General features: G+C 51.5%; 52 protein-coding genes, 1 pseudogene and 1 riboswitch (1 of these 54 cut by a window edge). Of the genes and pseudogenes, 25 read left to right on the top strand and 28 right to left on the bottom strand.

Features of this window, described 5'->3' with window-relative positions:
- The first annotated feature begins 163 nt into the window (after window positions 1-163).
- The 3 genes and pseudogenes from AC4GL5_RS00785 to AC4GL5_RS00775 all read left to right on the top strand — a co-directional run bounded on the left by AC4GL5_RS00785 (window position 164) and on the right by AC4GL5_RS00775 (window position 2,523).
- Window positions 164-1,048, top strand: a complete 885-nt coding sequence (locus tag AC4GL5_RS00785; protein WP_490380878.1) for an SDR family oxidoreductase — start codon at window positions 164-166, stop codon at window positions 1,046-1,048.
- 158 nt (window positions 1,049-1,206) lie between these two features.
- Window positions 1,207-1,989, top strand: a pseudogene (locus tag AC4GL5_RS00780) (PAS domain-containing protein); the annotation flags it as partial.
- A complete protein-coding gene (locus AC4GL5_RS00775; protein ID WP_490380986.1) occupies window positions 1,984-2,523 on the top strand; it encodes a methyl-accepting chemotaxis protein in 540 nt (179 codons plus the stop codon). The pseudogene AC4GL5_RS00780 and the gene AC4GL5_RS00775, both read left to right, overlap by 6 nt.
- A 108-nt stretch (window positions 2,524-2,631) precedes the next feature.
- Here the strand turns inward: AC4GL5_RS00775 and AC4GL5_RS00770 are convergent, their stop codons facing one another.
- The 4 genes from AC4GL5_RS00770 to gmk form a co-directional block, all read right to left on the bottom strand.
- On the bottom strand, window positions 2,632-3,018 hold the full coding sequence (locus AC4GL5_RS00770; protein WP_490380877.1) for a RidA family protein: 387 nt from the start codon (window positions 3,016-3,018) through the stop codon (window positions 2,632-2,634).
- 132 nt (window positions 3,019-3,150) lie between these two features.
- Window positions 3,151-5,289, bottom strand: coding sequence for a bifunctional GTP diphosphokinase/guanosine-3',5'-bis pyrophosphate 3'-pyrophosphohydrolase (gene spoT, locus AC4GL5_RS00765; RefSeq protein WP_490380876.1), 2,139 nt, complete (start codon window positions 5,287-5,289; stop codon window positions 3,151-3,153).
- Window positions 5,290-5,364: 75 nt separating this feature from the next.
- The gene (gene rpoZ, locus AC4GL5_RS00760) at window positions 5,365-5,607 is read right to left on the bottom strand and encodes a DNA-directed RNA polymerase subunit omega (RefSeq protein WP_490380875.1); all 243 of its coding nucleotides are present in this window, start codon (window positions 5,605-5,607) and stop codon (window positions 5,365-5,367) included.
- 126 nt (window positions 5,608-5,733) lie between these two features.
- Window positions 5,734-6,387, bottom strand: coding sequence for a guanylate kinase (gene gmk, locus AC4GL5_RS00755; RefSeq protein WP_490380874.1), 654 nt, complete (start codon window positions 6,385-6,387; stop codon window positions 5,734-5,736).
- 369 nt (window positions 6,388-6,756) lie between these two features.
- On the opposite strand from gmk, the gene AC4GL5_RS00750 reads away from it, so the two are divergent.
- From AC4GL5_RS00750 to AC4GL5_RS00730, 5 genes are all read left to right on the top strand, one after another.
- Window positions 6,757-10,473 carry an ATP-binding protein gene (locus AC4GL5_RS00750; RefSeq protein ID WP_490380873.1) on the top strand — a complete coding sequence of 1,239 codons (3,717 nt, stop codon included), beginning with the start codon at window positions 6,757-6,759 and terminating at the stop codon, window positions 10,471-10,473.
- Window positions 10,470-11,090: a condensin complex protein MksE gene (locus tag AC4GL5_RS00745; protein ID WP_490380872.1), complete on the top strand. Its 621-nt coding sequence runs from the start codon at window positions 10,470-10,472 to the stop codon at window positions 11,088-11,090. The genes AC4GL5_RS00750 and AC4GL5_RS00745 overlap by 4 nt, the downstream gene beginning before the upstream one ends.
- Window positions 11,090-12,361: a hypothetical protein gene (locus AC4GL5_RS00740; RefSeq protein ID WP_490380871.1), complete on the top strand. Its 1,272-nt coding sequence runs from the start codon at window positions 11,090-11,092 to the stop codon at window positions 12,359-12,361. Before AC4GL5_RS00745 ends, AC4GL5_RS00740 begins: the two co-directional genes overlap by 1 nt.
- A 27-nt stretch (window positions 12,362-12,388) precedes the next feature.
- Window positions 12,389-13,306 (top strand): DUF7281 domain-containing protein, encoded by a 918-nt coding sequence (locus AC4GL5_RS00735; protein WP_490380870.1) that lies wholly within the window; start codon window positions 12,389-12,391, stop codon window positions 13,304-13,306.
- 102 nt (window positions 13,307-13,408) lie between these two features.
- Window positions 13,409-14,278, top strand: a complete 870-nt coding sequence (locus AC4GL5_RS00730) for an AraC family transcriptional regulator (protein ID WP_490380869.1) — start codon at window positions 13,409-13,411, stop codon at window positions 14,276-14,278.
- Window positions 14,279-14,294: 16 nt separating this feature from the next.
- On the opposite strand, the gene AC4GL5_RS00725 is transcribed toward AC4GL5_RS00730, so the two are convergent.
- Window positions 14,295-15,047 (bottom strand): HNH endonuclease, encoded by a 753-nt coding sequence (locus AC4GL5_RS00725; RefSeq protein WP_490380868.1) that lies wholly within the window; start codon window positions 15,045-15,047, stop codon window positions 14,295-14,297.
- Window positions 15,048-15,183: 136 nt separating this feature from the next.
- Here AC4GL5_RS00725 and AC4GL5_RS00720 point away from each other — a divergent pair, with 136 nt between their 5' ends.
- Genes AC4GL5_RS00720 through AC4GL5_RS00710 form a run of 3 tightly spaced genes read left to right on the top strand, consistent with a single transcriptional unit; the run spans window position 15,184 to window position 17,416 of the window.
- A complete protein-coding gene (locus tag AC4GL5_RS00720) occupies window positions 15,184-15,801 on the top strand; it encodes a hypothetical protein (protein ID WP_490380867.1) in 618 nt (205 codons plus the stop codon).
- Window positions 15,798-16,286 carry an ImmA/IrrE family metallo-endopeptidase gene (locus tag AC4GL5_RS00715; RefSeq protein WP_490380866.1) on the top strand — a complete coding sequence of 163 codons (489 nt, stop codon included), beginning with the start codon at window positions 15,798-15,800 and terminating at the stop codon, window positions 16,284-16,286. The genes AC4GL5_RS00720 and AC4GL5_RS00715 overlap by 4 nt, the downstream gene beginning before the upstream one ends.
- Before the next feature lie 8 nt (window positions 16,287-16,294).
- On the top strand, window positions 16,295-17,416 hold the full coding sequence (locus AC4GL5_RS00710) for a beta family protein (protein ID WP_490380865.1): 1,122 nt from the start codon (window positions 16,295-16,297) through the stop codon (window positions 17,414-17,416).
- Window positions 17,417-17,420: 4 nt separating this feature from the next.
- On the opposite strand, the gene AC4GL5_RS00705 is transcribed toward AC4GL5_RS00710, so the two are convergent.
- On the bottom strand, window positions 17,421-18,134 hold the full coding sequence (locus AC4GL5_RS00705) for a sce7726 family protein (protein ID WP_490380864.1): 714 nt from the start codon (window positions 18,132-18,134) through the stop codon (window positions 17,421-17,423).
- A gap of 18 nt (window positions 18,135-18,152) precedes the next feature.
- Window positions 18,153-19,016, bottom strand: coding sequence for a YicC/YloC family endoribonuclease (locus tag AC4GL5_RS00700; RefSeq protein WP_490380863.1), 864 nt, complete (start codon window positions 19,014-19,016; stop codon window positions 18,153-18,155).
- Window positions 19,017-19,405: 389 nt separating this feature from the next.
- On the opposite strand from AC4GL5_RS00700, the gene rph reads away from it, so the two are divergent.
- Complete coding sequence (gene rph, locus AC4GL5_RS00695; protein ID WP_490380862.1) at window positions 19,406-20,128, top strand: ribonuclease PH; 723 nt, start codon at window positions 19,406-19,408, stop codon at window positions 20,126-20,128.
- A 331-nt stretch (window positions 20,129-20,459) separates the two neighbouring features.
- On the opposite strand, the gene AC4GL5_RS00690 is transcribed toward rph, so the two are convergent.
- A complete protein-coding gene (locus AC4GL5_RS00690) occupies window positions 20,460-21,221 on the bottom strand; it encodes an exodeoxyribonuclease III (protein ID WP_490380861.1) in 762 nt (253 codons plus the stop codon).
- 90 nt (window positions 21,222-21,311) lie between these two features.
- On the opposite strand from AC4GL5_RS00690, the gene pyrE reads away from it, so the two are divergent.
- The 4 genes from pyrE (at window position 21,312) to AC4GL5_RS00670 (ending at window position 24,668) form a co-directional block, all read left to right on the top strand.
- Window positions 21,312-21,959: an orotate phosphoribosyltransferase gene (pyrE, locus tag AC4GL5_RS00685; protein ID WP_490380860.1), complete on the top strand. Its 648-nt coding sequence runs from the start codon at window positions 21,312-21,314 to the stop codon at window positions 21,957-21,959.
- Window positions 21,960-22,094: 135 nt separating this feature from the next.
- A complete protein-coding gene (locus AC4GL5_RS00680; RefSeq protein WP_490380859.1) occupies window positions 22,095-22,643 on the top strand; it encodes a YfaZ family outer membrane protein in 549 nt (182 codons plus the stop codon).
- A 75-nt stretch (window positions 22,644-22,718) separates the two neighbouring features.
- Window positions 22,719-24,083 carry a deoxyguanosinetriphosphate triphosphohydrolase gene (locus AC4GL5_RS00675; RefSeq protein ID WP_490380858.1) on the top strand — a complete coding sequence of 455 codons (1,365 nt, stop codon included), beginning with the start codon at window positions 22,719-22,721 and terminating at the stop codon, window positions 24,081-24,083.
- 108 nt (window positions 24,084-24,191) lie between these two features.
- Window positions 24,192-24,668, top strand: a complete 477-nt coding sequence (locus AC4GL5_RS00670; protein WP_490380857.1) for a PaaI family thioesterase — start codon at window positions 24,192-24,194, stop codon at window positions 24,666-24,668.
- 86 nt (window positions 24,669-24,754) lie between these two features.
- Here the strand turns inward: AC4GL5_RS00670 and AC4GL5_RS00665 are convergent, their stop codons facing one another.
- Window positions 24,755-25,186 carry a DUF423 domain-containing protein gene (locus AC4GL5_RS00665; RefSeq protein WP_490380856.1) on the bottom strand — a complete coding sequence of 144 codons (432 nt, stop codon included), beginning with the start codon at window positions 25,184-25,186 and terminating at the stop codon, window positions 24,755-24,757.
- A gap of 179 nt (window positions 25,187-25,365) precedes the next feature.
- Here AC4GL5_RS00665 and thiS point away from each other — a divergent pair, with 179 nt between their 5' ends.
- From thiS to trmB, 3 genes are all read left to right on the top strand, one after another.
- The gene (gene thiS, locus AC4GL5_RS00660) at window positions 25,366-25,566 is read left to right on the top strand and encodes a sulfur carrier protein ThiS (RefSeq protein ID WP_490380855.1); all 201 of its coding nucleotides are present in this window, start codon (window positions 25,366-25,368) and stop codon (window positions 25,564-25,566) included.
- Between the two features lie 105 nt (window positions 25,567-25,671).
- Window positions 25,672-26,469 carry a thiazole synthase gene (locus tag AC4GL5_RS00655; RefSeq protein WP_490380854.1) on the top strand — a complete coding sequence of 266 codons (798 nt, stop codon included), beginning with the start codon at window positions 25,672-25,674 and terminating at the stop codon, window positions 26,467-26,469.
- Window positions 26,470-26,559: 90 nt separating this feature from the next.
- A complete protein-coding gene (gene trmB / locus AC4GL5_RS00650) occupies window positions 26,560-27,345 on the top strand; it encodes a tRNA (guanosine(46)-N7)-methyltransferase TrmB (RefSeq protein ID WP_490380853.1) in 786 nt (261 codons plus the stop codon).
- Window positions 27,346-27,420: 75 nt separating this feature from the next.
- On the opposite strand, the gene AC4GL5_RS00645 is transcribed toward trmB, so the two are convergent.
- From AC4GL5_RS00645 to thiC, 7 genes are all read right to left on the bottom strand, one after another.
- Window positions 27,421-28,635 (bottom strand): polyhydroxyalkanoate depolymerase, encoded by a 1,215-nt coding sequence (locus AC4GL5_RS00645; RefSeq protein WP_490380852.1) that lies wholly within the window; start codon window positions 28,633-28,635, stop codon window positions 27,421-27,423.
- 168 nt (window positions 28,636-28,803) lie between these two features.
- Window positions 28,804-30,195 (bottom strand): DASH family cryptochrome, encoded by a 1,392-nt coding sequence (locus tag AC4GL5_RS00640; RefSeq protein ID WP_490380851.1) that lies wholly within the window; start codon window positions 30,193-30,195, stop codon window positions 28,804-28,806.
- A complete protein-coding gene (locus tag AC4GL5_RS00635; RefSeq protein ID WP_490380850.1) occupies window positions 30,189-30,908 on the bottom strand; it encodes an SDR family oxidoreductase in 720 nt (239 codons plus the stop codon). Before AC4GL5_RS00635 ends, AC4GL5_RS00640 begins: the two co-directional genes overlap by 7 nt.
- 120 nt (window positions 30,909-31,028) lie before the next feature.
- Window positions 31,029-31,841, bottom strand: a complete 813-nt coding sequence (locus AC4GL5_RS00630) for an EAL domain-containing protein (protein WP_490380849.1) — start codon at window positions 31,839-31,841, stop codon at window positions 31,029-31,031.
- Window positions 31,842-32,030: 189 nt separating this feature from the next.
- A complete protein-coding gene (locus AC4GL5_RS00625) occupies window positions 32,031-33,155 on the bottom strand; it encodes a GGDEF domain-containing protein (RefSeq protein WP_490380848.1) in 1,125 nt (374 codons plus the stop codon).
- A complete protein-coding gene (locus tag AC4GL5_RS00620) occupies window positions 33,152-33,646 on the bottom strand; it encodes a hypothetical protein (RefSeq protein ID WP_490380847.1) in 495 nt (164 codons plus the stop codon). The genes AC4GL5_RS00625 and AC4GL5_RS00620 overlap by 4 nt, the downstream gene beginning before the upstream one ends.
- Window positions 33,647-33,916: 270 nt before the next feature.
- Entirely contained in the window at window positions 33,917-35,818 is a 1,902-nt protein-coding gene (gene thiC, locus AC4GL5_RS00615; RefSeq protein ID WP_490380846.1) for a phosphomethylpyrimidine synthase ThiC, read from the bottom strand.
- A gap of 204 nt (window positions 35,819-36,022) precedes the next feature.
- A riboswitch (TPP riboswitch) is annotated at window positions 36,023-36,127 on the bottom strand.
- Window positions 36,128-36,283: 156 nt separating this feature from the next.
- Between thiC and AC4GL5_RS00610 the strand changes: the two genes are divergently transcribed.
- The 3 genes from AC4GL5_RS00610 to AC4GL5_RS00600 all read left to right on the top strand — a co-directional run bounded on the left by AC4GL5_RS00610 (window position 36,284) and on the right by AC4GL5_RS00600 (window position 41,000).
- Window positions 36,284-36,700, top strand: coding sequence for a hypothetical protein (locus tag AC4GL5_RS00610; RefSeq protein WP_490380845.1), 417 nt, complete (start codon window positions 36,284-36,286; stop codon window positions 36,698-36,700).
- 312 nt (window positions 36,701-37,012) lie between these two features.
- Window positions 37,013-38,329 carry a TolC family outer membrane protein gene (locus AC4GL5_RS00605; RefSeq protein ID WP_490380844.1) on the top strand — a complete coding sequence of 439 codons (1,317 nt, stop codon included), beginning with the start codon at window positions 37,013-37,015 and terminating at the stop codon, window positions 38,327-38,329.
- Between the two features lie 193 nt (window positions 38,330-38,522).
- Window positions 38,523-41,000, top strand: a complete 2,478-nt coding sequence (locus AC4GL5_RS00600) for a putative bifunctional diguanylate cyclase/phosphodiesterase (RefSeq protein ID WP_490380843.1) — start codon at window positions 38,523-38,525, stop codon at window positions 40,998-41,000.
- A 16-nt stretch (window positions 41,001-41,016) separates the two neighbouring features.
- On the opposite strand, the gene hemW is transcribed toward AC4GL5_RS00600, so the two are convergent.
- From hemW to AC4GL5_RS00560, 8 genes are all read right to left on the bottom strand, one after another.
- A complete protein-coding gene (gene hemW, locus AC4GL5_RS00595) occupies window positions 41,017-42,219 on the bottom strand; it encodes a radical SAM family heme chaperone HemW (protein WP_490380842.1) in 1,203 nt (400 codons plus the stop codon).
- Between the two features lie 45 nt (window positions 42,220-42,264).
- A complete protein-coding gene (gene rdgB, locus AC4GL5_RS00590; protein WP_490380841.1) occupies window positions 42,265-42,864 on the bottom strand; it encodes an RdgB/HAM1 family non-canonical purine NTP pyrophosphatase in 600 nt (199 codons plus the stop codon).
- 72 nt (window positions 42,865-42,936) lie between these two features.
- A complete protein-coding gene (locus tag AC4GL5_RS00585) occupies window positions 42,937-43,401 on the bottom strand; it encodes a DUF4426 domain-containing protein (RefSeq protein WP_490380840.1) in 465 nt (154 codons plus the stop codon).
- A gap of 156 nt (window positions 43,402-43,557) precedes the next feature.
- A complete protein-coding gene (gene metW / locus AC4GL5_RS00580) occupies window positions 43,558-44,157 on the bottom strand; it encodes a methionine biosynthesis protein MetW (RefSeq protein WP_490380839.1) in 600 nt (199 codons plus the stop codon).
- Window positions 44,148-45,332, bottom strand: a complete 1,185-nt coding sequence (metX, locus tag AC4GL5_RS00575) for a homoserine O-succinyltransferase MetX (RefSeq protein ID WP_490380838.1) — start codon at window positions 45,330-45,332, stop codon at window positions 44,148-44,150. Before metX ends, metW begins: the two co-directional genes overlap by 10 nt.
- A 312-nt stretch (window positions 45,333-45,644) precedes the next feature.
- Window positions 45,645-46,238 carry a YggT family protein gene (locus tag AC4GL5_RS00570; RefSeq protein WP_490380837.1) on the bottom strand — a complete coding sequence of 198 codons (594 nt, stop codon included), beginning with the start codon at window positions 46,236-46,238 and terminating at the stop codon, window positions 45,645-45,647.
- Window positions 46,239-46,403: 165 nt separating this feature from the next.
- Window positions 46,404-47,228: a pyrroline-5-carboxylate reductase gene (gene proC / locus AC4GL5_RS00565; RefSeq protein ID WP_490380836.1), complete on the bottom strand. Its 825-nt coding sequence runs from the start codon at window positions 47,226-47,228 to the stop codon at window positions 46,404-46,406.
- Between the two features lie 90 nt (window positions 47,229-47,318).
- Window positions 47,319-48,023 carry a YggS family pyridoxal phosphate-dependent enzyme gene (locus AC4GL5_RS00560; protein WP_490380835.1) on the bottom strand — a complete coding sequence of 235 codons (705 nt, stop codon included), beginning with the start codon at window positions 48,021-48,023 and terminating at the stop codon, window positions 47,319-47,321.
- A 77-nt stretch (window positions 48,024-48,100) separates the two neighbouring features.
- Between AC4GL5_RS00560 and AC4GL5_RS00555 the strand changes: the two genes are divergently transcribed.
- The 3 genes from AC4GL5_RS00555 (at window position 48,101) to AC4GL5_RS00545 (ending at window position 52,109) form a co-directional block, all read left to right on the top strand.
- The gene (locus tag AC4GL5_RS00555) at window positions 48,101-49,138 is read left to right on the top strand and encodes a type IV pilus twitching motility protein PilT (RefSeq protein WP_490380834.1); all 1,038 of its coding nucleotides are present in this window, start codon (window positions 48,101-48,103) and stop codon (window positions 49,136-49,138) included.
- A gap of 218 nt (window positions 49,139-49,356) precedes the next feature.
- A complete protein-coding gene (locus AC4GL5_RS00550) occupies window positions 49,357-50,463 on the top strand; it encodes a PilT/PilU family type 4a pilus ATPase (RefSeq protein WP_490380985.1) in 1,107 nt (368 codons plus the stop codon).
- A 266-nt stretch (window positions 50,464-50,729) separates the two neighbouring features.
- Entirely contained in the window at window positions 50,730-52,109 is a 1,380-nt protein-coding gene (locus AC4GL5_RS00545; RefSeq protein ID WP_490380833.1) for a DEAD/DEAH box helicase, read from the top strand.
- Between the two features lie 786 nt (window positions 52,110-52,895).
- Here AC4GL5_RS00545 and AC4GL5_RS00540 read toward each other — a convergent pair.
- The 4 genes from AC4GL5_RS00540 to hemC all read right to left on the bottom strand — a co-directional run.
- Window positions 52,896-54,128 carry a heme biosynthesis HemY N-terminal domain-containing protein gene (locus tag AC4GL5_RS00540; RefSeq protein WP_490380832.1) on the bottom strand — a complete coding sequence of 411 codons (1,233 nt, stop codon included), beginning with the start codon at window positions 54,126-54,128 and terminating at the stop codon, window positions 52,896-52,898.
- Entirely contained in the window at window positions 54,125-55,582 is a 1,458-nt protein-coding gene (locus AC4GL5_RS00535; RefSeq protein ID WP_490380831.1) for a uroporphyrinogen-III C-methyltransferase, read from the bottom strand. The genes AC4GL5_RS00540 and AC4GL5_RS00535 overlap by 4 nt, the downstream gene beginning before the upstream one ends.
- A gap of 15 nt (window positions 55,583-55,597) precedes the next feature.
- Window positions 55,598-56,383 (bottom strand): uroporphyrinogen-III synthase, encoded by a 786-nt coding sequence (locus tag AC4GL5_RS00530; RefSeq protein ID WP_490380830.1) that lies wholly within the window; start codon window positions 56,381-56,383, stop codon window positions 55,598-55,600.
- Window positions 56,384-56,492: 109 nt separating this feature from the next.
- Window positions 56,493-56,600, bottom strand: partial view of a hydroxymethylbilane synthase gene (gene hemC / locus AC4GL5_RS00525; protein ID WP_490380829.1) — the final stretch only. It continues 831 nt past the right edge of the window; only the last 108 of its 939 coding nucleotides appear in the window; the start codon falls outside the window, past its right edge; its stop codon occupies window positions 56,493-56,495.

The following is a 56,600-nucleotide window of genomic DNA, read 5'->3' as shown; positions in this document are numbered from 1 at the left end:
AGTTACCTGGCACGCTTTGCTTGTATTATGGTCAGACCTATCAGGGAGACAGGTTAACGTTGGTTGCTATAACCTCAGAAAAAGATGGCAAAGGATGCGTGCTGGCCTATCTGTCAGACGCCGGTTTAATCAGATAATAGAGATTCCCGGGGAGAGAAGAAAGATGAGTGCTCAGGAGATTTTGATCGTAGGATGCGGTGATATTGGCAGTCGTACTGCCCGTCGACTGCTTACACAGAACCATCAGGTACACGGTGCCCGCCGAAATCCCGATAATCTGCCCGATGGTGTTCAACCCGTTAGATTGGATGTTGCCGAGCCTGAATCCTGGCAGGAATTGACGCTTAAACCTGACTACATTATCTATTCGGTAGCTGCCGGAGGCTTTTCTGAAGCGTTTTATCAAAGTGCTTACGAGGCAGGCGTTAAGCAGATGCTGCGCTGGCTTAAAAAAATCAAACACACGCCTAAGCATATTCTCTTTGTTTCCAGCACCAGTGTTTATGGCCAGACTGAAGGCGAAACGGTTGATGAGACGACCGTGCCGCAACCTTCCGGGTTTGCCGGCAGTATCATGTTGAAAGCGGAAGACGCCCTGCGTAAAAGCGGACTGAACCACAGCTGTGTGCGTTTCTCAGGAATTTATGGTCCGGGCCGGGATATGTTGATTCGCCAGGTACGTCAGGGCCGCATTGCGCCTGAAGTACCGGTGAAATACACCAACCGTATTCACAGTGAAGATTGTGCCGGTGTGCTGGCGCATCTGATTGCTATGACTGAATCCGGCAAAACTCCTGAGACGGTTTACCTGGCCACTGACAAAGGCTCTGTTCCTCTGTTTGATGTGATGAACTGGATGGCTGATGTTCTTCAGGTAACCCCTACTGAGGTCGTTGAATCGCCCACCCGTCGCCGCACCAGTAAAATCTGTGACAACCGCTTACTGCTGAGTACCGGCTATGAATTCACCTACCCGACCTATCGGGAAGGCTATCTTGAAGCGCTGAAGAAGGTTAAGCAGGAGATTGCTGAAGAAAAAGTGCAATAAAAACTCGGATGAACGGCTGTGGGCCGTTCAGGTGCTTCATTACCAAGAAATATTTTTTTATATCACAGTGTAAATTGTGACCCGCTGGTCGCCAATAAACGTATAAACTAGTCAATACCCTGCCATTGAATCCCCTGTCAATCTATAGGATGCGATAAATGCTGTTTCATAACCGGAAACTACAGTCCCGAATAGAAGTGCTTGAAGAGGAGCTGGAAGCTTTTCACGATATGAAACGTGACCTTCAGTCAGAAATGCTGAACTTTTCGCTGGATAAGCGCGGTACGTTTCTGAATGCCAATACCCTTTTTCTTGAGTCTTCAGGTTACCTGCTTAGCGAGCTGACAAGTAAGAGACTGATGGATATTGTGTCCGAAAAGTCTGCAAAAAAAGATTACTGCCAACTGATGATTGACGCTATTCATTCCGGTAAACACTGGCATGGTGCACTTCAGCTGATAACCAAAGACGGCACAGAAGCCTGGTACCGTGCGATTATTCAGCCTGTAAAAGACGTCAAAAAGCAGGTGATCGAGCATACGGTTTATGCGGTAGAGCTGACGCGAACCATCTCTCACTCCCGAGAGCAGGAGGATATGATAACTGCCCTTAATCGGTCCTCCGCGGTTATCGAGTTTAGTCTCGATGGTATTATCCTTGACGCTAACGATAATTTCCTCAAGGCGATGGATTACAGAAAAAGTCAGATTGTTGGCCAGCACCATAGAATATTCTGCAGCTCCGAAGAGAGCGGATCAGAAGAATATCAGGCTTTCTGGCGCAGGCTGGCATCCGGCACCTATGTTTCAGGCCGTTTTAAACGCTTTGATAGTCATGGCAATATCGTCTGGCTTGAGGCCAGTTACAATCCGATTCATGATGCAAGCGGTGAGCTTTACAAGGTGGCTAAATTCGCCACTGTCATCACCGAACAAATGAACCGCGAGCAGGCAATCTCTGAAACTTCTGAGATTGCTTATGAGATATCCAGGAAGACTGACGCAGATACCTCTGAGGGTATTCGGGTTTTGGAATCGACCATTGCAACGATGAATGAGTTGTATGCCCAGATGCAGGAGGCCAGTAAAGGTGTTTTTGAACTGGATGCCCAGTCGATTAAGGTATCGGATCTGGTTGAAAGCATTCGCGGCATCGCTGAACAGACTAATTTGTTAGCTCTTAATGCGGCGATTGAGGCTGCGCGGGCCGGAGAACAAGGCCGAGGCTTTGCTGTCGTGGCTGATGAAGTGCGTCAACTGGCATCGCGAACCAGCTCAACAACAGAGCAGATTATTACTGTTGTTTCAGAAAATAAGCAGCTGACCCAGGATGCGGTGAGCCTGATTGAGGAAAGTTTGAAGAAAATCAGCGAGGCGATGGAGCTTTCCAACCAGTCCGGCCGGGTGATGGGCGATATACAGTCAGGGGCGCGTCAGGTTGTCGAGGCTGTTGGCGAGTTTAAAAAGAATCTCTGACTCCGGACACCTGAAGGTAGCCATAACGGAAAGATCATCGTGGCGGCGACCCGCATCAAAGAGATTCCCCATCGATCGATGAGGATCTCTTTGGCTGTGCCGTGATGATTAAGAAAGAACAACAACACCTTCGATCTCAACCAGAGAGCCTTTAGGCAGTTCTTTGATACCCACTGCTGCGCGTGCCGGATAAGGCTGTTTGAAGAAACGACCCATGACTTCATTCACGGTCGCGAAATTAGACAGGTCGGTCAGATAGATATTCAGTTTCACCACGTCAGACAGCTGACCACCAGCGGCTTCAACCACCGCAGAGATATTTTTGAATACCTGCTCAGTCTGTTCAGCAAAATCATCTGAGATGATCTCCATGGTTTCCGGTACCAAAGGAATCTGGCCGGACAGATAAACGGTATCGCCTGCTTTTACCGCCTGTGAATAAGTTCCGATCGCTGCCGGGGCTTTATCTGTGTGGATAACACCTTTATTACTCATTGCATCTTCTCCGTTTTCTTATTGCTATTGGGCTTATTGTTTAGAGGATTTCTGCAGAATGGTACGGGGCAGAAACCGAAACAGCAGACCACAAGGGTCTGCTGTTATAGAGATGTAGGGAATCAGATAGGTCTAACGTCGCGCTCGGGTAATACGGCTGACGTTGCTCAGGGTGCGGATGCGGCGCATCACTTTAGCCAGGTGTACGCGATTCGCGATACTCATTTCGATATTCACCATGGTCAGGCGGGCATCCCGCTCTTCGGTGGTGATCTTCTCTATGTTCCCGTCAGCCTCGGTGATCAGAGCCGCTAGCGACGCGATAAACCCTTTCTGGTGCTCTGCTTCAACTCTGAGTACCACGGTAAAATCACCCGTCACACCCTCAGACCAGTCCATTGGCACACAGCGATTACTGTCATCACGGATATCAGCAATATTGCGGCAGGTATCCACATGAATCACGATACCTCGACCACTACTGATATGGCCAACCACAGGATCACCGGGTATTGGGTGGCAACAACGTGCGTAAGAGGTGACCATTCCCTCGGTACCACTGATCGCCAGCTTGTTGTTCGTGGAAACCGGAGTCTGCTCCTGCTCGGCAGAGTTACCTTCCTGACCGATAAGAGCCCGCGCGACACCAAAGGCCATGCGGTTACCCAGACCGATCGCATCCAGCAGATCCTGTTCGGTTTCGTACTGGAACTCTTTCAGCAGTGCCTCGATCTGAGATTTCGGAATTTCATCATACTGTTTGTCGAAGGCATCCAGTGCCTTGTTCAGCAGGCGTTTGCCCAGCGAAACTGATTCTGCACGTTGCTGATTCTTCAGGTAATGGCGAATCGCGCTTCGCGCTTTAGCGGTCGCGACAAAGCTTAGCCAGGCCAGATTTGGCCGGGCACTTGGTGCGGTAATAATCTCCACCGACTGACCGCTTTCCAGATGAGCACTTAACGGTGACAGGCGGCGGTTGATACGGGCTGCAACACAGGAGTTACCCACATCGGTATGTACCGCGTAGGCAAAGTCCACAGCGGTGGCACCGGATGGCAGCTCCATAATGTCGCCTTTCGGCGTAAAGACATAAACCTCATCCGGGAAGAGATCCATCTTCACATGCTCGATAAACTCCAGTGAGTTACCGGCACGTTGCTGCATCTCCAGCAGACCTTTCACCCATTGGCGGGCACGGGCATGACTGGCTCCTGTCATGCCTTTGGCGTTATCTTCCTGTTCTGATTTGTACAGCCAATGAGCAGCGATACCGTTATTGGCCATCGACTCCATCTCACGGGTACGGATCTGAACTTCAATCGGAATACCGTTCATACCGATCAGAGAGGTATGCAGCGACTGGTAGCCGTTCGCTTTGGGAATAGCGATATAATCTTTGAAACGGCCGGGAACCGGCTTATAAAGGTTGTGAATAGCACCTAAGATGCGGTAACAGGTATCCACTTTGTCGGTCACGATACGAAAGCCGTAGACATCCATCACTTCCGAGAAAGACTTACGGCGGGCGCGCATCTTACGATACAGACTGAGCAGGTGTTTTTCGCGGCCAAAAACCTTGCCGCTTAACTCCTCTTCGTCGATACAGGCCTGCAGGGCGTTCTGAATCTCGCGGATCACCTGTTTACGGTTACCACGAACACTCTGTACGGCGCGCTTCAGGCGCTCATAGCGCATCGGGTGCATACCCTCGAAACCCAGCTCTTCCAGCTCGGTTCGAATGGTATTGATACCCAGACGGGCAGCAATCGGGGAATAAATATCGAGGGTTTCACGGGCAATACGACGTTTTTTATCCGGCCGCAGAGCGCGCAGTGTTCGCATGTTATGCAGACGATCCGCCAGTTTCACCAGAATCACACGGATATCCTTCGCCATGGCCAGCGCCATTTTCTGAAAGTTTTCCGCCTGCGCGAGGGCTTTGTCCTCGAAGTGAATCTGGGTCAGCTTGGAAACCCCATCCACCAGATCGGCAACGGTTTCACCGAACTGCTTGGCGAGCGCTTCCTTGGTAACCGGGGTATCTTCAATCACATCGTGCAGCATGGCGGCCATCAGGCTCTGATGGTCCATGTGCATGTTGGCAAGAATGGTGGCCACCGCTAACGGGTGAGTCACATAGTGCTCACCGCTGCGGCGGCGCTGGCCATCGTGGGCCTGCTCGGCGAAATAATACGCACGACGTACCTGCTGAATTTCTTCAGGCTTCAGGTAACCACGCAGGCGATCCACTAAGTCTTCAATGGTTGACACAGTGCAGCTCCTTAAACTGATTTGCTTGAACAGCTGCCGGAAAAAACGGGTTTAATCTGTGCCAACATAGGCGACTTACTCCTCGTCGTCACCCTGGAATTCACGACCGATCGCTTCCGCATCACGCAGCAGTTTGCTGGTTACGTGACCTTCTGCAATTTCACGCAGCGCCATAACCGTTGGCTTGTCGTTTTCCCATGCCAGCATAGGATCTTTACCGCCGGTGCTCAGCTGATGAGCACGTTTGCTGGCAACCATGACCAGTTCAAAGCGGTTTTCTACGTTTTCTAAACAATCTTCAACAGTGACGCGAGCCATTTGGTATCCCCAAATTAAAAAATTACAACCAGCAGAGAATCGCCCAGTTTACTGAATTACGGCTTTCTCTGACAAGAGATCAACGACAACTTAATCCCGCAAGTGGCGGGCTTTATAGGTCAAAAGTTAAGCCAAAAGATCGTTGATCAGCAGACCCTGGCGCTGTTGCTGGTTTTTCAGCAACTGGCGTTGGGCAATAATAACAGATCGCAGCTCATTCAGAGCGACTTCAAAGCGATCATTGATGATGACATAGTCATATTCATCGTAATGCGACATCTCACTCACCGCCTGAGCCATTCGGCCAGCGATAATTTCGGCTGAATCCTGCCCGCGATTGTCCAATCGTTCCTGTAAGGCTGCTTTTGATGGTGGCAGAATAAAGATTCCCACAGCCTCCGGCATCAGCTGGCGAACCTGCTGCGCGCCCTGCCAGTCGATCTCCAGAATGATGTCGGTTCCGGCATTCAGCTGCTCTTCCAGCCAGATGCGGGAGGTGCCGTAAAAGTTACCGAAAACTTCGGCATGCTCCAGAAACGCCTCTTCCGCCAGTAGCGCTTTGAACTGCTCAACGGAAACGAAGTTGTAGTTCACGCCATCTTCTTCACCAGGGCGGGGAGCCCGGGTGGTGTGTGACACGGACACTTTAATGTGGCGGGTCTGTTCCAGCAGCGCAGTGACCAAACTAGACTTACCGGCACCGGAGGGTGCTGAAACAATATAAAGCGTGCCCTTAGAGCGGTTTTCCTCTGGGTGTTGAAGCGCAGAGTTCTGAGACATGTCGGATTCCTAAAGCCTGTATTCTTAGCGTGGATTTTATCGGTATTACAACGCAGATGCGACTTTTACCAAGGAAGCGATTCTTGAAAAAGGTCTTTCCCTACTTTTCATAAAAACAAGTGCAGTGTCGCCTTAACTATCTTGATGTATTTAAGAGCGATATCCGCCTAATTATGTCCTTTAGCTTGGCATTTCAGACATAGAATTGCCTGCTGTCAGAAGATTTTACGGTGATCCGGGCCGCAGGTTCCGGATCGGTGGCCTGCCTTCCAGACCGGTAAACAACTTGAGAAACCCGCGCCAGTTTTTGTCTGAGCAGGTAGAATAGAGGTCTTTTTTTACAGACCGGCCCAACCTGAAGGACGTGATATGTCGCAACTACTTCGTATCGTACTGATCAACACCCACCTTGATGGCGTGGTGGAACTGCAGCTGGATGAACACGCCAACATCTGCGGTACGAACGCCTCAGGTAAAACCACCCTGCAACGTCTGGTACCGGTATTCTACGGTGAGCTGCCCAACCGCGTCGTACCGAAGACACGTAAAAAGTTCGATGAGTTCTATCTGCCCCTCAGCAAGAGCTACATCATTTACGAATACCGACGCGACAACGGCGATATCTGCCAGACGGTACTCACCAAAAAGAGCGATGGTGGTCTGGAATACCGCTTAGTCGGCATTCCCTACAACAGCGAACATTACCTGAAGGCAGATGGTAAGGGGCGCTACACCACCTTCAGCTACAGCGAGTGGGCCAGTCTGGTCCGACATCAGGCCGCAGGTCTGGTCTCGCCTAAGATCAGTGCCACCAGCGAATATCGCAGCATCATTCAGAATGACACCAGTGCTCTGCGGGGTAATAACGCAGAAAGCATCCGCCTGAGACGTCTGGCCGCTAATTTCAGTCTGGTCAGTGGCGCGCACAAACTGCGGCATATTGAAAAGCTGGTCAGTGCCGTACACGCCAAAGAAGGCAAGATGGATACCCTGAAGGCGATGCTGGCCGCGATTTTTGAAGAAGATGGCGTTGTTTTACCGGCTACCCGGGTGAAAAACACCAAGGCCCGTGAATGGATTCAACAGATGCGTCAGTCCAAGGGGCTGAAGGATCTGCAGCAGAAACTGGATGACCTGAAACAGCTGGCGCGACAGCTGGAAGGCCTGGAATCTCAGCTGGTTGGTCTGCAGCCTCTGTTGCAAAAAGATCAGCAGCAACAGCTGCAGCAAAAAGCAGATAGCGAAGAGATTCTGCATGGCCTGCGTAAACAGATCAGCCACCTGAAAGAAACCTTTCAGGAGCAGGAAAGCGACATCAACAGCCGTCTGAGTAAGGCCGGACATGATCTTAAAGAGACTCAGGCTCGTCTGGATCGCATGCAGCAACGTTTCGACGACTACGAAGCGCAGGATATGGCGCAGTTGCAGCGGGATACCGATTCCCTGCCCCTTTGGCGGGAAACACTCCAGGACCTGCAGGAACAGTATCAGTTGATGGCCGAGCAACAGGGCGATCTGGAGCGTCAGCTGGATCTGCGCAAAATTAAATTGTCTGAAGCCCTGGACCGTCATAGCGAGCAGCATGGCCGTAAGGTCAAGGCACTGCAGCTGGAGATCCGTGAGAAGCAGGAAGCGCAGGAGAATCAGCTGGCGGAACTGGATCAGGCATTCCAGAGCCGTTTTCAGCAGCAACAGGAGTTGTTCGCCGAGCAGAAATCCGAATGTCAGAGTGCTATCGCCGTACTGGAAAGCCAGCTGAATGCCCCGCTGGAAACCGAAGAGGAACGGGAAGCGTTAGCAGAGGCGGATGCCCGGTTGGAAGACGCGCAGCAGGTTGCCCGTCAGCACCAGCAGCAGGTACAGCGTAGCCGACAAGCTTTGGACGAAGCACGAACGGCTCAGCAGCAGGCAGATGATCAGTTAGGCCGTCAGCGTCAGCTGGTACAGCAGGCGGATGCAGAGCGGCAGAAATTGCAGCGTCAGCTGACCCCGGAACAGGGCAGCTTGCGCCATTTCCTCCGTGGGAACTATCAGGACTGGGAGCAAACACTGGGCAAGGTGATCGCCCCTGAGCTTCTGGAGCGCAGTGATCTGCAGCCCCGCCTTAGCGAAGCACTGTCTCAGGAAGCAGGTTCAGAGACCGAACACAGCCTGTACGGTTTATTGCTGGAACTGAATCAGCTGGATCTGCCGGATTACGCTCAGGATGAAGCCGCGATCCAACACCGCATCCAGCAGGCCGAACAGCAGCTGGGCACCGCGAAAGCCGGGCAGGCGGATGCGGAAAAAATGCTCAAAACCTGTCACGAAAACTTTGAGACAGCTAAAGCCGCACTGGAACAGGTGCAGTGGCAGCAGCAGGAACACGAACAGAATATCGACTACGTACGTGATGCCCGTGATCGCTTAAGAGAGCAACAGAAAGCTGCTCTTAATGCCCGCAAGCAGCAATTGTCTGATCAGTGGAATGAGAAAAAACAGCAGCTGGAACAGATCTCCTCCCGTCAGCAGTTGGATCTGCAGGCGATGAAGGATGATCACCAGAATCAGCGCCTGGAGCTGAAAGCTGACTGGCAAGGTGCCTTGCAGCAGCTGGATGATCAGATCGAACAGCTGGATCAGCAACTGGCAGAGCGCCGGGAAGAAAACCGCAAGCAGCTTAAAGAGCTGCAGAAAGCCTTTGAAGAAGAGCTGTCTGCCAAAGGGATTGACCCGAAACGCCTTAGCGAGCTGAAACAACGCCAGGAGCAGCTGAAACAGCAGATCCGTCAGGTGGAAGAGCGTCAGGACAGCCTGCGCCAGTGGCAGGACTTTATGCAGGTCGACTGGCAGCAGCGTCGCCCACAGCTGTTGTCGGAAGAAACCGAACTCAAGCAGCAGCAGCGTAATCTGCAGCAGGCTCTGAGTGAGCTGAAAAGTGATTTCAGCCGTCAGAGCAAACAGCTGGAAGGTGATAAAGAAACTCATCAGAATCGCATCCGTCAGGCGGAAGAAACGCTGGGCCTGCTGCGTAATGTTCTGCTTCGTTTGGATGAGTTGGATCTGTTGGGCAGTATCCTTGCCGAACAGTCTGATGGCAGTGATCTGACGGAGCGTCTGGCGCGGGTCAATGAAGCGCTGGAGCAACGCGGTAAGCAACTTGCGTTGCTGGATAAGAATGTCAGTCAGTTTGAGAGCGAACTGAATAAAAACGCCAGCCGCGAATTTATTGATCGCCTTGAGCATGAGAAAAGTAAGCTGCCGGACTTTGCCGGAACCCGCGAACAACTGCCGATTCTCACCGACCTGCTGCATATCCTGAAAGATCAGCAACAGCAGCTGCTGGAGATGGGTGAAAACATTGGCGGTGATCTGAAAAAATTCTTCGATGTGTTCAGCGATATCAACCGCCGTATTAACCGTCAGAGCCGCCGCCTGAGCGAGGCGGTTTCTGATGATCTTGTGCTGGAAGGTATCAGCCGTTCCGAGGTGCGAATTCTTTCCACCATCGATGAGCTGGGTTTCTGGCAGCCGCTGAAAAAGTTCGCCAAGCTCTACGATCAGTGGCGTGACAGCGGTCACGACGAACCGACTGACGAATATCTGAATGCGTTGTCCGATGTGGCCGAGCTGCTGCGTTCCGATGAACAGTACAGCTTTGAATCTCTGTTGCGACTGGAACTGCACCTGAGTGAAGGCGGGTCGGATTTGGTGATCAAAAATGATCGTCAGCTGCTGGAATCCTCCAGCCACGGTATGGCGTACCTGATCCTGTGTAAGTACTTGCTGGCGTTTACCCGCCTGTTAAAAGGCGATGCGGACGTTACCCTGCATTGGCCGATTGATGAGATCGGCACCCTGGCCTACCACAACGTCGAACGTCTGTTCCAGGCCTGCAGCAGCAACCGGATTGTGGTGGTGGGAGCCTTCCCGAATCCGGAATCTGATGTGCTTATGTTGTTCCGGCACCGCTACCTGATTGAAGCGGATCAGCAGCGTCCGGACCTGCGTCGACTCAAACGTATTCAACCTAAAGTCAGCAAACTGGCGGAGCGTCTGGCTGAGAAACAAGCCAGCTCTGCAATCCATCAGGAGACCTCAGCATGATTCAACACGGCCCCCTGTTAGAGCGCCTGCTTGCGGGTGATTTCGTCTGCGCCATCAGTGATCCTGACGGTTATCGTCACCTGAGTGATGGCGAAACCCGTGATGCCATTAATGATTACCTGCGCCCCCTGAACCGACGTCTGGCCGCCAATGATGATAAGAGTGTCTACTTTCTTGCCTATCAGGAATTAACGCCGGAAGCACGGGAGCAGATCAGTCATCAGTTTGCCCTGACCGTGCAATCCCTGTTGCCGGTGCTGGAGTGGTTACAGCTGGTGCAGGAAACCCTGGGCCATGACAGCGCCCTCAGCGCGGGTGATACTCTGAAAATGCAGGAGTTTGTGCTGCGTGCTGAAGATAACCAGAGTCTGCGTCAGCGCCTGCAAACACTGGCTAATGATCGTTTCTTTAACAGCCAGAGTGAGGCGCTGGATCAGCAAGTAAAACTGATTTTCCGCCGCCTGAAAGACCACGGCTATCTGCAGCAACCTCACGGTGACCGTCACTATTATGTGGTGACCGGCAAAATCGATTATCTGCTGGATATGATTCGCTTTATCCGTGACGAAGAGCACCTGCCGGTGGAGGATGATCCGACCCAGGAGGTACTGCTCTGATGGCGGATGCAGCAGACCGCAATCTCACCTCCAGCTTGTTCACCATCGGGGCCGAGCGGCTGGCGCTGTTGGGTAAATACCATAAGGTGCTGATGCAGGGGTATCTGCAGGGTTTTGTTGATGAAGCAGAACTCAGTGACAGCGCCCTGAAAAAACTGATCGCTGCCCGTATTCTCTGGCGACCGGATGAGACGCAGTCCCTCACCTTGCGACCTCAGTTGAGTGAGCTGATCGCCAGCATGGTATCGGATGAAAACCGCCGACAGGTGAATGCCGATGTTGCCCAAAAGCTGGAGCAGATTCACAACCGGGTTCAGGCCTACAAAGAAGCGCAATTTAAAGGCGATTACACCGTTGCAGAGATGCAGCTGCAGCGTCTTACCGAGCTGGTGCATGACCTTTCCGGCCAGTTTGAAGAGGCGATTGACAGTCTCTGGAACCGACTGAACACCGACTTCGGCTTTGTCGGCAGCCTGAACGAAAAAATTCGTGAGAATGAACGCGCCCAGCAACAGCTACGCCGCCTGCTCGATGGCCTGCAACTGATCGACTTTAACCAGATGATTGAGCTGGCAGAAGGTAACAGCCATCTGCGTAAACTGCTGGTCAGCCGTTTGCAGTATCAGTTGAGCGGCCATCACGGTAGCTTGCTGGAAGTGCAGAAACGACTGGTCGCTCTGTTGGCAAAATTCCGTCAGCAGCAGTCCCGGTCACTGTTGATCAACAATATGGTCAGCTTTCTCAAGCAGCACCCCGCTTATAGCCCGGCAGATTATCCCCATCGCAGTAGCGTGCCGGACCTGTTTAATCAGGCTGCACCGATTCAGCTGAAAGGTGCCGCGGCCTTTGACCGCGCCGGAGAGCGTCAGCGTCTGGCCGAGTTGGTGCATGACCTGCCGAAAAGCGATCACACCCCGACACCGGATGCTAAGAGCGCCACCTTCACCGCGCCATTTGTCGATGAAGAGGTCGCAGCCCGACAGAAAGCCCTGAAACAGGATGTGGAAAACTTTTATCTGCATATCATCGACCGCGCCACTGAAACCCCGGATCTGGCCGAGCACCAACCAACGGTCAGTGCCCTTGCTTATCGGGATGAGCAGCAGCTGGAATGGGACCCTGAGATCTGGCTTTACCAGATTATCTCCGATTATCAGGCCCTGCCCCGACAGGATCAGCGCCTGTTCCGCCTGACCAATCAGGAAGCCAAGGCATCCGCCACCAATGGTCTTATGCTGATTCAGGATATTCAGCTGCAGTTGCGGGTGTAGGCATTCAGACGTTACAGGAGGCACCAATTGGACGTTTTGCCAGGCAATGTAAATCGCTGGCTGCGGGATAAAGAAGCCCGGGTTCGCCGTGAACATCGGGTGAAAGTAAAGCGCGGTAAACTCCTAACCCGGCTGATCCAATGGTGTCTCGATCAGGATCTGCCCTCAGATCTTTGTCCCGCTAATAGCCTGCAACTGAATGAGTTTTATCTCACGCCTGAACTGCTGGATGCCATTGATCAGCGCCAACGGCTTTTGGGGCACCACAGCTTTCGGGATGATCTGAGCGACAAAACCCGAATGGAACAAGCGCAACAAAGCGATCAGGAAGATAAACAGCAAGGCCTTAAACCCCGGGAAAACCGCGTGCTGGTTTATCTGCCGAAACCTCTGCCCTGTGAACTGACAGGACAGATTCAGGTTGTGGATCTTGACGTAACCACTCTGGATCTCAGCCGCTTTAGCCGCCTGATCGCCGTCGAAAACCTCGATTGTTTTTACGAGCTGGCGGATTTTTGCCTCAGCCTGCAGGCAGATGACCTGATCGTGTATCGGGGCGACACGCTCTACGCCCGAGGCGTAAAAAAGCTTCGGCAGGCATGGCGGGCCCTGCACCCCGATGATCAGACGCATCTTATGGTGTACTTTGGTGATTTTGATCCCGCCGGCGTCAAAATTGCCATCAGCGAAGGTTATCAGCAGCTGCTGTTACCGCCTGACGATCAGCTGAAAGAATACGCCCGCCCCCTGATGAACCCGGAGAAGCAGGATGCCTTTAATCACACCCTGCAAACCTACCAGCCCCAACTTAATCCTGTACTACAAAAACTTCTGCCCATTCTGAAACAACGAGGGCTGCGTCAGCAAAAGGTGCAGGATTTAGGTTTAGCGCTGCGCATTCTGAATATCTATTCTGATAAAGCGCAAGATGGGTCAGGTTGTTAGTGCGGTGTCATCGCATACTGGCGTCAGAAGGTGGTTCCTTCCGCAGAACACAGGCTTTTAGCCGACAGTAAACATCATCAGACAAGATAATCAGGGGCCGGAGTGAATCAGGCAAAGCAGCGCTATCAGCAACGTATGTTGGCGGTATGTGACTACATCTACCAGCATCTGGATCGTGATCTGACTCTGGACGAGCTGAGTCAGGTAGCGCACTTTTCCCGCTATCACTTTCACCGCCAGTTCAGCCAGTTTATGGGCATGAGCGTCACCCGCTTTGTGCAGCAACTGCGACTGAAACGGGCCGCCTACCAGCTGGCCTTTCAGCCGGATCGCCCCATAACCGATATCGCCTTTGATGCCCGCTTTGAACGCCCGGAATCCTTTACCCGCGCCTTCAGACGGGGTTTTGCTCAGTCCCCCAGCGAATTTCGCCATCAGGCCGACTGGATGCTCTGGAACCGCCACTACCAAAATCCGACACCAGATCATCAACAGGAGACACCTGTGAACGTCAATATCGTAACCCAACCCGAGATGCAGATCGCCGTACTGGAACACAAAGGCCCCATGGAAACTGTCATGGCCTCCGCCGGACAGTTTCGCCAATGGCGCATCGAAACCGGCTACTCCCCCATCGCCAGCTGCAAAACCTTCGGTATTATTCTGTGCGACCCGAAAAATACCGCACCGGAGGATTTTCGCTTTGATATCGCCGGCGAAGTCCCGCAATCGGTTCCGGAAAATGCCTTTGGCATCATCAACAAAACCATGGCCGCAGGCCGCTGTGCGGTAGTGCGCCATCAAGGCCCCCACGAAGGACTGGATGCCAAGGTCTATTACCTGTACGGGCAATGGCTACCGGAAAGCGGCGAAGAACTCCGCGACAGCCCTTGCTATTTCCACTATCACAACTTCTTCCCGGAAGTGGATGAACACGAGCTGATAACGGATATTTATCTGCCGATTGTGTGAGGGCGTTGAAGCAGGATCAGGGCTGAAAGATTTCAGCCCTGTGAAATGCCAGTGCCTCAGCGCATGGAGCTAGCTTATTTGGCATCAGAATTTGCTGACCTGCAAAAGCATCGAAGCTAACACGGGCAAATTGAGTATCAAGTTTGAGTAGCTTCGGTGACAGAACGACTTCAAGGTGCTCGTTTAGCGTCAAAAGCCCCTGATCAAAGGCGCGGTCGTGAAGGCTTGATAAAGAAAGTCCGTTTTTGGGATCGAGCCTTCGATTCTGGTGGTCTTTATTCCGCCAAGGAATGATATGGCTAGCGACCAAGAAGGTGGGGTTATCAATGCCGGTGATGCAGCATTTGTGATCGTACGCACTCAGCACAGACTTCCTAAAGAAACTTTGGTTTCTTCTTCCCTTCGTGGTAATCGTATATTCGCCGGTGTCTTTTTCGTCCAGATCAGGTTCTGGCGGTGCTATCTGCTGCTGTTCTAAAAGTTGCTCGCTCTGATCCAGAAAAGCCTCCCAGTCACTGCTAACCTCCCGCCAGACTTCACGATCTAGCGCAGATGCGCTTTTCAAACCGCTACGCCCAGATTCTCTAATATCGGGGTCGAGACTGGCGATATTGCATAGCTTCATCGCTAATGCGGAAGGCGTACGCTCAAGCTTTTGAGCGACTTCGATAATACGAGGTTGATGCTGATGGAACTGCCCAAAGGGCAGTTCACAGTAGATGCGAAGGGCTATATAGAGCTCTTCTTTAGTCCAGTTGCGGCGGGCCATGGTTCATCCTTGAATAAAGAATATTTTCAGCTGCAGTGTTAAATATTATCTAATTTATGATATTAATAATAAAGAAAATGATGCTGGACTTATGTTATAACTTTACCTAGTGGCAATTATTCGTAATGGTATCAATATGCTGATTCGTATTTTCTTTTTATTTCTTGTCTCGTTATCGCCATTTACACTTGCCTCACCCATACAGCAGGATGTGGCACCGTCCACATTAGAAAAAATCAAGCAGCATGATGAAGTGTTAGAAATTATTACTAGGGATTTGAAGCTGATAGTTCAGAATATTCACAATTTAGATAGCTCAATTAATGATGCAAATGGAAAAGCAGAAATTCAGAGCCAAGCGTTAAAGACAGAGATCAATAGACTAGAAGAAAAATTATCCGAATATGAGAATGAGATTGAACTTTTGAAGGCCAGAAGAGTTAATGACTCTTTAGGTATGAATTTTTCGGTTTGGACTGGAATTTTGCTAGCTAGTGTGGCCGTAATCGTTACAACTTTAGGTGTTGTAATTGCTATAGGATCAGTATTTGGCTACAAGAAAATTATGACAAGCTCTCGAGAAGAAGCTGAGCGTGTAGCTAGAGATGAAGCAAATTTAGTCGCCAAAACAGAGGTTGCGGAACGAATTGATAGAGGGGAGTTCAATGATCTGGTTGTTGAAGCTGTAGATCGAGTAGCTTTTGGTAACATTAACTCAAACAACGAGTTGGATGAAGAGATAGAAAGATCATGACATCTAGGGAGTGGTCGCTTTTAAGCGAAGAACAGCAGAAACTAATTACTAGTTTCCATGATAGTTTCCCAGTTCAAGTTGGGGTGCTGGCTAAATCGTTGGGGGTTTCTGTTAAAAGTTCTACCTTAGCCGCTGGTATTTCAGGTGAAATAAGAAGAGAAAATGAGCTTTATATTATTAGAGTAAATAGACATGATGTTAAGGCAAGGCAGAGGTTTACTTTAGCTCATGAGGTAGCTCATTTCCTATTACACAAAGAATATATTGGTGATGGTATTGTTGATGATATTTTATACCGCTCAACTTTATCCGATGCGATGGAGGCTGAAGCAAATAGGCTTGCAGCTGACATATTGATGCCAATGAACTATGTAGATAAAGAAATGAAAGCACTTGCTAAGTACAGGGAAGAAGAACGTATCGAGAAAGTTGCTTCCCTTTTAGGTGTTTCTATTACTGCATTGAAATATCGCATAGGTAAATAGGTAATAATATGTTTGGAGAAAGCTTTTCTTATAAGTATACCCCTATTCTTTCTCTTAGCCCTTCGGAAATGAATGCAATAGAAGAGTTGCCTGAAAAAGATAAGGATCTTATCTTGCCCTTAATTCCCCTTAAAGGTTGGGTTGGCTCTCAATCATTAAATAATTCAGTTCCTCGTATAGAAAAAGCTATAGGAAAAAAACGTAAGTGGATAGCTGATATTGATGGAGAATTTCTCACTGATAAGCTAGATAGTAGTGGTGGATATCCTAGAGAGGTATTCTATCAAATAGAGGAATTGATGGACTCTAAAGGTGGGTATAGAAACTGGTTTAACTTTTTAAAAGAAATTGATAATGCTATTCCAGTAGTCCAAGTTGATGATCTATCAAATATGACAGCTCAGTTAGAGAATCTATATTCTCTTGGTCGAGGAATTGTTCTTAGGTTTAATATAATTCATATTCAGAATGGCACACATGCTGATGTGGCGTATAGTCTTTCTTGTTTAGGCTATGAAGATGTATTTGTTATCTTTGACTATGAGCAAATAGATTCCCGTGATTTTAGGTTTTGGCCTAAAATGGCGGAAGAAATATCCAAATTGAATAGTATTTTGCCTTCAGCAAAGTTCGCTATTTCTTGTACTAGCTTTCCAATGAGCTTTGCGGGGTATGACCAAGGTGAAAACCCTATCACTGAGCGGCTCATATTCAACAAAATTAGAACAAATAACCCAGGGTTCAATTTAGTTTACTCAGATAGAGGTGGAGCTAGGGCAGAGAAACTTTCAGGTGGTAGTGGGGCTCCTGCCCCAAGAATTGACTACCCTCTACCAAACGACTGGAGATTTATTCGGCTAAATACCGATAAAGAAGACCTTTCAACCAGAAAAGACCGAGAAAGAGCTTATTCAGAACTGGCCAAAAGAGTAATAGCTTCAGATTATTGGGAGCCTGAACTTCGATTATGGGGTACACAGGTTATAGAGCTAACCGCTAGGGGAGAGCTCCTTGGAATTAATAATCCGGCGAGGTCAACGGCTGTTCGAATCAATATTCATTTATATAAACAACTTCACTATGATACCCCTGTTTCGGAATTTGATACAGATGAAGAGTGGTTTGACTAATATGTCAGAACTTTGAGCTGATATCTGCTTCCCAGCTTTTCCAAAGTTTTGATTTGAGGGCTTTTTTTTCTTTAATAGCTCGCCTCTCCTTTATATAATTGCTTAGTTTCTCAATGTCAGACGAGTTGATTTTGTTTTCTAAAGAAAGCTTTTTCATTATTTCCTTAGAGTTGTTGTAAAATTTTTCACTCAGGAAATTGTATACCTCTTCTCTTATCGATTTCATTGAGTTGCTTTTTATCATTGACTCTAATCTTGTATTTTTGTCTGATAACCTATGCTCAGGACGAGTTTTTTTCCTGATTTGTGCATCAGTTAAAAAAGAAGATATACTTGACTTGTCTTTTATCTTTTCTTTGACGCCTCTTCTTCTTATGATTATTTTGTTTTGATTTACTTCCCAAACACCTACTTTATTTGGTGTTTGTTTTAGTATGTAGTCAATATGTTTTGAATCGGCAATAACAATTACCTTGTCAAAATACTTTAAGTAATCATTAACTTGCCCGGTGAGTCGGGTTAGGTTATCCGACTCGCTTTTTATTTCATATGCTATTAGTTCACTAGGTGTGACTGTTGCAAAGTCTACTCGGCGTAAAAAGTTACCAATAGTTAGTTCGCTAATAAGTATTGATTTTTCTTTTATATGGTTTTTTTTGTATAAATAATTTACCAATAAAGCTTTTATGTCTTGCTCTAGTAGCTTTGTTTTTTTCATATGTTTATATCTGAAATATCACTCAATATTCTGAATCTGCTCGCGCATCTGTTCAATAAGAACCTTGAGTTCAACGGCACACTGGGTTGTCTCGGTGACGATGGACTTTGAGGCCAGTGTGTTGGCTTCGCGATTCAGTTCCTGCATCAGGAAGTCGAGGCGGCGGCCTACGGGGTCTTTCTTCTTCAGGGTGCGGCGTACTTCGTTAACGTGGGTTTCCAATCGGTCGAGTTCTTCGGCGACGTCGGTTTTGTTGGCGACGAGTACCATCTCCTGCTCAAGGCGGGCGGGGTCGAGGTCGTCTTTGATGCTGTCCAGTTTATCCAGAATCAGCTGGCGCTGACGCTCCAGAATCCCCGGTAGTGCGGCGCGTACCTGTACGACGATGGCGTCGATGCCGTCCAGTCGCTGGTTGATCAGGTTGGCCAGTTCTTCCCCTTCCCGCGCACGCATGGCGATCAGGTCTTTCAGGCCTTTTTTGTACAGCTCAAGGGCGGCTTTTTTCAGCTGATCGGCATCCACTTCTTCATTCTGCAGAACCCCCGGCCACTGCATAATCTGCAGCGGGTTGATGGAACCCGGTTTGTTCAGGTGGCTGCTGATGGTTTCAGCGGCGCTGGCCAGTTGCTTAACCAGCTGCTCGTCGATATTGAGCGTTTCGCTGACCTGAGCGGGGTGGAAGCGCAGTACGGATTCCACTTTGCCCCGGTTCAGGCTTTTACGCTGCAGATCACGGATGGCTGGTTCCAGCTCGCGCAGGGTGTCCGGCAGGCGGAAGTGAGGTTCCAGAAAGCGTTGGTTGACCGAGCGGATCTCCCAGCTGAGGGTGCCCCAGGGATGTTGTTCTTCCTGACGGGTAAAGGCGGTCATGCTGTGAGTCATTGCTGTGCTCCGGTCGGATGTTGAGGCGGTGGGCTGGTGTGTCGGTACCAGCGCCATCTTCAGTCTTTTTATGTTGCCGCTAGTTTAGCGAAAGCGCGGACTAATGTTTAGCATGCTCAGACAATGATGCGGGTAATAGACTGAGGGAAAGTCTCTGCGGGTGATGGCTTAACGTGTATAATTAGCGCATCTGATCTTAGCGTTGATGCTGTTTGGAGAATGATCATGTTTCGGTCTGATCATAGCTCAGGCATCCGCGTCATCAATTTAAGGCTTCTGGCCTGCTACGGTTTGCTTGGCTTTTTAAATACTGAAACTCGCCAAGCGACAAAACAATTCTTCGGTTTTAACCCATTTGATTTCCGATTAAACAAACGAAAAGGTGTTCTATGGTTTCTCGTCCGAGCGGACGTGCATCTGATGCGATGCGCGAGGTGAAAATCACCCGCAATTATACCTGTCATGCAGAAGGTTCTGTGCTGGTTGAGTTTGGTAATACTAAGGTGATCTGCACGGCATCGGTTGATGCGTCTGTACCGCGTTTTCTGCGCGGTAAAAATCAGGGTTGGGTAACGGCGGAATACGGCATGCTGCCGCGTTCTACCGGTAGCCGTATGGGTCGTGAAGCGGCTCGTGGTAAGCAGTCCGGTCGTACTCAGGAGATTCAGCGTCTGATCGGTCGCTCTCTGCGTGCAGCGGTGGATATGAATGCACTGGGCGAGCATACCATCCAGATCGATTGTGATGTGATTCAGGCTGATGGCGGCACCCGTACCGCATCGATCACAGGTGCTTGTGTGGCACTGGTGGATGCGATCCGTTGGATGCAGCGCGAGAAGATGATTAAGGGTGATCCGCTGAAGCAGATGATCGCTTCGATCTCGGTGGGTGTTTACAAAGGCGAGCCGGTACTGGATCTGGATTATCCAGAAGATTCCTCCGCTGAAACCGATATGAATGTTGTCATGACGGATCAGGGGGGCTTTATTGAGGTTCAGGGCACGGCAGAAGGCGCGCCTTATACTCAGGAAGAGCTGCTGGCGATGCTGGAACTGGCGAAGAAAGGCTGTAACGAGCTGTTTGGGATTCAGCAGCAGGTGCTGGCAGAGTAATCTGCCACTTGTGATGCTGCTTGCCTGAGTCAGCTGTTAACCAGGTAGAGAGCAAGCTGAATCGTCAGGCATGAAAAAGCCCGTGTCGTTATCGCATTGCGAAATCGGCACGGGCTTTTCTGTCTCTCTACTACTGCACTCTCTACAACTACACTCTCTACCACTGCACCTTCTGGGCGGCGATTCATTGTGATTTTAGTCACGCCGCGTTCATCGTAAGCCAGAACCCTGCTTTTTATGTTCAGTTTGATCATCGTCCGGGTCGGAGATCTGAAACACAAAAAGTCCGGCAGGTGCAGTTTTCTGTCTGCTTTATCCGCGAAGACAGAAATTACAGGTCGATATCGTATTCCACTACCAGAGGTGCAAACTCTGAGAAGTTGGCCTGAGTATCAAACCAGGCATTTACGATATTGCGGCGCATGTTCGGGCCGGTAACCTGATAGTCGATACGCCAGCCATCCTGACGGTTGCGGGGCTTATCCAGCTCCGGATACCAGGAATACTGGCCTTCATCGCGGTTAACCTCGCGGAAAGCATCCAGAAAGCCCATAGGTCCGAAGACCTGATCCAGCCAGGCGCGCTCAACAGGACGGAATCCCGGTGTGTCCTGGTTGTTGGCCCAGTCTGCCAGATCGATGGTTTTGTGGGCGATATACCAGCTGCCGCAAATGATATGCTCGCGGCGCTTGCGGCGCAGTTTTTTCAGATACTCGTTGAACTGCTCCATAAAGGCATATTTTGCCTGTGGGTCGCTGTTGTCCGGCATCAGAAAAGACGCGATGCTGACTTTATCGAAGTCTGCCTGAATAAAGCGGCCTTCAAAATCCGCCTGCTCAAAACCAAGACCTGTCATGATCGCTTTTGGCAGTTTGCGGCAATAAACGCCTACGCCACCAAAGTTGTCCTGATCGGCATCGAAAAAGTAGCCTTCATAGCCTTGTGGGAAAAGAACTGAATCGTCCAGTTCATAGGACTTGGCCTGCAGATTCTGAACACAGATAACGTCTGCATCCTGCTGTTGAAGCCAGTCCAGAAAGCCTCTGTCTACGGCCCGGCGAATGCCGTTTAAGTTAATGTTGATGATCTTCATACGTGGTTCCTGCTACGACGAGCGTGTATGATACCCGAGCTTTAGACGTTTTGGTAAATACTCAGCAGCCAAATCTACCGGAGTTTATGAATGCAAGACTACCAGCGCGAGTTTATTGAATTTGCAATTGAGCAAAATGTACTACGTTTCGGCGAATTTACCCTCAAATCCGGCCGAATCAGCCCCTATTTCTTTAATGCGGGTTTGTTCAAGTCGGGTCAGGCTTTAGCCCGTTTAGGCCGATTCTACGCGCAGGCGATCTCTGCATCAAAAGTTGGATATGATGTTGTCTTTGGTCCGGCCTATAAAGGTATCCCTTTGGCAGCTGTAACAGCCGTTGCGCTGGCCGATCATCATGACCGTGACGTGCCTTATGTGTTTAACCGTAAAGAGGCCAAAGACCACGGTGAAGGTGGTGTTCTGGTGGGGGCGGATCTGGAAGGACGGGTGCTGATTATTGATGACGTGATTACCGCTGGTACTGCCATCCGTGAAGTGATGCAGATTATCGATGCCAATGGTGCTCAGCCGGGTGGCGTAGTGATTGCGTTGGATCGCCAGGAACGTGGTAAGGGTGAACTGTCAGCAATTCAGGAAGTCGAACGTGACTTTAATATGCCGGTGGTGAGCATTATTACGCTGGAGCAGGTCCTGCAGTATCTGGATGAGAAAGGCGATGACAACGCTCAGCAACATGCTGATGCAATCCGAAAATACCGGGAACAGTACGGTATTTGAGGGCAATCTGTGATTAAAAGCGCTAATCAGTCATCTTGTTCGCGCTTTTTCAGCTGATTGATATGCCGTATATTAGAGTACATTGAGACTCTTCTGATTGACTTAACGACTGGCTAACTATTTCCGAGGTTTGTGATGAAACGACTGGCTTTAGCAGCGCTAACAGCGGGTATGGCGGTAAGCGCGCAGGCAGCCACCATTGACCTGAATATCAACGATGAAACTATCCGTGCCGAGTACGATGCGCCGCTGCCGCAGAACCGTCTGAATATGGCGGTAGGTGCTCTGTATCACGAAGAAAATGATGCTGATGCGTTAGTGGGGCATATCGGCCTGCACACTCAGGAAGATACAGCGACATACAGTGTTGGTGTTGGTGGGCGTGCTTACGGTGTAACCGGCAGCGGTGATATTGATGGTGCAGCCATCGGTTTGGGTCTTCAGGGTAGCGTGTCTTTTGCACAGCTGCAGCAGATGCGTTTTGGTGGCCACGCTTACTTTGCACCACGAGTGGTTTCTTTTGGTGACATCGATGGTATGACCGATGTCTCTTTGCGTGCCTACTATCAGGCACTGAAAGATGTCGATATCTATCTGGGCTGGCGCAAAATTGAAGTTGATGTGGGTTCAAATTCCGATGATCTGGAAAGCAGCCTGAACTTCGGTTTTGTCATGAATTTCTGATCAAAAGTTATTTGATCTGAAGCGCGCTTCGCTTCAATCTGTTGGCTGATGACGATGCTTTCAAGAGGCTGAGGAATGAGTCAACAGACGATGTCCTGGCAACGGCTGCTATCCAGCCAGCGCCTGCAAGGTACGTCCCGACATGGAATCGATGATGTCGGGCGTTCCCCTTTCCATAAAGACCACGACCGCGTGGTGTTTTCCGGTTCCTTCCGGCGTATGGGCCGCAAGACTCAGGTTCACCCCTTTGCCGAAAACGATCATATCCACACCCGTTTAACCCATAGCCTTGAAGTGGGTTGTGTTGGCCGAAGTCTCGGCATGATGGTTGCCGACAGTCTCCGGCAGCAGCTACCTGAACATATCGCTCCTGCGGATCTTGGTGTCATCGTTCAAAGTGCCTGTCTGGCCCACGACATTGGTAATCCCCCTTTCGGTCATGCCGGTGAATACGCCATTCGAGACTGGTTCCTGCAGGCAGAGAAGCAGGGCCGTCTTGCAGGCCTGACCGATGAGCAGAAAGCCGATCTGATCACCTTTGAAGGTAACGCTCAGGGCTTCCGTATGGTGACTCAGGTGGAGTACAACCAGTTTGCCGGTGGTATGAAACTGACCTACGCCACCCTGGGCACCTTTCTGAAATATCCCTGGACCGCTTCAAACGCTGCGATGCCAGATAATATGAAAAGTGCCGGTAAGTTCAGCTGTTACCAGACCGAGCTGCCCATGCTGCAGGAAACCGCGGACGCTCTGGGTTTGATTCAGCTGGCCGATCAGCGCTGGTGTCGTCACCCGCTGGTCTATCTGGTGGAGGCGGCGGATGATCTCTGCTATGCCCTGCTGGATCTGGAGGACGGTCTTGAGATGGAGATTCTGGCTTATGACGAGGTGGAAGCGCTTCTGTTGCAGATTGCCGGAGGCGAGCCGGAGGGCTATCCGCAGTTGGCGCAAGCTTCTAACCGGCGACGTGTGGCGGCCCTGCGTGGAGCAGCAATGGAGCAGGTCGTGGCCGCTGTTTCCAAAGCCTTTGTCGAGCATCAGGATGAGCTGCTAACCGGGCAGTTCAATCAGGATCTGCTGGATGTTTGCCCACCGGATATCGCTCAGGGAGTGGCTCAGGCCAAACAGATGGCACAGCAGCGGATTTTTGATCATCCCCGCAAGGCAAAGCTGGAGATTGGTGCGTACACCACACTGGGGGTTCTGCTGGAGAGCTTCTGCGGTGCGGTCGAGGAACTCAGTCAGCTAAAGGCGGCAGACTCAACCCAGACACTCAGTTTTAAGTCAAAGCGGGTGTTGTCGCTGATCGGTGAGAATATTCCGGACACCGGCTGGGACCGTTATGAAGCCTATCGTCGGGTTCTGGATTTTATCGGCGGCATGACCGACAACTACGCGGTGGATCTGGCGCAGGAGATGGGTGGTCGTTTGAATGGCTGAATGAGTGAATAACAGAACTGTGAACAGAGAGTCACAACAGAGGCTGGGCACAGGCTCTCTGGCAGCGGCATACTGAGCGTCATAATAAAAACAAGCTCAGGAGTCGTTATGACCGCCGCAACTACTACAACTACACCAACTACAAAAGCATTATCGGCAGAACACGCATCATCCGACACCGTAATGACAGTGGATGAGATAACCCAATTTCTGCACAAAGAATTTCCCCAGCATATCGGTGTTGTCACCGAGATGGGTAAGAACAGTGCTGTGATGCGGCTGGATGTGGACGATGCACATCTGCGCCCCGGCGGCACTGTCTCCGGCCCCACCATGATGGCGCTGGCGGATATCTGTCTCTACGTTGCGATTCTCGGGCAGATCGGCCCGGTGGCGCTGGCCGTCACCACCAACCTGAATATCAACTTCCTCAGAAAGCCGGAACCGGCCAAAGCCATTATCGCCGAGGCCAGCCTGCTGAAGCTGGGTAAGCGTCTCGCGGTGGGTGAGATCAGTATCTATTCAGAAGGCGATGGCGAGCCAGTGGCTCACGTCACCGCGACCTATTCGATTCCGCCACGCTGATCTGCACTGGGTTTGATGTCCTGAAGGGCGACCCACAATAAAGCCTACAAGCTTGTGGGTCGGGCTTTAGCCCGTCAGTGGGCTTATCAGCGTTTGTGCTGATAAAAACCGTAATGCGCCAGACTTAACCAGCCCAGAGCCATCATAAATCCACCCGTTGGCGTGATCGCCCCTGTCGCGAAACCCAGTAAGTGTTTGCCATAAATCCCACCGCTAAAAGCAAGAATCGCCAGCAGAAAGAAAAGACCGGGCAGAAGACTTAACCAAGCCATTGGTTTACCTTGTCGCAAAGCACCTCCTGCAATCCATAAGCTCAGAGCCAGGGTCAGGCTGTTAAATTGCTGATAGCGTACCGCGGTCTGCAGGCTGTTCAGAATGTCAGGATCGGCATTACTGAAGCCATGGCTCAGCCAGGCATCCAGAAACACACCGGAAGCACCGAACAGCCCCGCCAGCAGCCACAAAAGACCGTAACAATAAAAAAGCGCTTTTCTCGGTGTTTCTGCAGAATTTTGCATCAGCTATCTCCAGATTAGAGGCCGCAAAGCCGGAGGTTTAAGGTACAATGTCACCCTTTTTCAGATCAGCGGTGACATCGTGAAAATCATCGAAGGGCAATATACTCTTCCTCGCTTCAGATTTCACAGCCGCTGATGAAAACGCGACACACTAACCGACAGATCAGGTAGCAAAAGCGATGCAGATACTGGTGAATGGTGAGCCAAAAGAATTGCCCGGACAGGCGACGCTGGCGGACTTAATCGCTGAGATGGAACTGACCGGCAAACGGATTGCGGTGGAGATTAACGCTGAGATCGTGCCCCGTAGTCAGCATGGGGAAACCCGCCTGAATGACGGTGATCAGGTTGAGATTGTGCACGCTATCGGTGGTGGCTGATTGAGGGATCAGCCAGACATTCATCGGAGTCAGCAGCTTGGCTGTGCTGACCCAAAACTCTACCATCCTATGGAACCAAACAAACACAGACAAGGGTAAACATCCATGACCGCTTCGAGCAACAATAAGGATCTTCTGACCATCGCAGGCAAAAGCTATCAGTCCCGTTTGCTGGTAGGCACCGGTAAATACAAGGATCTGGAAGAGACCCGCCTGGCGATTGAAGCCAGTGGTGCTGAGATTGTGACCGTAGCGGTGCGTCGTACCAATATCGGACAGAATCCGGATGAACCGAATCTGCTGGATGTGATCACCCCGGACAAGTACACCATTCTGCCGAATACCGCAGGCTGCTACACCGCTGACGATGCCGTGCGTACCTGTCGTCTGGCCCGTGAACTGCTGGATGGCCACAAACTGGTGAAGCTGGAAGTACTGGGTGACCAGAAGACGCTGTATCCGGATATGGAAGAAACCCTGAAGGCGATGAAGACCCTGATCGCGGATGGGTTCGACGTGATGGTTTACTGTAACGATGATCCGATCGCGGCGAAAAAACTGGAAGATATGGGGGCCTGCGCCATCATGCCGCTGGGCTCTCTGATCGGTTCCGGGCTGGGTATTTTGAACCCGCACAACATCCGCATCATCATGGAAAGCGCGAATATCCCGGTACTGGTTGATGCCGGTGTCGGAACGGCTTCTGATGCGGCTATCGCCATGGAGATGGGCTGCGAAGCGGTTCTGATGAACACTGCGATTGCGGCCGCTAAAGACCCTGTGCTGATGGCTTCTGCCATGCGTAAGGCGATCGAAGCCGGTCGTGAAGCCTATCTGGCCGGTCGTATGCCGCGTAAGAAGTACGCCAGTGCCTCTTCTCCGCTGGAAGGCCTGATCGACTAATCTGCTTGCCCTGCACTCAATTAAGGCGGAGCTGAATATCAGCTCTGTCGCTACTTTTTAATCAACACCATACAGGTTTAAAGAACGACAATGTCTGATGCAACTGATGCTCAAAACCCGAATCAAGCTGTTAACGAGGCTGAGGTTTCTGAGCAGCCGGTAGAAAGCCAGGAAAGAAAAGAGAACGAAACGCCTGAAGAGCATAAGCGCCGCATTCGCAGCTTTGTACTGCGTACCGGCCGTATGACTGCCGGTCAGCAGCGTGGCATGGATGAGTTCTGGCCAAAATGGGGGCTGACCCTGGAGCAGGGTGAAATCGACCCGCAACAGGTGTTTGGTCGTGATGCGCCTCTGGTGATCGAGATCGGTTTTGGTATGGGGCACTCCCTGTTTGAACAGGCGAAGACCATGCCGGATCACAACTTTATCGGTATCGAGGTGCATACCCCGGGTGTTGGTAAGCTGATGGCAGAAGCCGGTGATGCCGGTCTGACCAACCTGCGTGCCTACGAAGATGATGCAGTTGAGATTCTGAACCAGTGCATTCCGGATGGTTCGGTGGATCTGCTGCAGCTGTTCTTCCCTGATCCGTGGCATAAAAAGCGCCATCATAAGCGTCGTATCGTACAGCCTGAGTTTGTTCAGCTGCTGCGCAAAAAGCTGAAAGTGGGTGGTCGCTTCCATATGGCAACGGACTGGGAAAACTACGCCGAACACATGGTAGAAGTGATGCAGGCGGCAGAAGGCTACGAGAATACCGCGACCGATGGTGATTACGTACCGCGTCCGGATTCCCGTCCGATCACCAAGTTTGAAAAGCGTGGTGAGCGTCTGGGTCATGGCGTATGGGATATCATCTACCGCAAGGTGAGCTGATCTTCAGCGTCAGAATTTCTGATGACCAAAATGAAAGCCCCCGAGACCTTATAAGGTCTCGGGGGCTTTCGCGTTTCAGGCCTTCTGCATAAAGGCCTTAATCTCCGGAGCGATCTCTTCCCGGAAGCGGCGGCCGTTAAAGATGCCGTAATGCCCCACGCCCTGCTGAATATAGTGCTGGCGCTTGGTTTTCGGAATCTTGGTCAGAATGTCATGGGCGGCTTCCGTCTGCCCCATACCGGTAATATCGTCGTTCTCACCTTCAATGGTCATCAGTGCGGTCTTGGTGACTGCCGTTGGCTCAATCTTTTTGCCCTGATAGGTCATCTCGCCCCTTGGCAGGTCATGATCGAGGAACACCTTTTTGATAGTTTCCAGAAAGAAGGGCGCGGGCAGATCCATCACCGCCAGATACTCGTTATAGAACTTGCGGTGTGCTTCGGCACTGTCGCCATCCCCTTTGATCAGGTCGCCAAAAAACTTGAAGTGCTTATTCACGTGGCTATCCAGGTTCATGCTCATAAAGCCGGACAGCTGAATAAAACCCGGATAGACCCGCTGACCGGCGCCGGGATAACCCTCTGGAACCGTGCAGATCACCTGATCCTGAAACCACTCGTAATCCTTGCCGGATGCGTAATCGTTTACCTCCGTTGGATTTTTTCGGGTATCAATCGGGCCGCCCATCAGAATCAGAGATTTAGGGGCGCAGGGATCGTTTTGTTCTGCCATCACCGTTGTTGCCACAATGGCAGGCACACTGGGCTGACAGACACCGATCACATGGGTATCCGGTCCTAACAGCTGCAGAAACTCGATCAGGTAGCGCACGTAGTCATCAAAGTTGAAGCTACCCTCTTCCAGCGGCACTTCCCGGGCGTTAACCCAGTCGGTGATATAAACCTCATGGTCGGGAATAAACTGTTCAACGGTACCCCGCAGCAGGGTGGCGTAATGGCCGGACATAGGGGCAACAATCAACAGCTTAGGGTGCTGATACTCACCGGAGCGGCGGAAATGCAGCAGATTACAGTACGGCAGGGTGTGGATAATCTCTTCCCGGATGCGCACCTTCTGACCATCAACTTCGGTAAAAGGCAGTTCAAAGCTGGGTTTTTCGTAGTTATCGGTGCAGCGTTCGATCAGTTCCGCTGCCGCAGTCAGCAACTTACCGGTTTGGGTGATACGCAGAGGATTCCAGGGTAGTGACAGCTGTTTTCGCCAGGCCTGCGCCCAGAGATGAATGGGTTGAGCAACCTGACTGTAACTGTGATGCAGTTTATAGAGCATGGTGGAGTCCTCTGTGATGAGCTGGCATTATTTTTTTATGGTTATTTGTGCGTTGCAGCAATATTGATAATAGACACAGAGACGGGACAGGCAAAGGTTTTTCAGTGACTGGAAATCAGGCATCTGTTTTGCGGGTATTGGTGAGAGGGCTTTGCCGGTTGAGCAAAGTCAGGGCCGGATTGGCCAGTCATCGATGCCTACCGCATCGCTAAAGGCCGTTTCTTTGCCCTGCCAGCGGTGGATAAAATCTCCTTCGGGATCAAACTCGGCGCTTTGCTTTTCCAGATTAAAGTGCCGGCCGCCCCTCGGGTCTGAGCCGACTCCTGCAATGTACTGCCAGTTACCGTAGTTACTGCCGGGGTCGTAATCGACCAGCTGATGTTCAAACCAGGCGGCCCCGTAGCGCCAGTCCAGTTGCAGCTCGTTGACCAGAGCACTGGCGACAATCTGGCGGCCCCGGTTGGACAGCATGCCTGTCACTTTCAGTTGTTTCATACAGGCGTTAACAATAGGAAATGCCGTGCTGCCTTCGCACCAGCTTTTAAAGCGTTGAGGGTAGAAGCTGGTCAGAGGCTTTTTGCGCCTTTCTCCGCCAAACCGATAAAGGTCCGCCTGTAAACGGTGGGCATTCCAGTAGAAGAACTCCCGCCAGAGCAGCTCAAATTTTAACCAGTAAGTGGATTCGTTCGCGCCAAATTGCTGCTCGTAGCGGCTGATCTCACTCCAGACCTGACGGCCAGATAAACAACCCTGAGCGAGCCAGCCAGAGAGCAGGCTGACATGATCCGGATGTTGCACAACATCCAGTGTATTGCGGGATTGCTTGTAGTGATCGATAGCGCGGCTTTTCCAGATAAAGTGATCCAGATGATTCCAGGCGGCTTCACAGCCACCTTGAATGGGGCGTTCCTGATGGCTGCTGGTCTGCTGATAATCCGATAATAGTGGCGGTGTTTCTGGCCATGAACCGGCGTCTTCCACCACGATGATGGGTTTGGTTTGTGCCAGTCTGACGTCCAGTGTGACCGGATCCGGCACAAGTTGTTCTTCCGCCAGCTTGCGGAAGGGAGTGAACTGTTTCGGTATCTTATCCACAGACACCGGCAGATGTTGCGGTGTGAATAAGCTGTTTTGATGCAGCGTTATCACGTGGCAATCAGTCTGATCCTGCAAGGCTTGCCAGAAACGTGTTTCATTCAAGCCGCTGTTAAAACTGCCTGCTATCAGGTCTAGGCGGTGCTTTTCGATCAAAGTCGGAATTGTTTTCTCAGGCTCGCCCTGTATCAGATGCAGCTGATGGCCAAAGCGCTGCAGATGCTGATTCAGATCCCTTAAGCATTGCCAGATAAACTGCCAGCGGTGCTGTCCCAGTCTTGGAAAGCCATGGTGGCTGGCCTTGGTCAGTTCAGGATTCAGCAGGTAGACGAACAGGACTTCATCGCATTGGCTGATCAGGTGATTCAGCGCAGGATTATCCTCCAGCCGCAGATCGTGACCGAAAAGATATAAGCCCCGTTTAGAGGGTTGTTTTGGCTCATGGGTTTGCTGTGGGCTTACCATGGCAGCGTCTCCCCATTCCAGCTGAAGAAGGAGCCGGTTTGCTCCGGTATCAGCTGTTCAAGCACATTCAGCAGGTAATGGCCGGTTTGCTCTGGGGTGAAGAGTTTACCCTCGGGGACATTTTTCTGAAAAGGTTCGGAAAGGCCGGTATCTGTGGTGCCGGGATGCAGGGCCGCAACACACAGATGTTTATGGCTGCGTTGCCACTCGATAGACAGGGTTTTCAGCGCCATATTGAGAGCCGCTTTAGAAGCGCGATAGCTGTACCAGCCGCCCAGCTGGTTATCTTCGATACTGCCGACCTTAGCGCTGACTGCGGCAAATATCCCGCGAGTGCTTTTTTTAAGGGCTGAGGAAAAGTGCTGTGCCAACAGCAGTGTTGGCAGGGTGTTGTGCTGAATATTGTGCAGAAAGAAATCCGGCTCAAACTGGCGGATACTCTTTTCCGGCCCCTGAAAGCCATCATGGGTGTGATGGTGAAGGAAACCAGCGCAATTGATCAGCCAGTCCACCTGAGTCACGGATTCAGCCAGTTTGCCAACCGAATCCCTGTGGGTCAGATCGGCCTGATACCAGTGCACATCTGCGGAAGTGTTTTCCGGCTTGCGGCTTCGGTAGGTCGCTGCGATTTCTGCATCGGGATAGCGTTCACGGATCGCGCTGATCAGCCCCTGCCCGACTCCACCATTACCGGCACATATCAAAACCTTCATCCGCGTTACCCTCTGCCTGATTTTCTCTGGTTTAACTGCGTTTGGTACGCAGTTTTTGGGTCTCCGGTTCAGGTTGTCAGCTGAGCGTGGTCATTCATTCCAGTGCGGTTTAGTGTGAAATCAGAACTGACTGGCAGAAACCTCAGGCAGGGTTTCAAAGCCGGGGCGCGCAAAGTAGAAGCCCTGAAACAGATCGATACCCTGATCCCGCAGCCATTCGTATTCCTCCTGCAGTTCAACCCCTTCTGCCAGCAGTTCCAGATTCAGTTCTTCGCACACCATAATGATGCCGCGAATAATCGCCTGCTTTCGCGGGTGCTGGTGAATATCGATAATCAGCTCCCGATCGAGCTTGATGGTATCCGGCTCGTAGTCCGCCAGCAGGTTCAGGCCGGAATAACCTGCGCCAAAGTCATCAATGGCGGTTTTAAAGCCCATCTTTTTATAGGCATCGATAATATTGACCAGATGCTGCTTGTCTTTGACCTCTTCACCTTCGGTGACCTCAAAGACAATTTTCTCTAATGGAAAACCATACTTTCTGGCGGCTTCCAGCGTGGTGCGGATACAGAGCTCCGGCTGATACACCGCATTAGGGGTGAAGTTCAGGTTCAGGCGGGCATCCTGATCCGCGAGACCGATCTCAACCGCTTTTTTGATGGCGGTGACCCGACAGGCCTGATCAAACTGATAGAGATTATCGTCGTTCACATGCTGAAAAATGGTTCCGGCAGGTTCGCCATTAATGCCCCGGACTAAGGCCTCATAGGCAACGGTCTTTTTCTGGCTGGCGCTGACAATGGGCTGAAAAGCAAAACTGAAGGTAAAGGGTAGAGGCGGCCTGTCTCTACAGCGATCACAGCCAGGAATATCTGAATTCTGATGTGCTTGAGTGGCGTTGTGTCCGTTACAGTGATCAGTATCGGCAGGCATAATCGTTGTCCGTTTGGTCTGAATGTAAAAGGGCCACAGGATAGAAGAGTAGCGCCTGATATTGGATTGTTAGCGTGACATCAGGGCAGCATAGATCAAACACGTATTATCCGTATACGTTATCTGATGAATTTAGTTCACTGGAAGCAGAAAGGTCTTTTTTTATTCAGAATGTTACGCGGAGGTTCCTTAATCCGCTTCTGTGCGATTACGGCCTTCTGTCTTGGCTATATAAAGGAGTTTATCCGTACGGGAAAAGAGTTGCTCAAAGGTGTCTTCAGATCCCTGTGTTGCACTGGCCCCGAAGCTGGCGGTGAGCCTAAGATTGTCGGGTAGTATCAGGGTTATGGTCGCTTTTCGTATGCGCTCTGCCAGAGCGTAGGCCGATGACTTGTCGCCCCCCGGCATGATAATGGCAAACTCTTCACCGCCCATGCGCACTGCTATATCAATTTCCCGGATCTCTTTGAGGATCATGGCCGCGAAGGTCTTTAGTACGGCATCTCCGGTGGGGTGGCCGTGGGTATCATTGATCTGTTTGAAATGATCAAGGTCGATCAGTATCAGGCCCAACGAACCGCCATTACGCTGAATACGGGTCAGCTCCTGCTCTGCGATCTGGTACATTCGGCGGCGATTGTATAACCCGGTAAGTGTATCGGTCTGGCTCTGATGCAGTAGCGCACTGTTCTGCTGATGAATGCGCATCAGAGCCAGCATCAGGCTGGCGACTACCAGGACCACCAGGAGTAATAAGCTGATCACTGCGATGGATAGCCACTGCATCAGTTGGCGCTGAGTGGCAGACGCTAAGTGGAGTTTCTCGTTGAGTTCGCTGTAGGCCCAGGCCAGGTTTTGTTCCAGAGCCATCCCCTGATGGTAAACATGGGGGATATCTAAGATATCAGCACCCTTCTCCTCAGCGAGATTCAGCAACTCAAGCAGCACGGACAGCTGATCCTCTGCGCGTTTTATCTCTTCAAACTGAGCGATGTAGTCTGTATCGGGGAGGTCACTTTGGCTTAATGAGTGGCGTACTGTTCGTGCGCGTCTGTCGATGCGCATCAGAATAATGTTGAGTTGTTCGAGGTGATGTTTTTCCTGCTCTTTCAGGAGGCTTTCCAGTGTCAGGCGAAGTTCAGAGATGCTGGCCTGAGCACGAATCACATCGGTCACCATGGAGGTATAGTCAGCGCCAACATGACGTCGGGCTTCTTTCAGGTAATAGGTGATCGCCAGCCCGCAGACCAGTATCAGTAGCGCGAAGGAGGCTGCAAGCCATCTGCGAAGACGTTTGCCTGATTGATGCATCATCGTGCTTGAATTTTGCGCACCGCCCAGATCCAGCGAGTGATGGAAGCCGTGCCCTCAAGAGCGGCCTGAGCGTCTTCAGGGACGATCAGCATATAAGGCCCAAGATCTTTTTGTGTTACAGGCTTGCCATCCAGGCGAGTGACCAGGAGATAGCGCTTTTCACTACGCTCTTTTGGCGACAGGAAGGTGGTGTAGCCATCCTCTGCAATAAAGCGAACACGTTGCGCCTTGTCGAGCTTCTGACTCTTCAGTAAAGCGTCGAGCCAAACCCCGGAGAAGGTGCCCTTGGGGCCCTCGGGGTGTTGCATGGTGACTTCGTGTAAACCCAGAGATTCAATGTTACTCAGACTGAGCGTGTACTGGTTTTCCCCCTGAACGATAGACAGAGCCTGCGGAGCATCAGCTAAAGCGTTGGGTGTTTGTACCAGTGTGAGCAGAACCATCAGCGCGAACGAACCGAGTCGCCACAAAGACCAATTCAGTAGATGCATTGAGAACCTCATTAAGTTGGCTGTTAAATCGGGAATAACGTTACCTGCTAATTCAGGGAAGAATACCACCCTTTTTGCTTAAAACCACTGATTGAAGGGGGGAATAACGGGGGGGCGTTCGTTAGGATGGATGGAATCGGTTGTTACACAGAATATTTCTTTTGAATGGGGCGTTTTGAAAAAGAAAAGCTGCGGAGTAGCTCCGCAGCTTAAAGTAAGTTGTCCAGGACCTAAATACGTTGGCTAGGACCTAAATGGATTGGATAGGGCCTAGACCTCCTGATACAGCTCGGAGCCTTTTTCCAGAAACTCTTTCGATTTCTCCTGCATACCCTCTTCTGCCTGAGCATTGATGGCGGCGACCTGTTCCGCATCCAGATCCCGGACTTCCTGAGAGATCTTCATGGAGCAGAATTTTGGTCCGCACATGGAGCAGAAGTGCGCCACCTTGGAGGACTCTTTTGGCAGGGTCTCATCGTGGTAGCTGCGGGCGGTATCCGGGTCGAGGCCAATGTTGAACTGGTCTTCCCAACGGAATTCGAAACGCGCCTTGGACATGGCGTTATCACGCACCTGCGCCGCCGGGTGACCTTTGGCCAGATCCGCTGCATGCGCCGCAATCTTATAGGTGATGATGCCGGTTTTAACATCGTCTTTGTTCGGCAGACCCAGGTGCTCTTTTGGCGTTACATAACAGAGCATGGCACAACCGTACCAGCCGATCATGGCGGCACCGATACCGGAAGTGATGTGGTCATAACCCGGTGCAATATCGGTCACCAGAGGGCCCAAGGTGTAGAAAGGTGCTTCGCCGCACTCTTTCAGCTGCTTGTCCATGTTCTCTTTGATCATGTGCATCGGCACGTGACCCGGACCTTCGATAAAGCACTGAACATCATGTTCCCAGGCGATCTTGGTCAGCTCGCCCAGGGTTTCCAGTTCGGCAAACTGAGCTTCATCGTTGGCGTCATACACGGAACCCGGACGCAGACCGTCACCCAGCGAGAAGGTCACGTCGTAGGCCTTCATGATCTCGCAGATCTCTTCAAAGTGGGTGTAGAGGAAGCTCTCTTTATGGTGTGCCAGACACCATTTCGCCATGATGGAACCACCACGGGAAACGATACCTGTCATACGTTTGGCAGTCAGCGGCACGTAAGCCAGACGTACACCGGCGTGAATGGTGAAGTAATCCACACCCTGTTCCGCCTGTTCGATCAGGGTGTCGCGGAACACTTCCCAGGTCAGATCTTCAGCAACGCCGTTAACCTTCTCCAGCGCCTGATAAATCGGTACGGTGCCGACAGGAGCCGGGCTGTTACGCACGATCCACTCACGGGTTTCGTGAATGTTTTTACCGGTGGACAGGTCCATCACGGTGTCAGCACCCCAGCGGATGCCCCAGGTCATCTTGGCCACTTCTTCCTCAATGGAAGAACCCAGCGCTGAGTTACCAATATTGCCGTTAATTTTGGTCAGAAAGTTACGACCGATAATCATCGGCTCGATTTCCGGGTGGTTGATATTGGCAGGCAGTACCGCGCGGCCACGGGCGATCTCGGAACGGACAAACTCCGGCGTGATCTCGTCCGGAATAGCCGCACCAAAGGACTGACCCGGATGCTGTTCATTCAGCTGGTGCTGCTCACGCATCTCAGCCAGCTTCATGTTCTCGCGGATGGCAACGTATTCCATCTCAGGGGTGATGATACCCTGACGGGCGTAATGCATCTGGGTCACGTTTTTACCGGCTTTGGCGCGACGGGGTTTGCGCTGCAGATCAAAACGCAGTGACTCCAGCGTCAGGTCGGCTTCGCGCATGCGGCCGTATTCGGAGGACAGTTTTGACAGAACCTCAGTATCGTCACGCGCTTCGATCCAGGGGTTACGCTGAGGGTTCAGGCCTTTACGCACATCGATCTGAACGGCAGGATCGGTATAAGGGCCTGAAGTGTCATAAACGCGCAGCGGCTCGTTCTCTTCGTTACCGAAGCTGCCAGTGGTCGGGCTCAGGCTGATTTCGCGCATCGGCACTTTAATGTCGGGGCGGCTGCCTTCGATATAAATTTTGCGGGAATTCGGGAAGGGCTGAATGGACGCCTGATCCACCTGTGCGGTTTGATTCAGCGGTCCCTGCGGAGTGTTATTGGGATTGTTCTGATTGTTTTGCATCATGCCTACCTTTATTACCGTCATCTGCGGTTGAACAGAATATGCAGTGTTAAACCGTGCTCTGGGTGAGCAACCAGTGTTTAAACATGACAGAGAGAAAGGTTGGCTGTGCCGTGGATGAATCCGGTGGCGCGAACACTGATAAAAGATGGTTTTTGTGTTCAGATCCCGGTCTGCCTTTATAAGTCCGGCAGTACGGATTTTTGGATTCAGTTTCTCGATTCCTACGCTGGAATTACCCAGTTCAGGTTCTTCGGGTTCCGCTGCATTGCAGCGATCTCAGCCAACCGTGCACCCCGTCAAGATGGCACAGAGTCTAGGTAGAGGGCTTTGAGATGTCCAGTGCTTTGGCCTTGAAAAATATCGATTCAGCACCTGAACGAAAAAATAAGGCAATAAAGTGTAAAGATATTTATCGAACAGCCGATAGGAGGAGAACAGTCATCTTTTATTGGTCGTTATCCGATGAAAATCGTCAATCAACTTGAACAGTCTACCGGTGTTGCTAAGTCCATGAACACCGCCCTGCATAACTCGCAGGGTGGACAGTTCTCTATGTTGTTGAGTTTGTTAACGACGCCTCTCTATGCCTCTGATATCCAGGGTATCGACAGCAATGCACAGGTCGATATGCTGCGTCAGAATCTGGAAGCTGACACTAAAGCCCGTAAAACAGCCATGGCGGTTAACCGTGCCATGAATCATTCTATGATCTCGGGTTATGGTGGCTATTTCAGCTTTCTTCGTGCGTTGTCTGATGTCTTTCCCAATATCCAGCAAGTTACTGCAGTGCGTCCGGCCCAGGCAAGCAATCTGTACCGTGTTGTTGAGACACCTGAACTGGGTCAGCAGCTGGCTCGTCAGATCAATCTTGCCGCTTAATTCTTCATTTTCTCCAAACGTCTGAATTTTTCAGCCGATCTTCGCTAAAAGATGTAATTCCGATTAATTATCTTGCTTGGGTGCGCAGTAAGCCTCTGCGAGACTTACCGGCTGAATATTGTTTTTGGTTAACAAATATATTAGATTGATCTAAAATAGCATCTAATAGCATATGAATATGTGTTTGGTGATTGGCTATGATGGGTTTTGAGTTACACTGAAGCCGCACCACAACGGATCTAAGGTGTTTCTCGGAAGAGACGCTGTTAACCGCTTTATCTGAACGAATTTAACAACGTGCAGGAGCAGACCATGCGACGACTTACCGCTATTTCAGCGGCTTTAATCTCTGCTTTGAGTATTCATGCTCAGGCGCAAACTTTGTCCAGCGTCTATCAGGATGCTTTGGAGAACGATTACCAGCTGAAAATAGCCCAGTCTGAACTGAATGCGGTTATCGAAGATGAAAACGTAGCTTGGGCCGGTGTAAAACCAACGGTTACCGCTGGCGGTAGTTTGATGAATAACTCTCCGGATGGCACCTTGCAGGGCCGTGATGCCGGAGACAGTTACAACCAGGCGCAATTAGCACTGACAGTGACTCAGCCTCTGCTGAATGTGGGAAATATAGCGCAGATCGGTGTTGCTCAGGCGACTACTGAGAAAGCCCGCTATGAATATCAGACCGCTGAGATGGACCTGATGGTTCGAGTGACGGAAGCTTTCTTTGGCGTTCTTCGTGCAAAGGATAGTCTCATCTCTGCTGAAGCACAGGAAAAAGCGATCAAACGTCAGCTGGAACAGGCGAAGCAGCAGTTTAAAGTGGGTCTGATACCGATTACTGGCGTAAATGAAGCTCAGGCGGCCTATGATGGCTCCCGTGCTGCGCGCATTGGGGCCGAAGGTGCTCTTCTGATCAGTGAAGAATCCCTGCAGCTACTGACCGGTAAGAGCTATAGCGAGTTGAATACTCTGGCTGAAGACTTTCCGGTAAAAGCTCCTCAGCCAGCCACCGTCCAATACTGGATCGATCTGGCTTTGGCTAATAATCCGGATGTTAAAGCCGCTCAGAAACAGAAAGATGTGTCTACGACTGCGGTAAAAGCCGCGAAGTCTGCTTATCTGCCGTACATTAACGCCAAGGCAGAGCTGGCTTATCAGAACACTGATGCTGACGCAGAAACAGATATGACTAATCTGGCCTTGGGTGTTGAGATGGGCTGGCAGATCTACGCAGGTGGTTCTACCAGTGCCAATATCAATAAGGTAAGCCACTACCTGAATCAGTCTGAACAGGGGCTGGAATTGAAGCGTCGTTCTGCAGCACTGAATGCCCGTAACTACTATATTCAGGTTACGACCAGTGTTCAGCAGGTTGAGGCCCGCCGTCAGGCGCTGCTTTCTTCTGAAAGTGCACTGCGTGCGACCCGTTCCGGTTATGAAGTAGGAACTCGCAATATTGTCGATGTGCTACAGGCTGAGCAAGCTTATTACACAGCTGAGACTGCATATCTTGATACCCGTTACAGCTATTTGGTCAACCTGATCAAGCTGAAACAAGCCGCTGGGACACTGAAACAAGAGGATATTGCTGCGCTTGATCAGTGGTTGCAGCAAAAAGCAGGTTAATTTTTGCTAACCTGAAAAGCCCCTCTTGCAGGGGCTTTTTTATTTGGGGTAACGTATAGCATCTGGTGGTTAACTAACATCCAAAAAGAAGGTTGTCATTTTCTGATCATAGAAATGGCTTAACCTCATAAGATTCTAATAACAAAAATATCGCATCATCTGAGGCGATTTAAGCATTTAGCCGGAGTAGGCGATGGACGCGCAAGGGAAGGCCTATATTAATCCCAGCTTGTTTGATACCGGGCCTGTAGTTGTTTTTAAATGGGGTGCGCAGCCGGTTGGGGGTAACCCCTGGCCTGTGCATTTCGTTACTGGCAATGTTGCCTCCCTACTGGGCTACTCACCCTCCGTATTTCTTGAGAATCAGCTTGTCTATTCCGATCTGATTCACCCTGATGACATTGGCCATGTAACCGCTGAAGTGACTCTTGCGCTGGACAGTGGTACCTCCCGCTTTACCCATAAAGATTATCGGCTTCGGCATAGTGATGGCCATTATATCTGGGTAATGGATGTCACCATGATTGACCGGGATGATTCCGGCCAGCCCTCGGCATTCAATGGTTATCTGGTGGATGTCACTGAGCGAAAAAATACAGAGGGTCAGCTCCATGACAGCGAGTTGCGCTATCGTCAGCTTTTTGAAGGCAGTCGGGTTGTTGAGTTATTGATCAATCCTCAGAGTGGTGAGGTGGTCGATGCTAATGAGGCTGCCTGTCGCTTCTATGGTTACAGCTACGATCAGATCACCTCTCTTCATGCCACGGATATTAATGCGATGTCAGAGGATGAGATCGTTCAGGCGATGCTGGATGCTGAACAGGAAGAGCGTAATCATTTTGTCTTCCGCCATAAGCTGGCATCCGGTGAATTGAGAGATGTCGAAGTACACAGTGGTCCCGTGGAGTATCGGGGTCAGAAGCTTCTCTATTCGATTATCCATGATATTACGCATCGCTTGGCGGCCGAGCGCGAGAAAGAGAAGCTGTCCAATGCACTGGATCAGAGTGGTAGTAGTGTCATGCTCACTGATGCTCACTACAACATTGAGTATGTGAACTGGCAATTTTGCCGTATTTCTGGTTTTACCCCAGAAGAGGTGATTGGCCGTCATGTCGATTTTCTCTCTGCTGGTCGTACTTCTCCTGAGATCAGGCGGCACCTGTCGACCACTCTTCGGCAGGGCAAGCCCTGGCATGGTGAGCTTTTGTGTCGGCGTAAAAACGGTGAGCTATTCTGGAATAGCTTGTCAGTTTCTCCGGTTGCCTCGGAGAAAGGTGAGATAACCGGTCTGGTTGCCGTTGGTGAGGATCTGACAGAACAACGGGAAACCGACCGTAAAATCCAGCAATTGGCGTTCTTTGACCCGATCACCGGACTGGGTAATCGCCAGTTTTTGCTCGATAATCTGGATGAGTTTTTTGCCGAGGCAGAAGCCTCGGGTTTTGATCGTCAGACTGTGTTGGTCTTTATTGACCTGGATGACTTTAAACGGGTCAATGATTCACTCGGTCACGATATGGGCGATCGTCTGATCAAAACGGCAGCGCATCGTCTGAAAGTTGTGGTGAGTGACTCGGATATACTGGTGCGTTTAGGCGGTGATGAGTTTGCGATTCTGCATCGTGCAGGCAGTCGCGATAAGCTGAACGAATGGTTGGATCAGCTTTGTTATCAGTTCAACCGGACTGTTAAGCTGGGTCCGCACACCATTAATGCTTTTGCCAGTATTGGCGTTGCATTTTTGCCTCAGGATGCTACCGATACAACGGGTGCTTTGCGTAATGCTGAGCTGGCGATGTATAAGGCTAAACAGCAAACCGGAAGTACCTGTCACTTCTTTTCTGAAGAGCTGAATCAGCAGGCCCAGAAACGCCTGGATCTTGAGGTACGTCTCCGCAAGGCGATGCAGCATGGGGAGTTAGAGCTTTATTATCAGCCTAAGGTGTGTTTGAAAGACAACCGTATCGTCGGTGTTGAGGCCCTGATTCGCTGGAATGATCCCGATCGAGGCTTGGTCCCTCCGCTGGAGTTTATTCCTTTTGCGGAAGAGACCGGATTAATCCTTCCTATTAGCCATTGGGTTTTGGAAACGGCTTGTCGCCAGATTGTGACATGGCAGATTGCGGGCCAGCGTCCCATCAAAATGGCGCTGAATCTATCTGCACGTCAGTTTCAGGATCCGGGTTTTGTCAGCCAGGTAGAAACCATTCTGGAGCAGACCGGAGTTGATCCTAAGTGGATTGAGCTCGAAATTACCGAAAGTATGCTGATGGAGAATATGCGCGATATGCTGCCGGTGCTCCATGAGTTGAAGGCGTTGGGTGTCAGCCTGGCTATTGATGATTTTGGTACGGGCTATTCCTCTTTGGCTTATCTGAAAGAGATGCCGATCGATGTGCTTAAGGTGGATCGTGCCTTTGTTAAGGATCTGCCCCATGGTCGTAACGATTGCGCTATTACCCGGACCATTATTGTGCTGGCGCAGCAGCTGGATCTGAGTGTTGTTGCAGAGGGCATTGAGCAGCCCGAACAGGCACAGTTTCTAACGGAAAGCGGCTGTGATATTGGTCAGGGTTTTCTATACAGCCGACCTCTGAAACTGAGCGCGCTGGAAGAAAAGCTGGCTGAAGCAGTGCTTTCACCAACGAACATAGAGGCGCTTCACTGATGCCGGTGTTTGGCCTCTAATCTTCAGCGGCAAGAAAAGTCTCCAGCACGGCATTTAGGTAGATAAAACCTTCATCGGTGGTCCTCAAACGCCCTGTACCCGCTTCCATGAGTTCCATCTGCTGCAGCTTCTCAAGTTCCGGCGACAGGCTGTCTAATGGCTGTCCTGTTCGCTGTGGATAAAGTGATTCATCCACACCCTCTTTCAGTCGTAAGGCATTCATCAGAAACTCCACCGGCATCTCTTCCGGCTCAAGCCTTGTGCGCTGAGAGGTGTAATCCACGGCGTTCAGATATTGTTTGGGGTGGCGCTGCTTGCTGGTACGGACAATTTCCAGCCCACTCTCTGCCGTTGGCCGGGTGATTTTGCCATGGGCTCCGGCACCGATCCCCAGATAATCACCAAACTGCCAGTAGTTCAGGTTGTGCCGAGCTTCCGATCCCGGTTTGGCATAGGCGGAAACCTCATATTGCTGATAACCGGCGTCGGCGATTAGTGTTTGCCCCGCCTGCTGAACCTCCCAAAGGGTATCGTCATCCGGTAACGGCGGTGGAGCCTGATAAAAAGCGGTGTTGGGTTCTAACGTGAGCTGATACCAGGAGAGATGATCCGGTTGCAGGTCGATCGCCTGCTGCAGATCGGCAAGCGCTTCTGCTTCAGTCTGCTCCGGCAGGCCGTGCATAAGATCAAGGTTAAAGCGGGTAAATCCGGCCCTGCGGGCGCTTTCGGCAGCGCGAATGGCATCCTGACTGTTATGGATGCGACCAAGGCGTTTCAGCTGCTCAGGATCAAAACTCTGGATGCCAATGGAGAGCCGGTTTACACCGGCTTCGCGATAACCTTCAAAACGCGCCTGCTCCACGGTGCCTGGGTTGGCTTCTAAGGTGATCTCGATATCGTCTGCAAAAGGGATGCGCTGTTCGACACCCTGCAGAATCTGCCCGATCGCCTCCGGTGAAAACAGGCTGGGTGTACCGCCGCCAAAAAAAATACTGGTCAGTGGTCGCCCCTGTGCCCCCGCCAGATCCGCATCCAGATCCCGCATCAGAGCGGCAATATACGCCTGCTCCGGCAGGCCTGCAGGCTCTAGTTCAGCACCCTGGGGCGTGTCGGTCGCAGCCTTAAAGCGATCCACGCCGTGGGAGTTAAAGTCGCAATAGGGGCACTTCTGAACACACCAGGGGATGTGGATATAGAGGCTTAACGGTGGCAGAGTCATATTCAGATCCGGTCAGTCTATTAATCGCGTTGGCGCAGAGAGCGTTTAGCCACGGGCTTTCAGTTGGCTGACCAGATCCAGTGTCGCCTTGCCACGATGGCTGAGTTTGTTTTTCTCTTCCCGGCTCATGGCTGCAGCGGTACAGCCCTGCTCTTCGATAAAGAACAGCGGATCGTAACCAAAGCCACCTTCGCCTTCCGGTGCTTCCAGAATACGGCCTTCCCAGCTGCCCTGAGCGATAATCGGTGTCGGGTCATCGGCATGGCGCAGATAAACCAGCACACACCAGTAGCGGGCGGTGCGTTCAGCTTTAGGCAGGCCTTTCAGTTCTTCCAGCAGCTTTGCGTTGTTTCTGGCATCGGTTGCACCTTCACCGGAGAAACGGGCGGAATAGATACCCGGTGCGCCATTAAGGGCATTGACCTCGATACCGGAATCATCGGCCATCGCAGGCTGGCCACTGACACGGCTGGCTTCACGGGCTTTCAGCAGGGCATTTTCGATAAAGGTCAGTCCGGTTTCGTCCACTTCAGGTACGTTGTATTCGGACTGGGGCACAACTTCAAAGCCCAGTGGTGCCAGCACTTCACCAAACTCTTTCAGTTTGCCTTTGTTGCCGCTGGCGAGGACTAATTTCTGGTTCATGGAATCTATTCTCTATATCGGCGTTCCCACGCAGGTGTGGGAACGAGGTTTTATTCGGAAGGGACGGCGGGCTTATTCACCATAAAAACGGCGGATAAAACTCAGATCATAGGGTTCCATATTGGGATCAAAGCGCACCTTCAGACGGAAGCGGGTTGGCTCGTCTTCCGTAAAGTTAAAGCTGGTGATCTGGTAGATCGCATTCGGTTCACGAATGGTACGGAACGCCAGATTAACGCTTTGACCGGCCAGATTAGCCACATCACCGGTAACCAATGCTTCTACTGGTTTGTAGCGGCCATCCGCCTGTTTTTTCAGAACCGAGATATTGATCATCGCCTGATAACGACTGCGGACAATGCCATAGGCCTGAGCCACTTCCGGCTGCAGAAACCCCGTTGTGAAGGTGTTGTAGTGGATCTGGTAATCACCCACCTGCTCATATTGCTCGGCCTGTGCCGGAGTGATCAGGCTCAGCATCAGAGCCAGTCCCGCCATAACGCTGAGCAGCATGCGATTGAAAGTTAATACGTGCATAGTGAAACTCCACAGAAACGGTTGGTTTGCCTGTCTGACTTCGGCTTTTCAGCTGGGTTCCGGTTAACGGATAACGCGGTAGATCGCCACTTCGCCGAAGCAGAGTTTGGGGGCCATAGCTTGTGGGCTGCTCTCAGACTCACCTGTTATTCGAAATTAACGGGTAACACGGTAGATCGCCACTTCGCCGAACAGGTTCGGCCACAGTTTGGTTGCCCAGTGGCTTTCATGCTCACTGTTGCCCACAGCACGATCGATAATGCGCAGGTTGCGGCTTTTGCACAGCTGCTCAAAATCCCGGAACGTGGACAGGTGAATGTTCGGCGTGTTGTACCAGGTGTGGGGCAGAGACTTGGAAACCGGCATCTCCCCTTTGACTGCCAGATAGAAACGGCAGCGCCAGTAGGCGAAGTTCGGGAAGGTCACGATACATTCCTTACCGACGCGCAGCATCTCTTCCAGCATCAGATCCGGGCGCTTCATCGCCTGCAGCGCCTGTGTCATCACGACCACATCGTAGCTCTGATCTTTAAAGTTGCTCAGGCCATCATCAAGGTTTTGCTCGATGACGTTGACGCCTTTGGCGATACATTCGGTGATTTTCTGATCGTCGATCTCAAGGCCGTAGCCGTAAACCTGTTTTTTATGCTGCAGAAAATCCAGTAGTTCTCCGCTACCGCAACCCAGATCGAGCAGACGGCTTTTGGGCTGAATCCAGTTCTGGATAATCGCTAAGTCAGGGCGTGTCAGATGCATGCTTTTTCCCCTTCTTCACGTTTGTCATTTGCTTCAGCCTGATGGGCGACCCGATTCATAAAGGCGGAGAAGACTGCCTCATAGCGTTCGTTCGGAATCAGGAAGGCATCATGACCGTGGGGGGATTCGATACAGGCATAGCTGACATTGCGACCGGCCTCGGTCAGCGCATCAACGATCTCTTCTGAGCGTGACGGAGCAAAACGCCAGTCGGTGCTGAAGGAGATCAGCAGGAAGTTGCTCTTCGCCTGAGTCACCGCTTTAGACAGATCACCACCATAGCGGGCTGCAGGATCGAAGTAATCCAGCGCCTTGGTCATCAGCAGATAGGTGTTGGCGTCGAAGCTTTCCGAGAAGGTATCGCCCTGATAGCGCAGGTAGCTTTCCACCTGAAACTCTACGTCATAGCCGAAGTTGATCTTGTCGGAGCGCAGGTCGCGGCCAAACTTATCGCCCATGGAGTGCTCAGACAGATAGGTAATGTGCCCCACCATGCGTGCCAGACGCAGACCGTGGCGCGGAATGGTGCCGTGGTCCGCATAGCGGCCATCGTGAAATTCAGGGTCGCTCATGATCGCCTGACGGGCGACCTCGTTGAAGGCGATGTTCTGGGCCGACAAGCGGGGTGCTGCCGCGATCACCACCGTATTGTGCATACGGTCAGGGTAGTTAATGGACCACTGCAACGCCTGCATACCACCGAGACTGCCGCCAACAATAGCGGCCCATGTATCAATACCCAGATAATCACCCAGATGCACCTGGCTGTTCACCCAGTCGGTGACGGTCATAACCGGGAAATCCGGGCCGTAGGTCTTGCCGGTGGCCGGATCAATAGAGGTCGGGCCGGTAGAGCCACTGCAGCCGCCTAAATTGTTCAGGCAAACCACGTAAAAACGGTTGGTATCGATACACTTGCCGGGACCGATATAGGCATCCCACCAGCCGGGTTTCCGGTCATCCATCGAGTGATAACCGGCCGCATGGTGCGTGCCGCTCAGGGCGTGACAGATCAGTATCGCATTGGAGCGATCAGCGTTAAGTGTGCCGTAGGTTTCATAGATAAGTTGGTAGCTGTCCAGCGTACGGCCACAGGTGAGTTCCAGCGGGGTGTCGAAGCGGGCAATCTGCGGTTCGACAATACCGACAGAATCTTCAGGAATCGCATTAGGCATTTCCCAGGATCTTCCTCAATCAAGATGTCTGCGGGCGGCTTAGCCTCCCCTGCCATCGCCGGTTCAGAAGTTTTGCAACAGGGTTTTGGTTGCAGTCATTCGGGTATTGAAACGGGCGCGTTCAGAGTACAGGGGCACAAGCCACGGAAAGGTTCACTGTAACACAGTTGTTGCTGCAGACGGCAGCGCTTTATTCAGAAGAAAAATAATGGCTTATCGTTGTTTACTTTGGTCTTGCGGCAGGACGCCAAAACGAAAAAAGAGCAGCGATTGCTGCTCTTTTCAGGGAGTGAAAAAGGTCTGTTTGGAGCGTTACAGACCGGCAATCAGATAGCGTGGCATACCGGATGCCTGACCCAGCGTACCCATCACCATGATTTCGAGCACATTGATCCCGATAAAGACAAAAATCGGCGACAGATCCAGCCCGCCCATGGAGGGCAGAATATTGCGTACCGGTGACATGACCGGCTCTGTGATCTGGAAGATCAGCATGGCACCCGGATGGCTGCTTTGTGGTGCAACCCAGCTCAGAATAATCGAGCCGATCAGGGCGTAGAAGTAGATATCCAGCAAGGTGGTGATAACACCGGTCAGTGAACCCAGCAGCAGGTTCACCATAGGTGGAACTCCTTGTCCGGCGATAATAAAGACCAGCGCAATACCCACCAGTTTGACAAAAAACGCGATAACCAGCGTTGCGATACTGACGCGCCCGACAGGTTTGAGTGCTTTTTGCAGCGGGTTCACCAGTGGTGAGGTCGCCTTAGCAATAGCCTGAGAGATCGGGTTATAAAAATCGGCCTGCGAGAACTGCAGAATAAAGCGCAGCATCACAATAAACAGATACAGATTAACAAGGGTCATGACCAGAAAGACGCCGGCATTACCTACAGATTGTCCCATCACGCGAGTGCTCCAAAGCTGGGTTTTGAGTCTTGTTCTGCAGCCGGAAAATACGGCGGCATTCACTTAAATCGCTAGTATGTCTATTGTATGGAGGCGAAGGCGATTATTTCCAGCTTAATTCTGATAAATAACTGCCTTTAGCCGGATGTCAGCGTTGCAGGATCAGTTATCCAGCTGTTCCGCCAGCTCTTTACCCCGGTTCGCCGCTGCTTTTACCGCTTTCTCATACAGCTCCGTCAGGCCGCCATCATTAAAGGTGTTCAGTGCCTGCTCGGTGGTGCCGCCCGGAGAGGTTACGCGACGACGTAGTTCAGCCGCATCATGCTCACTTTCTGATGCCATACGGGCTGCGCCCAGAGCGGTTTGAATGGCCAGCTTTTCAGCAACTTCGGCACTTAAACCGACACTTTCACCTGCTTTCTGCAGCGCTTCCATCGCCAGGAAGAAGTACGCCGGGCCACTACCGGAAACTGCCGTCACTGCGTCCATCTGCTCTTCTTCGTCAACCCAAAGTGCCAGACCCACCGCCTGCATCAGTTTTTCTGCCAGCTCTTTCTGAATTCCGGTGACCTTGCTGTTGGCATAAAGACCTGTTGCACCGCAACCCAGTAGTGAGGGGGTGTTCGGCATGGTGCGAACCACGGCAACGTTGCCGCCGAGCCAGCGTTCCAGCGCTTCTGATTTCAGGCCCGCTGCCACAGAAACGATCAATGGCTTGCTCTTTTGCACCTGCTCGCGGATCTCGTTGCACAGGTCCTGCATCATCTGAGGTTTGACACCCAGAATCACCACATCACTTTTGGCGATGGCATCATTATTGTCGCTGCTGGTGACAATACCGAACTGGGTTCTGAGCTCCGCAAGGCGTTCTTCAGATCGACGGGTGGCGATAATGTTATCCGCAGGAACCCCGTTGGTCAGAAGACCACCGATAATACTGCCGGACATGTTACCTGCGCCCAGAAAAGCGAGTTTGGCTGCTAGCATGTTAAACCTCTGAATCTGTTATCTGCTGATAAATTGCGTGTTATATGCGGTATCTGTGACGAATCGTGTAACGATCTTGTCTGAATACGTTTAAGCTCGGCTAGAATAATCCCGCGCACCAAAAATGGCGGTACCGATACGGACCATGGTAGAACCTTCCGCGATAGCCGCTTCCAGATCGCCACTCATCCCCATGGATAGCGTATCCAGTTGCGGATGCTTATCTTTGATCGCCTCCAGCGCCTTGCGAAGTGCGGCTAAAGGTTCCCGCTGTGCTTCCAGAGTATCCGCCGGTGCGGGAATCGCCATCAGTCCCCGCAGGGTCAGGTTTGGCAGGGCGGCAACTTCTTGGGCCAGTTCCGGCAGCTCATCAACGGTAACACCGGATTTGCTCGCTTCGGCGCTGATATTCACCTGAAGGCAGATATTCAGCGGTGGAAGTTCAGCCGGGCGCTGCTCACTCAGTCGGCGGGCGATCTTCAGACGATCAACACTGTGCACCCACTGAAAACTCTCTGCGATAGCCCGGGTTTTGTTGGACTGAATCGGGCCGATAAAGTGCCAGATAATATCCAGATCGGCCAGTTCCTGCTGTTTATCCAGTGATTCCTGCAGGTAGTTCTCGCCAAAATCCCGTTGCCCTGCATCGTAGGCTTCTTTTAGCAGCTGAGCGGGTTTGGTTTTGCTTACCGCCAGCAGGGTGACGTCTGCAGCATTTCGTTGATATTGCGCACAACAGGTATCGATCTGCTGACGCACCTCGGAGAGATTTCTGGCAATATGAGAGGCTGTCATTAATTCTGTATCCCATGTGGTGGTTTAAATGAGAACGGGGATATAGAGCAAACCCACGCATTTGGATCATTTCGGCCATGGATATTACCGAACTGCTGGCTTTCAGTGCAAAACAAGGTGCGTCAGACCTGCACCTTTCTTCCGGCATGCCGCCTATAATCCGCACCGATGGCGACATACGCCGTATCAATGTGCCTGCTCTGAGTCATAAAGATGTACATCGCATGGTGTATGACATTATGAATGATAAGCAGCGGCGGGATTATGAAGAATTTCTGGAGATCGACTTCTCCTTTGAAGTTCCCGGTATCGCACGCTTTCGTGTTAATGCCTTTAATCATAACCGGGGTGCCGGTGCTGTTTTCCGAACTATTCCCAGTACGGTATTGCCGATGGATCAGTTGGGCATGGGCGAGATCTTCCAGCGGTTGGCGATGCTGCCCCGTGGTTTGGTGTTGGTCACAGGCCCGACTGGTTCCGGTAAAAGTACCACGCTGGCGGCTATGCTGGATTATGTGAATGAGCGCAAATACCAGCATATTCTTACCATTGAAGATCCCATCGAATTTATTCATGAAAGCAAAAAATGCTTGGTTACCCAGCGTGAAGTACGACGGGATACCCATACCTTCAGTGATGCGCTGCGCTCCGCTTTACGTGAAGATCCGGACATTATTTTGGTGGGTGAAATGCGGGATCTGGAAACTATTCAGCTGGCGCTGACCGCGGCCGAAACCGGTCATATGGTTTTTGGCACGCTGCATACCAGCTCAGCAGCGAAAACCATCGACCGTATTATTGATGTCTTCCCGGCGCAGGAGAAATCCATGGTGCGGTCTATGCTTTCAGAATCTCTGCAGGGGGTGGTCTCCCAGGCTTTGTTAAAGAAACAGGGCGGTGGCCGCATTGCGGCACATGAGATTATGACGGCAACCCCGGCGATCCGGAATCTGATCCGGGAAGATAAGGTCGCTCAGATGAATTCTGTCATTCAGACCAATAGTGGTCAGGGGATGCAAACCATGGATCAGTGCCTGAAGCTGATGCTGAACAAGGGGCAGATTTCACTGGAAACCGCCCGGGAGAAAGCCGTTAATCCAGATGTTTTTATGTAAAATGCTGAATGAGGTTTACTGTAATTTTTTTGTAGTGTAATCCCTTTTTTACAGCTAGCCCCCTTATGGTTCGTAGGTTCTATGCTTTATTTTTTATTACATATTATGTAATTATTTCTATGGGTTAAAAGGAATTTTAGGAGCAGTTTGTGTCTGACTCTCATCTGGAGAAACACCGCACACCTCGGCAACAGGGGCTGTTGGATAAGTTTTATAAGATGCTGAAGGTGATGGCTGATAAAAAAGGCACGGATATGTTTATCACCACCGGCATGCAGCCCTCTATGAAGCTTAATGGAGAACTCGTGCCACTGGCGAACAGTGCGCTTTCACCGGATATGGCCCGGGATCTGGTCTTTGGGGTGATGAATGCCGAGCAGGCGCAGGAATTTATGGAACATCGGGAGTGCAATTTTGCTCTGAGTGCTTCCGGGGTTGGTCGTTTCCGTGTCAGTGCCTTCTATCAGCGAAATCAGGTCGGCATGGTGCTGCGCCGGATCGAGTTTGAAGTGCCGAGACTGGAGAATCTGGATCTGCCGAAAAAAGTCAGTGAGCTGGCGATGGAAAAACGCGGCCTGATTCTGTTTGTCGGGGCCACCGGCACCGGTAAATCCACCTCCCTTGCCGCCATGATTCAGCACCGGAACGAAAACAGTCGCGGCCATATTATCTGTATCGAAGATCCCATTGAGTTTATCCATCAGCATAAAAACAGCATCGTCACCCAGCGGGAAGTGGGCATCGATACGGAAAGCTACGAGATCGCCCTGAAGAACACCCTGCGCCAGTCTCCCAACGTGATTATGATCGGTGAAGTGCGCAGCTCCCAGACCATGGAGTATGCCCTGGCATTTGCCGAAACAGGTCATCTGTGTCTGGCGACACTGCACGCAAACAATGCCAATCAGGCGTTGGAACGGGTGATCAACTTCTTCCCGCCGGAGAAGCACAATCAGGTCTGGATGGATCTTTCCCTCAACCTGAAAGCGATTGTCGCTCAGCAACTGGTGCCCACGCCGGACGGTAAAGGCCGCAAGGGGGCCATCGAAATTTTGCTTAACACTCCACTGGTGTCAGACATGATCCGCAAGGGGGATGTGCAGGGTATGAAAGAGGTGATGGCAAAATCCACGGAACTGGGGATGCAAACCTTTGATCAGGCGCTGTACGAGCTCTATAAGAAAGAGCAGATCACCTATGATGATGCTCTGGCTTATGCCGATGCGCCGAACGACCTGCGCCTGATGATTAAGCTGGGCACCAGTAAAAAAGGCGAGCCATCCCGTTTTGGTGATGGCAGCGATCAGTTTACGCTGGCGGACTGATCTTTACCGGCATCTCTTTCTCAGCGGACCCTGAGAGGCACGTGGTTTTTTGTCTGTTTTTAGCCCTGATCAGCCGTTTTTTATCTGTCTGAAGCGGTGGCTGTGCTATGCTTCGCAGCAATCTTAATGAGTAAAAATTAACAGCGCCTGAGTTTCATCGGGCTGCTGATCTCCCCCAATCAAAAGCGCTGATATTTGATCGGATCTCTTTGCTAAAAGCAGGTCTGTAACGCTTTGATTCTGTAAGTATTTTTGAGGTGTAATCTTTGTTTACCGAGCTTTCCCTGCATGAACGCCTAATGAAGGCGCTGGAAAAAATGGCCTTCAGTGAACCGACTCCGGTTCAGTCGAAAGCGATTCCTGCGGCGATGACAAAAAAAGATCTGCTGGTCAGTGCAGAAACCGGTAGCGGTAAAACCGCAGCATTCCTTCTACCTATGCTGCACCATTTTCTGGAAAATCCAGCGCCAAACTCCGGTGCCCGGGCGCTGATTCTGGCTCCGACCCGTGAGTTGGTGCGTCAGATCTATAAGCACTTTACCGAGCTGTCTGCTTTTACCCATATCAAAGCGACCTGGATTATTGGCGGTGAAACCTTCAAATTCCAGAAAGCGGTACTGCGCAAGAATCCGGAAATCATCATCGCGACACCGGGTCGTATTCTTGAGCATCTGGAAAAGGACTCACTGGATCTGAATGATCTGGAATACCTGATTCTGGATGAAGCGGATCGCATGCTGGATATGGGCCTGAGCGAAGAAGTGCTGAAAATTGTCGACTTCTGCCGCAAAGAGCGTCAAACCATGCTGTTCTCGGCCACGCTGAGCCGTAAGGGGATTCGTGAAGTGGCCGACCGCGTGCTGACCGATCCGGAAACCTTACTGGTTAACACGGTTCGTGATCAGCATGAAAACATCACCCAGCAATACCTGCTGGCGGATGATGCGAAACATAAAGACGCCATGACGGTGCGTCTGCTGAACGACCGTGAATATCAGAAAGCGCTGGTGTTTGTGAACAAGCGGGTGGATGCGGATCGTCTGGGTGGCTTCCTGCGCTATAAAGACCTGCGTGCCGGTGTCTTACACGGCGAGCTGACGCAGGATCAGCGTAATCATGTGATGAACCTGATGCGTCGGGGCCATATCGATGTGCTGGTGGCTACCGATGTTGCGGCCCGTGGTCTGGATATCTCCGGCATTGAGCTGGTGATCAACTATGATATGGCGCGCAAAGGTGACGATTATGTTCACCGTATTGGCCGTACCGGTCGTGCCGGTGAAACCGGAACCGCGGTTTCTATGATCACCTCCTATGAGTGGAATCTGAAAGCCGCGATTGAGCGCTATATTCAGGTTCGCTTTGATGAGGTTAAGGTGAAAGGTCTGGAAGGCAAATACAAAGGCCCGAAAGATGTCCGTGCTAACGGCAAGACCGTTGGTAAGAAGAAGCCGAAGACAGCCGCTGAAAAGAAATCCCTGAAAGAGAAGAAAAAGGGACAGGAGAAGAAAGCGCAGAAACGCCATCAGAAGAAATCTGCTGAGGGCGCTGCCAAGAAGCGCGTAGCTCCTGTTGAGCGTAAGAGTGTTGGTTTTGGCATGATCCGCAAGCGCACTTCAACCGACTTTAAGCCTGAAGAAGATTGATGCTTCAGGTTTGAGTCTCCTCAGATCTGAGCTTCATTGCTATTGAAGCTTAATCAGAAAACAGCCGTAGCCGAAAGGTGCGGCTGTTTTTTTATGCCTATAACGTATGCCTGCAATAACATTGAACGTTGACCGGATCTGATGGGGTTTCTGAATAGCAGACAAAAAATGCCCGGGGATGGGAGTCCACCGGGCGAGACCGTGATTAGCTTGATGAGGAGATAAACCAGACGCTCTGTGACTACAGCGGGAACCTGAACCTGCCTGAGTCTGATTTAAATCGGCTTAGTGATTTGGCGAATCCTTAAGCTTGAGTAAATGATATTTGTTATCATTAAGGCTGTAAAGCGTTTTTGAGAATTATTTTCATTTGTGGCTTTAAGAATATTTCAGAGGGCTATGAACTCGGTATCAAGGGGCAGAATATAGAAAGCGAAGACAAAAAAATGCCCGGGGATGGGAGTCCACCGGGCGAGACCGTGATTAGCTTGATGAGGAGATAAACCAGTAACAACGGGAACCTGAACCTGTTAAGACGTGGTTTAAATCGGCTTAGTGATTTGGCGAATCCTTAAGCTTGAGTAAATGATATTCGTTATCATTAAGGCTGTAAAGTCTTTTTGAGAATTATTTTCATTTGGTGTTGGGTATCTTTTTAAATCTGATGGATTAACCGGATTGGCTGCTTGATGATGGGAAGCAGATCGGGGAGAACTTCGTGAATGAAAAAGGCAGATGATGACTCATCTGCCTTTTTCATTGAGCGGCCAAACGATCTGTCGCGGATTAACGCACCGTATTTTTCGGCATCGGAAGTCCCGGCAGGTTGTAGCCCGCCAGATCCAGACAGTAACGGTAGTAGGTTCGGCTCTTGCTGGTGCGCCCCATCGCAGAATACAGACGACTTAACTCAGCAGCCGTGGTGGCCAGAGGCTGCAGGCGGAAGCTCTCTTCCATAAAGTCTGCGGCCTTGCCCCAAAGCTGGTTACGCAGAGCAATCCTGCCCGCTGTCAGATAAAGTGCAGCACTGTCGCTGTGTTTCTTCAGCCACTGCTCTGCCTGCTGCATCTGCTGGCGTACATCACCCTTTTCCAGCAGGCCGTAGATGATCACCAGCTGTTCCTGCCAGCTCTGACGGAGCTGTTCCGTAATAAAGCGTTCCAGCAGAATGTCGGCTTTGCAGTCGTGCAGGGCTCGGGCGTAGGCTTCGGTCAGCTGTTGCTCTTTCTTAAGCTCCGATGGCAGCTCTTTCCAGATCTTCTGGATCGCTTCCAGGCAATCTTCCTGAGACAGATTCTGGCTCTGCTCCAGCAGCGCCAGATGCAGGCGGATCATCAGCTGTCTGCCTTCGGTATCCGTCAGAATGTCCTGCTTGAGCAGTTGTGGATAAAGTGCTTTCAGTCCCTGCCAGTCTTCCAGCTTCTGATAGACCTTCAGCAGGGTTTTCAGTACCCAGCGGTGACGGGGATTTTTCTTCTGCAGGCGTAGCAGCTGCGCCAGACATTGCTCGTACTGACCGCGTTCCATCTGAAACTCGATCTGAGACAGGCTGACTGCAGTCTCTGCCCCGGGTGTACTTTCCAGTGCTTCTTTCAGCAGTTGATCACTCTGCTCATAACGACCCTGAGCGTGTGCTGCCCGGGCAGCTGCCAGATAGTTGATCACAGGCGCGCCGGAGCGGGATGCAGAGCGTTTCAGCAGGCGTTCTGCTTTGCGCCACTGGCCTTCCGCCATCAGCAGCAGGCCTTTTACCGTGGCTTTCAGTGCGCGCTTGTCACGCCCGGCACCGGAGAAAACATTCAGGCTTTTCAGTGGGCGGCGAACACCGGATTGCAGGCGCATCAGCAGGTGAAAGCTGACCAGTGCCGCGCCAAACAGCAGTGCGCCGATCCAGAAGGACATCTCGATGGTGGTTTTGCCCCAGCTGATCAGAATATAACCGGGATCTTCCTGCATCAGCAGACCGGCAAACATGCCGCCTGCCAGTGCTAAAATCGCAGCGATATAGAGGCGCTTCATGATGCAGGTGCCTCCGTTGCTGTGGTTTCGGTTGGGGTATCGGTTTCGCTTGCAGGCTGTGAGACCGGAACGCTGCTGCTGAAGCGTTGTTTCCGCAGGTCACGCAGCAGATTCAGTGATGCGGAGATATCCGGACGTTGCTGACGGATGTTCTGCGCAGTCAGTTCGCTCAGTGTTGTTAATATGCTCTTGGTGCGGGCGGAGTCCTGATCGAAGTGTGTTTTTACCCAGCCGCTGGCTTGTTCCAGCAGGGTGCGATACAGGGTCTGTTCCTCTTTCAGCAGTGCGATCTGGGCCTGTTGCAGGGTCAGGCGCAGATTGTGGCGCAGGTAGAGGCTCTCTTCCGGCGGCAGAAGCGGTGTGATCTTTTCATCTCTGTGGCGAACTACCACCAGCGTTTTGGCTTCATCCCAAAGGGTCTGCCAGACGCTCTGTTCCTGATTGTCTTCCAGTTGGGTCTGGCGGAAGGCGCTACGGTTGGCGGGATTCATCGGCAGTGGCAGCTGGTCGATCTGCCCTTCCAGTGCGCTCAGTTTGAAGTAGATACCGCTCTGATCCAGTGTGTAGATTCTGTTCAGGGCTGCCAGCTCGTTGGCGATCGCCTGACGCACGGCAAACAGCGCCGGGTTATCAGCTTTAGCCAGTCGCTCATCGGCACTGCTGAGCAGGGTTTTGGCTCCGGTCAGATCCCCTTCCAGCTGCAGACGATGATTGGCCAGTCGCAGCAGGTATTCCGCTTCGGCCTGCAACCAGTCAGAAGGCTTAGGTCCCTGAGTGCTGGCAAAAGCACCTGCCAGTTCCTGCAGGTTCTGGCGCTGTTCCGTCTGTTCCTGCTGCAGCTTTTGTGTCTGCTGCCCCAGCTGATTCGTGGCTGCTGGTAGTGATTGCAGGCTGTTCAGAGCCTGAACCTGACGTTTCAGCTGTGCTTCCAGCTGGTTGTTGCGTTCGTTCAGTTGCGCCAGTGCCTGTGCGGTTTTTTCCTGCTGTTGCCAGAAGGTGTAGCCGGAGGCGGCAGCGGCACCCAGGGCGATAATCAGTGCGCTAAGGGCGATAACAGAGCCGCCTTTACCGGAAGGCTTCTCTGTTGTTGGCGCTCCCGTTGAGGCAGGTTTTGCCGCTGTTGGCTTTTCGCTGACACCGGGTTTCTTAGCCGATTCAGCGGTATTGGTTTTGTCAGCAGCAGAGGTTTTATCCACAGGAGCCGTTTCCGCCTTCGTCTCTTTCTTCTGTTCTGGCTCGCTCTTCAGCTCCGGATTACCCTTCTGCTCAGGCTTTGCATCATCAGAATCTGAACCTTTGGCATCTTCTTTTTTGTCGCTGGCCGCTTCAGTGTTGCTGTCGCCAACCATGACAAAGCCAGTGCCCTGCTCCGCAGAGGTTTTTTGCTCGTGCGTGTTATTAGCGGGCTGATCGGTCGACGTCGTGTCCGTGGTTTTATTTTCTTTATCGCTCATTGCATCGCCTCATGCTTAGCGTTGACTGGCTATGGATTCCAGCGCGGCCTGTTGCCATTGTCCGCCTGCGCCCTTGGCCTGCACAATTTTTTTGAAGCCCATGGCGCGGGCTTCCTGTCGCAAACGTGGGCTGGAAACCAGTAATAGGGTATTAAACAGACCGGGCTCGGCTCCGGCCAGCTGAACCAGATGGTTCAGGGCATCCAGACTGCTGATCAGGATGACATCAAAATATTCGGATTGAAGCAGTTCGCGTTCGGCGCTCAGAATCGGCGGGCAAACGCGCTTGTAGAAAAACAGTTCTTTAACCTGAGCGCCCCGCTCTTCCAGCGTGCTTTTCAGCAGTGGGCGGCCGCCTTCACCTTTGCAGAGCAGGATCTTCTCTCCGGCCACGTCGGTCAGTGCCGGTAACGTCAGCATCGCTTCGCTGTTGTCGCCTTGTTCAGGGTAGACCACGGGCAGACCGTAATCGTCCAGAATAGCGGCTGTTCCGGCTCCCGGGGTTACCCAGAGCACCTTAACCGGCGGTTGCGGCCAGTACTGATCCAGCCGGTCGAGAAACAGATTAGCCGTGACCGGACTCACACAGATCACCTTGCTGTAGAGATCCAGATCCAGCAGGGTGCTGCGGTCTGCCGGGGTTTCTTCCAGCGCTTCAATGGCCAACAGAGGAATATGGTACGGCTCGGCATCGGCTGCTTTCAGCTCATGCATCAGTGCTGCTTCCTGTCCGTTGGGGCGGGTTACAGCGATTTTCAGCGGTTGCTGATCAGAATGTCTTAGCAGGCGTTGGCTGTTCATGGAGGTGCTGTCAGTCCTTGCGGCGCAAACGTTAATCGGGTCAGGGCGTTCAGGTTAAAGCCCGGCCAGCTCAGGTGCTGACCGGTACGTTGGTTTCGGCCGTGATCTATCAGGCGCGATTGTAAACCTTGTCCAGAATCTCTTTGGCACCCTGTTCGATCAACATCTCGGCTACGGCGATACCCAGTGCTTCCGGATCGGAAACCGGGCCGGTTTT

The sequence above is a fragment of the Oceanospirillum sp. genome (assembly GCF_982874595.1).
This window is presented reverse-complemented; position numbering and strand designations above follow the sequence as displayed.

What these genes read in the sequence shown, in the direction of transcription:
- AC4GL5_RS00785 (WP_490380878.1), top strand. Translation starts at nt 164, where the DNA reads ATGAGTGCTCAGGAGATTTTGATCGTAGGATGCGGTGATATTGGCAGT.
- AC4GL5_RS00775 (WP_490380986.1), top strand. Translation starts at nt 1,984, where the DNA reads ATGAACCGCGAGCAGGCAATCTCTGAAACTTCTGAGATTGCTTATGAG.
- AC4GL5_RS00770 (WP_490380877.1), bottom strand. Translation starts at nt 3,018, where the DNA reads ATGAGTAATAAAGGTGTTATCCACACAGATAAAGCCCCGGCAGCGATC.
- rpoZ (WP_490380875.1), bottom strand. Translation starts at nt 5,607, where the DNA reads ATGGCTCGCGTCACTGTTGAAGATTGTTTAGAAAACGTAGAAAACCGC.
- gmk (WP_490380874.1), bottom strand. Translation starts at nt 6,387, where the DNA reads ATGTCTCAGAACTCTGCGCTTCAACACCCAGAGGAAAACCGCTCTAAG.
- AC4GL5_RS00750 (WP_490380873.1), top strand. Translation starts at nt 6,757, where the DNA reads ATGTCGCAACTACTTCGTATCGTACTGATCAACACCCACCTTGATGGC.
- AC4GL5_RS00745 (WP_490380872.1), top strand. Translation starts at nt 10,470, where the DNA reads ATGATTCAACACGGCCCCCTGTTAGAGCGCCTGCTTGCGGGTGATTTC.
- AC4GL5_RS00740 (WP_490380871.1), top strand. Translation starts at nt 11,090, where the DNA reads ATGGCGGATGCAGCAGACCGCAATCTCACCTCCAGCTTGTTCACCATC.
- AC4GL5_RS00725 (WP_490380868.1), bottom strand. Translation starts at nt 15,047, where the DNA reads ATGGCCCGCCGCAACTGGACTAAAGAAGAGCTCTATATAGCCCTTCGC.
- AC4GL5_RS00720 (WP_490380867.1), top strand. Translation starts at nt 15,184, where the DNA reads ATGCTGATTCGTATTTTCTTTTTATTTCTTGTCTCGTTATCGCCATTT.
- AC4GL5_RS00715 (WP_490380866.1), top strand. Translation starts at nt 15,798, where the DNA reads ATGACATCTAGGGAGTGGTCGCTTTTAAGCGAAGAACAGCAGAAACTA.
- AC4GL5_RS00710 (WP_490380865.1), top strand. Translation starts at nt 16,295, where the DNA reads ATGTTTGGAGAAAGCTTTTCTTATAAGTATACCCCTATTCTTTCTCTT.
- AC4GL5_RS00705 (WP_490380864.1), bottom strand. Translation starts at nt 18,134, where the DNA reads ATGAAAAAAACAAAGCTACTAGAGCAAGACATAAAAGCTTTATTGGTA.
- AC4GL5_RS00700 (WP_490380863.1), bottom strand. Translation starts at nt 19,016, where the DNA reads ATGACTCACAGCATGACCGCCTTTACCCGTCAGGAAGAACAACATCCC.
- rph (WP_490380862.1), top strand. Translation starts at nt 19,406, where the DNA reads ATGGTTTCTCGTCCGAGCGGACGTGCATCTGATGCGATGCGCGAGGTG.
- AC4GL5_RS00690 (WP_490380861.1), bottom strand. Translation starts at nt 21,221, where the DNA reads ATGAAGATCATCAACATTAACTTAAACGGCATTCGCCGGGCCGTAGAC.
- pyrE (WP_490380860.1), top strand. Translation starts at nt 21,312, where the DNA reads ATGCAAGACTACCAGCGCGAGTTTATTGAATTTGCAATTGAGCAAAAT.
- AC4GL5_RS00680 (WP_490380859.1), top strand. Translation starts at nt 22,095, where the DNA reads ATGAAACGACTGGCTTTAGCAGCGCTAACAGCGGGTATGGCGGTAAGC.
- AC4GL5_RS00675 (WP_490380858.1), top strand. Translation starts at nt 22,719, where the DNA reads ATGAGTCAACAGACGATGTCCTGGCAACGGCTGCTATCCAGCCAGCGC.
- AC4GL5_RS00670 (WP_490380857.1), top strand. Translation starts at nt 24,192, where the DNA reads ATGACCGCCGCAACTACTACAACTACACCAACTACAAAAGCATTATCG.
- AC4GL5_RS00665 (WP_490380856.1), bottom strand. Translation starts at nt 25,186, where the DNA reads ATGCAAAATTCTGCAGAAACACCGAGAAAAGCGCTTTTTTATTGTTAC.
- thiS (WP_490380855.1), top strand. Translation starts at nt 25,366, where the DNA reads ATGCAGATACTGGTGAATGGTGAGCCAAAAGAATTGCCCGGACAGGCG.
- AC4GL5_RS00655 (WP_490380854.1), top strand. Translation starts at nt 25,672, where the DNA reads ATGACCGCTTCGAGCAACAATAAGGATCTTCTGACCATCGCAGGCAAA.
- trmB (WP_490380853.1), top strand. Translation starts at nt 26,560, where the DNA reads ATGTCTGATGCAACTGATGCTCAAAACCCGAATCAAGCTGTTAACGAG.
- AC4GL5_RS00645 (WP_490380852.1), bottom strand. Translation starts at nt 28,635, where the DNA reads ATGCTCTATAAACTGCATCACAGTTACAGTCAGGTTGCTCAACCCATT.
- AC4GL5_RS00640 (WP_490380851.1), bottom strand. Translation starts at nt 30,195, where the DNA reads ATGGTAAGCCCACAGCAAACCCATGAGCCAAAACAACCCTCTAAACGG.
- AC4GL5_RS00635 (WP_490380850.1), bottom strand. Translation starts at nt 30,908, where the DNA reads ATGAAGGTTTTGATATGTGCCGGTAATGGTGGAGTCGGGCAGGGGCTG.
- AC4GL5_RS00630 (WP_490380849.1), bottom strand. Translation starts at nt 31,841, where the DNA reads ATGCCTGCCGATACTGATCACTGTAACGGACACAACGCCACTCAAGCA.
- AC4GL5_RS00625 (WP_490380848.1), bottom strand. Translation starts at nt 33,155, where the DNA reads ATGATGCATCAATCAGGCAAACGTCTTCGCAGATGGCTTGCAGCCTCC.
- AC4GL5_RS00620 (WP_490380847.1), bottom strand. Translation starts at nt 33,646, where the DNA reads ATGCATCTACTGAATTGGTCTTTGTGGCGACTCGGTTCGTTCGCGCTG.
- thiC (WP_490380846.1), bottom strand. Translation starts at nt 35,818, where the DNA reads ATGCAAAACAATCAGAACAATCCCAATAACACTCCGCAGGGACCGCTG.
- AC4GL5_RS00610 (WP_490380845.1), top strand. Translation starts at nt 36,284, where the DNA reads ATGAAAATCGTCAATCAACTTGAACAGTCTACCGGTGTTGCTAAGTCC.
- AC4GL5_RS00605 (WP_490380844.1), top strand. Translation starts at nt 37,013, where the DNA reads ATGCGACGACTTACCGCTATTTCAGCGGCTTTAATCTCTGCTTTGAGT.
- AC4GL5_RS00600 (WP_490380843.1), top strand. Translation starts at nt 38,523, where the DNA reads ATGGACGCGCAAGGGAAGGCCTATATTAATCCCAGCTTGTTTGATACC.
- hemW (WP_490380842.1), bottom strand. Translation starts at nt 42,219, where the DNA reads ATGACTCTGCCACCGTTAAGCCTCTATATCCACATCCCCTGGTGTGTT.
- rdgB (WP_490380841.1), bottom strand. Translation starts at nt 42,864, where the DNA reads ATGAACCAGAAATTAGTCCTCGCCAGCGGCAACAAAGGCAAACTGAAA.
- AC4GL5_RS00585 (WP_490380840.1), bottom strand. Translation starts at nt 43,401, where the DNA reads ATGCACGTATTAACTTTCAATCGCATGCTGCTCAGCGTTATGGCGGGA.
- metW (WP_490380839.1), bottom strand. Translation starts at nt 44,157, where the DNA reads ATGCATCTGACACGCCCTGACTTAGCGATTATCCAGAACTGGATTCAG.
- metX (WP_490380838.1), bottom strand. Translation starts at nt 45,332, where the DNA reads ATGCCTAATGCGATTCCTGAAGATTCTGTCGGTATTGTCGAACCGCAG.
- AC4GL5_RS00570 (WP_490380837.1), bottom strand. Translation starts at nt 46,238, where the DNA reads ATGGGACAATCTGTAGGTAATGCCGGCGTCTTTCTGGTCATGACCCTT.
- proC (WP_490380836.1), bottom strand. Translation starts at nt 47,228, where the DNA reads ATGCTAGCAGCCAAACTCGCTTTTCTGGGCGCAGGTAACATGTCCGGC.
- AC4GL5_RS00560 (WP_490380835.1), bottom strand. Translation starts at nt 48,023, where the DNA reads ATGACAGCCTCTCATATTGCCAGAAATCTCTCCGAGGTGCGTCAGCAG.
- AC4GL5_RS00555 (WP_490380834.1), top strand. Translation starts at nt 48,101, where the DNA reads ATGGATATTACCGAACTGCTGGCTTTCAGTGCAAAACAAGGTGCGTCA.
- AC4GL5_RS00550 (WP_490380985.1), top strand. Translation starts at nt 49,357, where the DNA reads ATGCTGAAGGTGATGGCTGATAAAAAAGGCACGGATATGTTTATCACC.
- AC4GL5_RS00540 (WP_490380832.1), bottom strand. Translation starts at nt 54,128, where the DNA reads ATGAAGCGCCTCTATATCGCTGCGATTTTAGCACTGGCAGGCGGCATG.
- AC4GL5_RS00535 (WP_490380831.1), bottom strand. Translation starts at nt 55,582, where the DNA reads ATGAGCGATAAAGAAAATAAAACCACGGACACGACGTCGACCGATCAG.
- AC4GL5_RS00530 (WP_490380830.1), bottom strand. Translation starts at nt 56,383, where the DNA reads ATGAACAGCCAACGCCTGCTAAGACATTCTGATCAGCAACCGCTGAAA.